This is a genomic window from Mycolicibacterium anyangense, from assembly GCF_010731855.1.
In the GTDB taxonomy this organism is placed as follows: domain Bacteria; phylum Actinomycetota; class Actinomycetes; order Mycobacteriales; family Mycobacteriaceae; genus Mycobacterium; species Mycobacterium anyangense.
The window spans coordinates 683,919-740,857 of sequence record NZ_AP022620.1 but is presented as its reverse complement, the minus strand read 5'-3'; the positions used below and the strand labels follow the sequence as shown (position 1 = coordinate 740,857).

The 56,939-nt window shown below is 67.9% G+C and carries 53 protein-coding genes and 2 pseudogenes (1 of these 55 only partly in view); 24 read left to right on the top strand and 31 right to left on the bottom strand.

Annotated elements, in window-relative coordinates; genetic code table 11:
* Positions 1-31: 31 nt before the first annotated feature.
* On the top strand, positions 32-1,054 hold the full coding sequence (locus G6N35_RS03450; RefSeq protein WP_163802978.1) for an alpha/beta fold hydrolase: 1,023 nt from the start codon (positions 32-34) through the stop codon (positions 1,052-1,054).
* A gap of 39 nt (positions 1,055-1,093) precedes the next feature.
* The gene (locus G6N35_RS03445) at positions 1,094-1,780 is read left to right on the top strand and encodes a PhzF family protein (RefSeq protein WP_163802977.1); all 687 of its coding nucleotides are present in this window, start codon (positions 1,094-1,096) and stop codon (positions 1,778-1,780) included.
* A gap of 5 nt (positions 1,781-1,785) precedes the next feature.
* Here the strand turns inward: G6N35_RS03445 and nrdR are convergent, their stop codons facing one another.
* Positions 1,786-2,250 carry a transcriptional regulator NrdR gene (gene nrdR, locus G6N35_RS03440; RefSeq protein WP_163802976.1) on the bottom strand — a complete coding sequence of 155 codons (465 nt, stop codon included), beginning with the start codon at positions 2,248-2,250 and terminating at the stop codon, positions 1,786-1,788.
* A gap of 99 nt (positions 2,251-2,349) precedes the next feature.
* Positions 2,350-2,835, bottom strand: a complete 486-nt coding sequence (locus G6N35_RS03435) for a LysM peptidoglycan-binding domain-containing protein (RefSeq protein ID WP_163802975.1) — start codon at positions 2,833-2,835, stop codon at positions 2,350-2,352.
* Positions 2,836-3,051: 216 nt separating this feature from the next.
* On the opposite strand from G6N35_RS03435, the gene lexA reads away from it, so the two are divergent.
* Complete coding sequence (gene lexA / locus G6N35_RS03430) at positions 3,052-3,750, top strand: transcriptional repressor LexA (protein WP_163802974.1); 699 nt, start codon at positions 3,052-3,054, stop codon at positions 3,748-3,750.
* 12 nt (positions 3,751-3,762) lie between these two features.
* On the opposite strand, the gene G6N35_RS03425 is transcribed toward lexA, so the two are convergent.
* Both G6N35_RS03425 and G6N35_RS03420 read right to left on the bottom strand, forming a co-directional pair.
* On the bottom strand, positions 3,763-5,853 hold the full coding sequence (locus G6N35_RS03425) for an LGFP repeat-containing protein (protein ID WP_163802973.1): 2,091 nt from the start codon (positions 5,851-5,853) through the stop codon (positions 3,763-3,765).
* 223 nt (positions 5,854-6,076) lie between these two features.
* Complete coding sequence (locus tag G6N35_RS03420; RefSeq protein WP_163802972.1) at positions 6,077-7,237, bottom strand: acyl-CoA dehydrogenase family protein; 1,161 nt, start codon at positions 7,235-7,237, stop codon at positions 6,077-6,079.
* Positions 7,238-7,354: 117 nt separating this feature from the next.
* Here G6N35_RS03420 and G6N35_RS03415 point away from each other — a divergent pair, with 117 nt between their 5' ends.
* Together G6N35_RS03415 and G6N35_RS03410 are read left to right on the top strand one after the other, a co-directional pair.
* On the top strand, positions 7,355-9,637 hold the full coding sequence (locus G6N35_RS03415; protein ID WP_163802971.1) for a molybdopterin guanine dinucleotide-containing S/N-oxide reductase: 2,283 nt from the start codon (positions 7,355-7,357) through the stop codon (positions 9,635-9,637).
* 194 nt (positions 9,638-9,831) lie between these two features.
* A complete protein-coding gene (locus G6N35_RS03410) occupies positions 9,832-11,313 on the top strand; it encodes a PE-PPE domain-containing protein (protein ID WP_163802970.1) in 1,482 nt (493 codons plus the stop codon).
* On the opposite strand, the gene hflX is transcribed toward G6N35_RS03410, so the two are convergent.
* The 5 genes from hflX to G6N35_RS03385 form a co-directional block, all read right to left on the bottom strand.
* Positions 11,310-12,716, bottom strand: a complete 1,407-nt coding sequence (gene hflX / locus G6N35_RS03405) for a GTPase HflX (RefSeq protein ID WP_163802969.1) — start codon at positions 12,714-12,716, stop codon at positions 11,310-11,312. The two genes, G6N35_RS03410 and hflX, sit on opposite strands and share 4 nt — an antisense overlap.
* A gap of 66 nt (positions 12,717-12,782) precedes the next feature.
* On the bottom strand, positions 12,783-13,652 hold the full coding sequence (dapF, locus tag G6N35_RS03400; protein WP_163802968.1) for a diaminopimelate epimerase: 870 nt from the start codon (positions 13,650-13,652) through the stop codon (positions 12,783-12,785).
* Positions 13,653-13,656: 4 nt separating this feature from the next.
* Positions 13,657-14,601 (bottom strand): tRNA (adenosine(37)-N6)-dimethylallyltransferase MiaA, encoded by a 945-nt coding sequence (gene miaA / locus G6N35_RS03395; protein WP_163802967.1) that lies wholly within the window; start codon positions 14,599-14,601, stop codon positions 13,657-13,659.
* Positions 14,598-15,284 (bottom strand): class III extradiol ring-cleavage dioxygenase family protein, encoded by a 687-nt coding sequence (locus G6N35_RS03390; protein WP_163802966.1) that lies wholly within the window; start codon positions 15,282-15,284, stop codon positions 14,598-14,600. Before G6N35_RS03390 ends, miaA begins: the two co-directional genes overlap by 4 nt.
* Before the next feature lie 10 nt (positions 15,285-15,294).
* Complete coding sequence (locus G6N35_RS03385) at positions 15,295-16,260, bottom strand: DMT family transporter (protein WP_163802965.1); 966 nt, start codon at positions 16,258-16,260, stop codon at positions 15,295-15,297.
* A gap of 214 nt (positions 16,261-16,474) precedes the next feature.
* On the opposite strand from G6N35_RS03385, the gene G6N35_RS03380 reads away from it, so the two are divergent.
* Entirely contained in the window at positions 16,475-17,800 is a 1,326-nt protein-coding gene (locus G6N35_RS03380) for a DUF349 domain-containing protein (protein ID WP_163802964.1), read from the top strand.
* Positions 17,801-17,875: 75 nt separating this feature from the next.
* On the opposite strand, the gene G6N35_RS03375 is transcribed toward G6N35_RS03380, so the two are convergent.
* Positions 17,876-18,493, bottom strand: a complete 618-nt coding sequence (locus G6N35_RS03375) for an Rv2732c family membrane protein (protein ID WP_407664502.1) — start codon at positions 18,491-18,493, stop codon at positions 17,876-17,878.
* A complete protein-coding gene (gene miaB, locus G6N35_RS03370; RefSeq protein ID WP_163802962.1) occupies positions 18,490-20,025 on the bottom strand; it encodes a tRNA (N6-isopentenyl adenosine(37)-C2)-methylthiotransferase MiaB in 1,536 nt (511 codons plus the stop codon). The genes G6N35_RS03375 and miaB overlap by 4 nt, the downstream gene beginning before the upstream one ends.
* Before the next feature lie 110 nt (positions 20,026-20,135).
* Between miaB and G6N35_RS03365 the strand changes: the two genes are divergently transcribed.
* The 5 genes and pseudogenes from G6N35_RS03365 to G6N35_RS03350 all read left to right on the top strand — a co-directional run bounded on the left by G6N35_RS03365 (position 20,136) and on the right by G6N35_RS03350 (position 25,371).
* Positions 20,136-20,864 carry an amino acid ABC transporter ATP-binding protein gene (locus G6N35_RS03365; RefSeq protein WP_163807446.1) on the top strand — a complete coding sequence of 243 codons (729 nt, stop codon included), beginning with the start codon at positions 20,136-20,138 and terminating at the stop codon, positions 20,862-20,864.
* Positions 20,865-20,881: 17 nt separating this feature from the next.
* A pseudogene (locus tag G6N35_RS27205) lies at positions 20,882-21,679 on the top strand (glutamate ABC transporter substrate-binding protein); the annotation flags it as partial.
* A 33-nt stretch (positions 21,680-21,712) separates the two neighbouring features.
* Positions 21,713-22,387, top strand: coding sequence for an amino acid ABC transporter permease (locus tag G6N35_RS27200; RefSeq protein ID WP_246224543.1), 675 nt, complete (start codon positions 21,713-21,715; stop codon positions 22,385-22,387).
* A gap of 40 nt (positions 22,388-22,427) precedes the next feature.
* The gene (locus G6N35_RS03355) at positions 22,428-23,315 is read left to right on the top strand and encodes an amino acid ABC transporter permease (RefSeq protein WP_163802960.1); all 888 of its coding nucleotides are present in this window, start codon (positions 22,428-22,430) and stop codon (positions 23,313-23,315) included.
* 43 nt (positions 23,316-23,358) lie between these two features.
* Complete coding sequence (locus G6N35_RS03350) at positions 23,359-25,371, top strand: 4-alpha-glucanotransferase (RefSeq protein WP_163802959.1); 2,013 nt, start codon at positions 23,359-23,361, stop codon at positions 25,369-25,371.
* 39 nt (positions 25,372-25,410) lie between these two features.
* Here the strand turns inward: G6N35_RS03350 and G6N35_RS03345 are convergent, their stop codons facing one another.
* The 7 genes from G6N35_RS03345 to G6N35_RS03315 all read right to left on the bottom strand — a co-directional run bounded on the left by G6N35_RS03345 (position 25,411) and on the right by G6N35_RS03315 (position 31,387).
* Positions 25,411-26,721: an alpha/beta fold hydrolase gene (locus tag G6N35_RS03345; protein ID WP_163802958.1), complete on the bottom strand. Its 1,311-nt coding sequence runs from the start codon at positions 26,719-26,721 to the stop codon at positions 25,411-25,413.
* A 32-nt stretch (positions 26,722-26,753) separates the two neighbouring features.
* Complete coding sequence (locus G6N35_RS03340; protein ID WP_163802957.1) at positions 26,754-27,578, bottom strand: LLM class F420-dependent oxidoreductase; 825 nt, start codon at positions 27,576-27,578, stop codon at positions 26,754-26,756.
* A 66-nt stretch (positions 27,579-27,644) separates the two neighbouring features.
* On the bottom strand, positions 27,645-28,163 hold the full coding sequence (gene recX, locus G6N35_RS03335) for a recombination regulator RecX (protein WP_163802956.1): 519 nt from the start codon (positions 28,161-28,163) through the stop codon (positions 27,645-27,647).
* Entirely contained in the window at positions 28,132-29,187 is a 1,056-nt protein-coding gene (gene recA, locus G6N35_RS03330) for a recombinase RecA (protein ID WP_163802955.1), read from the bottom strand. Before recA ends, recX begins: the two co-directional genes overlap by 32 nt.
* Positions 29,188-29,330: 143 nt before the next feature.
* Positions 29,331-30,020 (bottom strand): alpha/beta fold hydrolase, encoded by a 690-nt coding sequence (locus G6N35_RS03325; protein ID WP_163802954.1) that lies wholly within the window; start codon positions 30,018-30,020, stop codon positions 29,331-29,333.
* Positions 30,017-30,211, bottom strand: coding sequence for a DUF3046 domain-containing protein (locus G6N35_RS03320; RefSeq protein WP_163802953.1), 195 nt, complete (start codon positions 30,209-30,211; stop codon positions 30,017-30,019). The genes G6N35_RS03325 and G6N35_RS03320 overlap by 4 nt, the downstream gene beginning before the upstream one ends.
* Before the next feature lie 9 nt (positions 30,212-30,220).
* Positions 30,221-31,387: a glycosyltransferase gene (locus G6N35_RS03315; RefSeq protein ID WP_163802952.1), complete on the bottom strand. Its 1,167-nt coding sequence runs from the start codon at positions 31,385-31,387 to the stop codon at positions 30,221-30,223.
* Between the two features lie 41 nt (positions 31,388-31,428).
* On the opposite strand from G6N35_RS03315, the gene G6N35_RS03310 reads away from it, so the two are divergent.
* Complete coding sequence (locus G6N35_RS03310) at positions 31,429-31,872, top strand: limonene-1,2-epoxide hydrolase family protein (protein ID WP_163802951.1); 444 nt, start codon at positions 31,429-31,431, stop codon at positions 31,870-31,872.
* Positions 31,873-31,888: 16 nt separating this feature from the next.
* Here the strand turns inward: G6N35_RS03310 and pspM are convergent, their stop codons facing one another.
* From pspM to pgsA, 4 genes are all read right to left on the bottom strand, one after another.
* Positions 31,889-32,719: a phage shock envelope stress response protein PspM gene (gene pspM, locus G6N35_RS03305; protein ID WP_163802950.1), complete on the bottom strand. Its 831-nt coding sequence runs from the start codon at positions 32,717-32,719 to the stop codon at positions 31,889-31,891.
* Between the two features lie 15 nt (positions 32,720-32,734).
* Positions 32,735-33,547 (bottom strand): phage shock protein PspA, encoded by an 813-nt coding sequence (gene pspA / locus G6N35_RS03300; protein WP_163802949.1) that lies wholly within the window; start codon positions 33,545-33,547, stop codon positions 32,735-32,737.
* Between the two features lie 103 nt (positions 33,548-33,650).
* Positions 33,651-33,983, bottom strand: coding sequence for a transcriptional regulator ClgR (clgR, locus tag G6N35_RS03295; RefSeq protein ID WP_163807445.1), 333 nt, complete (start codon positions 33,981-33,983; stop codon positions 33,651-33,653).
* Between the two features lie 136 nt (positions 33,984-34,119).
* Positions 34,120-34,725: a CDP-diacylglycerol--glycerol-3-phosphate 3-phosphatidyltransferase gene (gene pgsA, locus G6N35_RS03290; protein ID WP_163802948.1), complete on the bottom strand. Its 606-nt coding sequence runs from the start codon at positions 34,723-34,725 to the stop codon at positions 34,120-34,122.
* A 55-nt stretch (positions 34,726-34,780) separates the two neighbouring features.
* On the opposite strand from pgsA, the gene G6N35_RS03285 reads away from it, so the two are divergent.
* Positions 34,781-35,305 carry an amino-acid N-acetyltransferase gene (locus tag G6N35_RS03285; RefSeq protein WP_170313110.1) on the top strand — a complete coding sequence of 175 codons (525 nt, stop codon included), beginning with the start codon at positions 34,781-34,783 and terminating at the stop codon, positions 35,303-35,305.
* 15 nt (positions 35,306-35,320) lie between these two features.
* On the top strand, positions 35,321-35,569 hold the full coding sequence (locus G6N35_RS03280) for a hypothetical protein (RefSeq protein ID WP_163802947.1): 249 nt from the start codon (positions 35,321-35,323) through the stop codon (positions 35,567-35,569).
* Between the two features lie 3 nt (positions 35,570-35,572).
* Here G6N35_RS03280 and G6N35_RS03275 read toward each other — a convergent pair whose 3' ends face one another.
* Positions 35,573-38,098 carry an FtsK/SpoIIIE family DNA translocase gene (locus G6N35_RS03275; RefSeq protein WP_163802946.1) on the bottom strand — a complete coding sequence of 842 codons (2,526 nt, stop codon included), beginning with the start codon at positions 38,096-38,098 and terminating at the stop codon, positions 35,573-35,575.
* Between the two features lie 226 nt (positions 38,099-38,324).
* On the opposite strand from G6N35_RS03275, the gene G6N35_RS03270 reads away from it, so the two are divergent.
* Both G6N35_RS03270 and G6N35_RS03265 read left to right on the top strand, forming a co-directional pair.
* On the top strand, positions 38,325-38,639 hold the full coding sequence (locus tag G6N35_RS03270) for a putative quinol monooxygenase (RefSeq protein ID WP_163802945.1): 315 nt from the start codon (positions 38,325-38,327) through the stop codon (positions 38,637-38,639).
* A gap of 2 nt (positions 38,640-38,641) precedes the next feature.
* A complete protein-coding gene (locus G6N35_RS03265) occupies positions 38,642-39,457 on the top strand; it encodes a mycofactocin-coupled SDR family oxidoreductase (protein WP_163802944.1) in 816 nt (271 codons plus the stop codon).
* A gap of 11 nt (positions 39,458-39,468) precedes the next feature.
* On the opposite strand, the gene G6N35_RS03260 is transcribed toward G6N35_RS03265, so the two are convergent.
* Positions 39,469-40,941, bottom strand: coding sequence for a TLP1 C-terminal extension domain-containing protein (locus G6N35_RS03260; RefSeq protein ID WP_163802943.1), 1,473 nt, complete (start codon positions 40,939-40,941; stop codon positions 39,469-39,471).
* 80 nt (positions 40,942-41,021) lie between these two features.
* On the opposite strand from G6N35_RS03260, the gene G6N35_RS03255 reads away from it, so the two are divergent.
* From G6N35_RS03255 to G6N35_RS03245, 3 genes are read left to right on the top strand one after another with little or no spacing between them, the layout of a single operon-like run.
* Positions 41,022-41,558 carry a dimethylamine monooxygenase subunit DmmA family protein gene (locus G6N35_RS03255; protein WP_163802942.1) on the top strand — a complete coding sequence of 179 codons (537 nt, stop codon included), beginning with the start codon at positions 41,022-41,024 and terminating at the stop codon, positions 41,556-41,558.
* A complete protein-coding gene (locus G6N35_RS03250) occupies positions 41,555-42,478 on the top strand; it encodes a PDR/VanB family oxidoreductase (RefSeq protein ID WP_163802941.1) in 924 nt (307 codons plus the stop codon). The genes G6N35_RS03255 and G6N35_RS03250 overlap by 4 nt, the downstream gene beginning before the upstream one ends.
* Entirely contained in the window at positions 42,475-43,488 is a 1,014-nt protein-coding gene (locus tag G6N35_RS03245; RefSeq protein WP_163802940.1) for a heme-dependent oxidative N-demethylase family protein, read from the top strand. The genes G6N35_RS03250 and G6N35_RS03245 overlap by 4 nt, the downstream gene beginning before the upstream one ends.
* 41 nt (positions 43,489-43,529) lie before the next feature.
* Here the strand turns inward: G6N35_RS03245 and G6N35_RS03240 are convergent, their stop codons facing one another.
* The 3 genes from G6N35_RS03240 to thyX form a co-directional block, all read right to left on the bottom strand.
* On the bottom strand, positions 43,530-45,209 hold the full coding sequence (locus tag G6N35_RS03240) for a ribonuclease J (RefSeq protein WP_163802939.1): 1,680 nt from the start codon (positions 45,207-45,209) through the stop codon (positions 43,530-43,532).
* 7 nt (positions 45,210-45,216) lie between these two features.
* Entirely contained in the window at positions 45,217-46,065 is an 849-nt protein-coding gene (gene dapA, locus G6N35_RS03235; RefSeq protein WP_246224542.1) for a 4-hydroxy-tetrahydrodipicolinate synthase, read from the bottom strand.
* Positions 46,066-46,144: 79 nt separating this feature from the next.
* Entirely contained in the window at positions 46,145-46,897 is a 753-nt protein-coding gene (gene thyX, locus G6N35_RS03230; RefSeq protein ID WP_163802937.1) for an FAD-dependent thymidylate synthase, read from the bottom strand.
* A 280-nt stretch (positions 46,898-47,177) separates the two neighbouring features.
* Here thyX and G6N35_RS03225 point away from each other — a divergent pair, with 280 nt between their 5' ends.
* From G6N35_RS03225 to G6N35_RS03215, 3 genes are read left to right on the top strand one after another with little or no spacing between them, the layout of a single operon-like run.
* Positions 47,178-48,086, top strand: coding sequence for a MetQ/NlpA family ABC transporter substrate-binding protein (locus G6N35_RS03225; protein ID WP_163802936.1), 909 nt, complete (start codon positions 47,178-47,180; stop codon positions 48,084-48,086).
* Entirely contained in the window at positions 48,083-49,420 is a 1,338-nt protein-coding gene (locus G6N35_RS03220) for an LLM class flavin-dependent oxidoreductase (RefSeq protein ID WP_163802935.1), read from the top strand. The genes G6N35_RS03225 and G6N35_RS03220 overlap by 4 nt, the downstream gene beginning before the upstream one ends.
* A 43-nt stretch (positions 49,421-49,463) precedes the next feature.
* Positions 49,464-50,045 (top strand): nucleoside deaminase, encoded by a 582-nt coding sequence (locus G6N35_RS03215; protein WP_163802934.1) that lies wholly within the window; start codon positions 49,464-49,466, stop codon positions 50,043-50,045.
* 14 nt (positions 50,046-50,059) lie between these two features.
* Here the strand turns inward: G6N35_RS03215 and G6N35_RS03210 are convergent, their stop codons facing one another.
* Positions 50,060-50,827, bottom strand: a complete 768-nt coding sequence (locus G6N35_RS03210; RefSeq protein WP_163802933.1) for a FadR/GntR family transcriptional regulator — start codon at positions 50,825-50,827, stop codon at positions 50,060-50,062.
* A gap of 85 nt (positions 50,828-50,912) precedes the next feature.
* On the opposite strand from G6N35_RS03210, the gene G6N35_RS03205 reads away from it, so the two are divergent.
* Together G6N35_RS03205 and G6N35_RS03200 are read left to right on the top strand one after the other, a co-directional pair.
* The gene (locus G6N35_RS03205; protein WP_246224187.1) at positions 50,913-51,818 is read left to right on the top strand and encodes a proline iminopeptidase-family hydrolase; all 906 of its coding nucleotides are present in this window, start codon (positions 50,913-50,915) and stop codon (positions 51,816-51,818) included.
* A gap of 8 nt (positions 51,819-51,826) precedes the next feature.
* Positions 51,827-52,960, top strand: a pseudogene (locus G6N35_RS03200) (APC family permease); the annotation flags it as partial.
* A gap of 228 nt (positions 52,961-53,188) precedes the next feature.
* Here the strand turns inward: G6N35_RS03200 and G6N35_RS03195 are convergent.
* The 3 genes from G6N35_RS03195 to G6N35_RS03185 all read right to left on the bottom strand — a co-directional run.
* Entirely contained in the window at positions 53,189-53,416 is a 228-nt protein-coding gene (locus G6N35_RS03195; RefSeq protein ID WP_163802931.1) for a hypothetical protein, read from the bottom strand.
* A gap of 122 nt (positions 53,417-53,538) precedes the next feature.
* Positions 53,539-55,875, bottom strand: coding sequence for a Tex family protein (locus G6N35_RS03190; protein WP_179967436.1), 2,337 nt, complete (start codon positions 55,873-55,875; stop codon positions 53,539-53,541).
* Positions 55,876-55,968: 93 nt separating this feature from the next.
* Positions 55,969-56,939, bottom strand: partial view of a winged helix-turn-helix domain-containing protein gene (locus G6N35_RS03185; protein WP_163802929.1) — the 3' portion only. 238 nt of this gene lie beyond the right edge of the window; only the last 971 of its 1,209 coding nucleotides appear in the window; its start codon lies beyond the right edge, outside the window — the gene reads right to left on this strand; it ends in the stop codon at positions 55,969-55,971.

Below are 56,939 nucleotides of genomic sequence, written 5' to 3'. Positions count from 1 at the left end.
GCGAAGTCCCACACCGACAGCGAGGTTGGAGATGCCGCAGCGAAAGCCCAATCTGCAGCCGGTGCGGGAAGTGACGCCCACTCTGCACTTCAAGACCATTCACGGGTACCGCCGGGCCTTCCGGGTAGCCGGATCCGGTCCGGTGCTGCTGCTGATCCACGGAATCGGCGACAACTCGACGACCTGGCACTCGGTGCACAGCAAGCTGGCGCAGCGATTCACCGTGATCGCACCCGATCTGCTGGGTCACGGCCAGTCCGACAAGCCGCGGGCGGACTACTCGGTGGCCGCCTACGCCAACGGCATGCGCGACCTGCTCAGCGTGCTCGATATCGACAAGTGCACCGTGGTGGGGCACTCCCTGGGCGGCGGCGTGGCGATGCAGTTCGCCTACCAGTTCCCCCAACTCGTCGAACGGCTGATCCTCGTCGGGGCGGGCGGGGTCACCAAGGACGTCAACATCGCGCTGCGGGTGGCCTCACTGCCGCTGGGCGGCGAAGCCCTGGCGTTGTTGCGGCTGCCGATGGTGCTGCCCGCGCTGCAGGTGGCCGGCCGGGCGCTGGGTACCGTCTTCGGTTCGACCGGTCTGGGCCGCGACATCCCCGACGCGCTGCGGATCCTCACCGACCTGCCCGAGCCCACGGCCTCCTCGGCCTTCACCCGCACCCTGCGGTCGGTGGTCGACTGGCGCGGCCAGGTAGTGACAATGCTGGATCGATGTTACTTGACGGAATCCGTTCCTGTGCAACTGATTTGGGGCGATCAGGATGCCGTCATCCCGGTCGGACACGCAAAGATGGCCCACGCCGCCATGCCCGGTTCGCAGTTGGAGATCTTCGCGCGATCCGGGCATTTCCCGTTCCATGACGATCCAGACCGGTTCGTCGAAGTGGTGGAGCGGTTCTGCGACTCGACCGCGCCCGCCGAATACGACCAGAACGCGCTTCGACACCTGTTGCGTACCGGGATCAGCGAGCGGTCGGTGACAGGACCACTGGACACCCGGGTGGCGGTCCTCGACGCCATGGGGACCGACGAGCGCAGCGCCACCTGATCGGTGCGCCGCCCCGCGCGAGCGTCGTAGAGTCGGTTCATGACCGTCGACGTCGCCGTCCTGCGGGTATTCACCGATTCCACGGGCCACTTCGGCAATCCACTCGGGGTGGTGGACGCCGCGACCGTGCCGCCCGCCGACCGCCAGCGGATCGCCACCGAATTGGGTTACAGCGAAACGATTTTCATCGACCTGCCGGAGGTGGGCTCGAACACCGCCCATGCCCACATCTTCACCCCGGCCGTCGAGCTCCCCTTCGCCGGTCACCCCACTGTCGGGGCCGCCTGGTGGCTGGGCCAGCGCGGAACGCCGGTGCACACCCTGCAGGTGCCCGCCGGGATCGTGCAGATCGGTCGGGACGGCGAGCGCACCACCGTGCGAGCGCGGGCCGAATGGTCACCGGAGTTCGCGATCCACGACCTGGGGTCGGTGGACGACGTCCTGGCAGCAGACCCGGGTGACTACGACGATGACGCCGAGCACTATCTGTGGGCCTGGGCGGATCGGGAGCAGGGACACATCCGATCACGGATGTTGGCCAACGATCTGGGGGTGCCCGAGGATGAGGCCACCGGATCGGCGGCGGTGCGCATCACCGACTATCTGAGCCGCGACCTCACGATCACCCAGGGCAAGGGATCTGAGTTGTTCACGAGGTGGAGCCCGGAGGGCTGGGTCGTGGTTGCCGGCCGGGTGGCCGACGACGGCCTACGGCAGATCGACTGACCCTGTCAGCCGGAGGTGCCCACCTTGCGATGGGCGCGCAATGCCTCGATCTCGCGCTCGAAATCCTCGGCTGAGCTGAACGACCGGTACACCGAGGCGAAGCGGAGGTAGGCGACCTCGTCGAGCTCACGCAGCGGGCCGAGGATGGCCAGGCCCACCTCATGACTGGGGATCTCCGGTGACCCGGCTGCCCGCACGGTGTCCTCGACCTGCTGGGCGAGCACGTTCAGCGCGTCGTCGTCGACCTGTCGGCCCTGACACGCCCGACGGACGCCGCGCATGACCTTCTCGCGGCTGAACGGCTCGGTCACTCCGCTGCGCTTGACGACGGCGAGCACGGCGGTCTCCACAGTGGTGAAACGCCGGCCGCACTCCGGGCAGGACCGGCGCCGGCGAATGGCCTGGCCCTCGTCGGTCTCGCGGGAATCGACCACCCGAGAATCGGGATGACGGCAAAACGGACAATGCATGACCGCTCCTTCGCCGCCGCAACCGGGTGATGTGAACCACCCAGAGCCTACCTGCGCCGTCCACCGGGGTGCGCCGATGCCGCCCACGGCCGGGTCCGATCAGCCGATGGGGGCGATCAGCGTCTGCCCCGCATCCAGTGCCGCCGAGTCGAGTTTGTTGAGGTCACGGATGCGCTGGACCACCTGCGCCACCGGTGCGTCCGGGGCCACCCGAGATGCCACCTGCTGCAGCGTCTCACCGGCCTGCACCCGCACCACGGCGAGCTGGTCGGGCACCTGCACGGTCGACACCTCCGCGGAGCTGAGGTGGAACAGCGAGCCCAACCACAGCGTGATCAGCGCCGCCACCCCGGCCAGCACGATGGTGACAGTGGTACTGACCGGCTTGCGGGTATGCGCCGCCTGCGACACGCCAATGCCGGTGCCCCGGTAGCGCAGGGGCGCGCCGGCGGGCCGCGCCGGACCCGGCCGCCGAGGACTGCGGGCGCGGACCGGGCGAACCCGATCAGCAGCGCCGGGCTGCTCGGCCGGCCGACGGTACTCAGACGGCCACGCCACCACCTGTCGATCGTCGATGACTGTCATGTCCGCTCCTTCCTCCGATATGCCCGCGGTTCGCTCTTGTGTTCGAAATATACTCGATCATCTGTTCGATACTCGAACATGCGAGCGAGCGTGTCGGAAGAATAAAACGGACCACCGACAAGTTTCGGCGCCCGCCATTCCGATCCACGCGACGCCGGGACGACACGCTCGAACAAATGTTTGATTGTGTCCCCGCATGCGACTACATTCGGCGCTATGAGTGACCGCAGTGACACATCGTCTTCATCGCCGGGTACCGAAACCGCCCGATCCGATTCGGGATTGACCGAGCGGCAGCGGACCATCCTCGAGGTGATCCGCACCTCGGTCACCACGCGTGGCTATCCCCCGAGCATCCGGGAGATCGGCGACGCGGTCGGGCTCACCTCGACCTCCTCGGTGGCCCACCAGTTGCGCACGCTGGAGCGCAAGGGCTATCTGCGCCGCGACGCCAACCGCCCGCGCGCCGTGGACGTCCGCAGCGCGGACGATCTGCCGGCCACACCCGTCACCGAGGTCGCGGGTTCAGACGCGCTGCCCGAGCCCACGTTCGTGCCGGTGCTCGGCCGCATCGCCGCGGGCGGCCCCATCCTGGCCGAGCAGGCCGTCGAGGAAGTCTTCCCGCTGCCGCGCGAACTCGTCGGCGAGGGTTCGCTGTTCCTGCTCAAGGTGGTCGGCGAGTCGATGGTGGATGCCGCCATCTGTGACGGTGACTGGGTGGTCGTGCGTCAGCAGCACGTCGCCGACAACGGCGACATCGTGGCCGCAATGATCGACGGCGAGGCCACGGTCAAGACGTTCAAGCGCACCAGCGGTCAGGTCTGGCTGATGCCGCACAACCCGGCGTTCGACCCGATCCCCGGTAACGACGCGGTCATCCTGGGCAAGGTCGTCACCGTAATCCGCAAGCTCTGACGGCGCCCGGGCCTACTCGGCTTTGTGAAAGCCGTTGGCCTGGGCCAGTTCCTCGCTGGCGAACCACACCTCGGGAATGGTGTGCTCGTAGAGCTCGGAGTCCGGCGTGTAGTACAGGCCGGAGTGGGTGTTGGCCTTGATCACATAGCCTTCCGGCGCCTGATAGGGATCGGCCAGCGGAAGATGAATTGCGGGCCGGGCCTGACCTTCGTCCTCATGGGTGTCGGACTGCAAGTCCTGAGCCGGTTCGAGGGTGACGTCCTCGTCGGGCACCACGGGAACCTCGTCCGGCTCCTCGACAGCCCGGCGGCGACGCGGGGCCCCGATCTCGCCCATGTCCAGACGCCACATCGACTGGGACTCTTCGAGATTCACCGCCGCGTGCCGGCCGGAATCGCTGGCTTCCTCGGCCTCGTACTGGTCGGCTTCCTCGACCTCCGCGTACTCCACGTAGTCCGGGTGGGTGTCGTCGGGATGAGCATCATCGGGTGCGGGTTCGGCCGCCTCATGGTCGACGGGAATCCGGGTGGGCGTGGTGTCGATCGAATCCTGGTCGCCGTCGAACACATCGTCGGGGCCGGGCATGGTCTTGCCACCCGCAGCCGACCAGCTGAACCCGGACGAATCCGGAACCTGGACGCGACTCCCCTCCGGATAGGACGCATAACGCGATGTCTCCGGCTCACCCGGCCACCGATCGTCGTCCTCGTCGTAGTCGGCGTCCTCGAAGTCGTCATCCTCGGCAGCAGCGGCCCGGCGGCGCTGCAGCCACAACAGGCCCAGTGCGATCACGCCGACGAGCAGGATCGCCGGAATGATGACCAGCAGCCACCACCAATGCCAGGCGAAGTTCTTGCCGCCCTTGGTGTCCGACGTGCCGGAAGTCGGCGGTGGGGTGCCGCTGGGCAGTTCGAGGCCCGACAGCTGTCCGGCCAATTCCGGCGGCTTGGTGCTGAAGCTGTCGTTGGACTTGTTGAACGAGATCTCGCCACCGCTGAACTTCTGGGTCAGGGTGTCGCCGTCGGCCGTCTGCTCACCGGTCGGCACACCCAGCGATCCCGTCGCGCCGCCGAGCTTGGCCCAGGCCGCGTTGATCGCTCCGCGGACGACGATCGCCCCGTTGTCCGGCGTCCAGAAGATCACCGGTTTGTCCGGTGCGCTGAAGGCGCTCACCCGGCTGTTGGGGGCGCCGCCGTCGGCCTCGGTACCCGTCGGCAGGCCGAGATCACCCTTCGGGCCGCCCAGCGAGTCGTACTTGGCCAAGATCGCTCCGGTGACCGCATGGGCTCCGGTGGCCGGCGAGTAGAAGATCTTGCCGCCGGCGTAGTCCTGGGCAGTGCCGTCGCTACCGACGCTGTACTGCGCACCCTGGCGAGCGCCCAACGTGCCGGTCAGACCACCGGCCGCACGCCAGGCCTGGTTGATCAGGGTGGTCGGATCGGCGGGGACCTCGACACCGGACAGGTTCGCGGCCAGATCCGGCGGATCGGTGGTGAACACCTTGGTGGCGTTGTTGTAGGAGACCGTCCCGCCGGTGAACTTCTGGCTCACGACGTCACCTTCATAGGTCTCGTCGCCGGTGGGTGCGCCGAGCGTGCCACCGGAGCCACCGAGCTTGTCCCAGGCGGCATTGATGGCACCGCGCACCACCCGCGCACCGGTGTCGGCGGTCCAGAAGATCGCGGGCTTGTCGCTGGCACTGAAGGTGCTGACCCGGCTGTCCGGGCCCAGCAGGCCCGCCACTTCGTCGATGGTCGGGAAGCCGAGATCACCGTCGGCGGGGCCACCGAGCGCCTGGTACTTGTCGAGGATGGCGCCGAACAGCAGATGGGCCCCGGTCGCCGGGGTGAAGAAGATCTTGCCGCCGCTGAAGTTCTGGGCGAAGCCGTCGCCGATCGAGTAGACGTCGCCGTCCTTGGTGCCTACCGGGGACCCGTCGCCGCCGGCGGCCTGCCATGCCTGATCGATGGCCGCGTTGGCCGCATCGCTTTCCGGTGACGCCACCGCAACAGGGGCTACCAGCACCGCCGCCGCAGTCGTCGCGACCACGGCGAGCGCCAGTCGCCCGACGCCTCTGGTGAGGCGACTTCCAAGCCAGGTCATGTAACTTCCCGCCGTTCCGGTCAAGATTCCTCTAGTTATAGTCCGCGTCAACTGTGCGTCAGCAGATCACGACACGCGGCTATATCCGAGATACGGCACGCACAAACACCCGAAAACAGCACAAAGTCGTGACAAAACCGCAGGAGACGTCGATTCGGACGCCAGACAGCACACAGCCCGGGCAAACCGCCCGGGCTGTGCCGTCGAAGTCGCTGCGAGCCGGTTAAACGCCCAGGCTACGCCCGATGATCTCCTTCATGATCTCGGTGGTCCCGCCGTAGATGGTCTGCACGCGGGCGTCGAGGTAGGCACGCGCGACGTTGTACTCACGCATGTAGCCGTAGCCGCCGTGCAGCTGCAGGCAGCGGTCGATGATCCGCACCTGGGCTTCGGTGGTGTACCACTTGGCCATCGCGGCCTGCTCGGCGGTCAGCTTCTCGTCGAGGTGCAGCCGGATGAATTCGTCGGTCATGATGCGCACCGCGGTGGCCTCGGTGGCCAGCTCGGCCAGCAGGAAGCGGCTGTTCTGGAACGACCCGATCGGCTTGCCGAAGGCCTTGCGCTCCTTGGTGTACTGGATGGTCTCCTCGAGCACCGCCTCAATGGCAGCGGCGGCCATGATGGCGATCGAGATGCGCTCCTGGGGCAGGTTCTGCATCAGGTAGATGAAGCCCTGGCCCTCTTCGCCGAGCAGGTTCTCCACCGGAACCTTGACGTCGGTGAACGACAGCTCGGCGGTGTCCTGAGCGTCCAGACCGATCTTGTCGAGGTGACGGCCACGCTCGAAGCCCTCCATGCCGCGCTCGACGACCAGCAGCGAGAAGCCCAGGGCGCCCTTGTCGGGGTCGGTCTGGGCGACCACGATCACCAGGTCGGAGTTGACGCCGTTGGTGATGAAGGTCTTCGACCCGTTGAGGATGTAATGGTCGCCCTGCTTGATCGCGCGGGTCTTGATGCCCTGCAGGTCGCTGCCGGTGCCCGGTTCGGTCATGGCGATCGCGGTGATCAGCTCACCGGTGCAGAACTTGGGCAGCCAGCGCTGCTTCTGCTCCTCGTTGGCCAGGCGCAGCAGGTAAGGCGCCACGACGTCGTTGTGCAGCGAGAAGCCCAGGCCGCTGTAGCGGCCGGCCACGGTCTCCTCGACGACGATGGTGTTGTAACGGAAGTCGTCGTTACCGCCGCCGCCGTACTCCTCGGGTACCGCCATGCCCAGGAAGCCCTGCTTGCCCGCCTCCAGCCACACCCCGCGGTCGACGATCTTCTCCTTCTCCCACTGATCGTGGTACGGCGCGACGTGGCGCTCGAGGAAGGCGCGGTAGGACTCACGGAACAGTTCGTGCTCCGGCTCGAACAGCGTCCGGTCGTACTTGACGGCAGTGCTCATGGATAGACCTCCGAGGAATCGCTGCGGGTACTTGCCCACGAGGATAGACCAACCGAGTGGTTGGTCGAGAATCGGCTCCGTCGGGCGGGCAAGCTAGCCGCACCTAGACTTTGTGCCATGGGCCGAGCCCCCACGAGCCTCACCCACTGGGGCGCCTTCAGCGCCAGCGTCACCGACGGTGAGATCACCGCGGTCGCGCCCATTCCGGGCGATGCCGACCCTTCTCCCCTGCTGGGCAACATTCCCGGATCGGTGCGCCACCCGTCGCGGATCGCCACCCCGGCGGTGCGGCGCGGCTGGCTGCACGACGGGCCTGGCCCGAGCAGTGCCCGTGGCGCCGAGGAGTTCGTGGCCGTGAGCTGGGACGAGCTGACCGAACTGCTGGCCGGCGAACTGCGCCGGGTCGTCGACGCCTACGGCAACGAGGCGATCTACGGCGGCTCCTACGGCTGGGCCAGCGCCGGCCGCTTCCACCATGCCCAGAGCCAGGTACATCGCTTCCTGAAGATGCTCGGCGGCTACACCTATTCCAGGCACTCCTACAGCCTGGGCGCCACCGGCGTGATCATGCCGCGGGTGGTCGGCACCCACGACGACCTGTTCAAGCGGTCGACGCAGTGGAACGTCATCACCGATCACACCGAGGTACTGGTGTGCTTCGGCGGCATCAACCTGAAGAACACCGGCATCAATCACGGCGGCACCACCGACCATCCCGCGCGCGCCGCGCTGACCCGGTTCCGGAACAAGGGCGGCCGAATCGTCTCGATCAGTCCGTTGCGCTCCGACATCGACGGGGACTGCCAGTGGCTGCCCGCCAGGCCGGGTACCGATGTCGCCATCATGCTGGCGCTGGCCCATGTGCTGGCCACCGAGGAACTGGCCGACCGCGACTTCCTGCAGACCTATTGCACGGGGTACGACCGGTTCGAGCGCTACCTGCTGGGCGTCGACGACGGGGTGCCCAAATCACCGCAGTGGGCCGCCCAGATCTGCGGTCTGGACGCCGACGATCTGACCGCGCTGGCCCGGCGGATGGCCGCACACCGCACCATCGTCACGGTCAGCTGGTCATTGCAGCGGCTCAAACACGGCGAGCAGGCGCCGTGGATGGGCGTGACGCTGGCGGCGATGCTCGGCCAGATCGGGCTTCCCGGCGGGGGTTTCGGGCACGGCTACGGATCGATGAACGAGCCGGGCCTGCCACCACTGCGCTGCCGATTGCCTTCGCTGCCACAGGGATTCAATCCGGTGCAGTCATTCATCCCGGTCGCCGCGATCAGCGACATGCTGCTGCACCCGGGTGAAGAGTTCAGCTACAACGGTCAGACCCTGACCTACCCCGACATCAAGTGCGTGTACTGGGCGGGCGGAAATCCGTTCCACCACCACCAGAATCTGCCGCGGCTGCGCCGGGCGCTGGCGCAGGTCGACACCGTGGTGGTACACGACCCCTACTGGACGCCGATGGCCCGGCATGCCGACATCGCCGTGCCCTCGACCACCGCGTTCGAACGCGACGACTTCTCCGGATCCCGCAACGACCCGCTGCTGGTGGCCATGCCTGCACTCACCGAACCGCATGCCCAGGCCCGCGACGACTACACCACGTTCTCGGCACTGGCTGGCCACCTCGGCTTCGGCGATGAGTTCACCGAGGGGCGCAGCGCCCGGCAGTGGCTGGTGCACATGTACGAAAAGTGGTCGGCAGAAATCGATTTCGCAGTGCCCGATTTCGACCAGTTCTGGGCCGATGGGATGGTGCGGCTGCCGGTCGAGGACGGCCTGACCCTGTTCGCCGACTTTCGCACCGACCCGCAGGCACATCGACTGGGCACCCCCAGCGGGCGCATCGAGATCTTCTCCGAGACGATCGACGGCTTCGGCTACCCCGACTGCGGCGGGCACCCGCGCTGGTACGAGCCCACCGAATGGCTCGGCGGTGAGCGGGCCGTGCGCTACCCGCTGCATCTGATCGCCAACCAGCCGGCCAGCCGGCTGCACAGCCAGCTCGATACCGGGGCCACCAGCCGGTCGACGAAAGTGCAGGGCCGCGAACCGATCCGGATGCATCCGTCGGACGCCGCGCAGCGCGAGCTGGCCGACGGAGATGTGGTGCGGGTTTTCAACGACCGCGGCGCCTGCCTGGCCGGCGTGGTGCTCGACGACGGGTTGCGGCCACAGGTGGTCCAGCTGTCCACCGGCGCCTGGTATGACCCGCTGGATCCCGCTGACCCGGATTCGCTGTGCGTCCATGGCAACCCGAACGTGCTGACCGATGACGCCGGGACTTCGGCCCTGGCCCGCGGATGTACCGGTGCTGCGGTGCTGGTGGAGGTGGAGAAGTTCCGCGAGCCGCTGCCACCGGTGCGCGCCCATCAACCACCGGTCGTCACCTGACCTTCGCCCTTGCCACCGACAGCAATCCCACGCCGAGCACTGGCTGTTGACCCCGAACGGCGCCGCCCGGCCGATTCACAGGCTGTGCGCTATGTCAGGACTTTTTCTCAGCTTATTCTCACGTTTTCCTGATGTCGGCGCACCCCGAGTGCGACGATGCCAGCAAGCTGGAGAATCGTGAAAAGAGTTTGCTGATGCGTCAATATGTGAAGGGTGCCGCCCGCAGTGTCGCGGTCGCAGTGGTGGCGATCGTGGCGACCGTGGCCGCTGCCCTGGGCGCGACGATCACCGCCGCCGTCAACCTCGCAGCCATCGCCCTGATCGTCCCGGGCACCGGCACACCGAACCCGGCGGTGCCGCCGCAGGGCACCAACTACATGCAGAACGCGGTGGCGTACTACATCGCGCCGAAGGCGCCGTCGTGCGCGGTGTTCTGCACTCCCGAACCGGTCCCCTATATCGCCCAATTCTGGCCGTTCCCGTTCCCGGGATGGGGCGGGCTGAGCGGCGCGAAATGGAACGTCTCGGTGGCCAGTGGCGTGCAGAGCCTCAACGATCAGATCGGTGCCGTCGACCCCGCCGATGACATCGTGATCTTCGGCTATTCGCAGGGTGCAACGGTGTCCAGCATCGTCAAACGCCAACTCGCCCAGGACAACGGTGGCGTGATCCCCGACCGATACTCGTTCGTTCTGATCGGAAACCCGAATCGGCCCAACGGCGGCCTGTTCGAACGGCTCGCCGCATTGGGCACGGTTCCGATCCTGGACGCCACGTTCGGCCAGCCGACACCCACCGACACCACCGTGCTGCCCGCGGTGAACACCACCGACATCGCATTCCAGTACGACGGGGTGGCCGACTTCCCGAAGTATCCGATCAACCTGCTGGCCGATCTGAACGCGGTCGCCGGCTTCTGGTACATCCATGGCACCTACCTGGCACCCAAGGGATCCGACCCGGCCACGGCAACGCCCTACGGATACACCGTGCCCGAACTGGAGCAGGCCATCGACTGCAGTCACAGCCCCAAGAACTGCCAGACCTACAACGACACGCTCTACATCACCATCCCTGCCAAGACGCTGCCGATCATGCAGCCACTACTGGACTTCGGCGCCGCGACGGGCACCACCGCCCTGATCAAGCCGCTGGTGTCGTTGATCTCACCCGTCACCCGGGTGCTCATCGAAACCGGTTACGACCGAAGCAATTACGGCGCTCCCTCACCCTTCGGACTGATCCCGGCTATCAACCCGATCACCCTGACCGCCGATCTGGCCAGCGCGGTGGGCCAGGGTATTCACGACGCGCTGGGTGATCTCGGGGGCTCACCGACGCCGAGTGCACCGTCGGCGCCCTCCTCGCCGGCAGTCACCCTCGCCGCCGCCACTGCAACACGCAACGGCCAGGCGGCCGCCAAGCCCACCGCCACGGACCCGGCCGAACCGAAGGCCTCCCAGATCCGGGGGTCGATCGCGGCGTCGGCCAAACCTGTTCGGCCACAGTCACATTCACCGGCAAATGCTTCCGTGACCGACACAGTAACCGATCCCAAGAATGCTATCGGCAGCCTGGAACCCAAGCCGGCCGGTGCGGCGCCGTCCACCGAGAGGTCCACAACCACGGCAGCCTCGGGGCGTGGCGGCGCGGGCGCCACCGCGGCAGCGGCCTAAGTCGCGTACTCGCGCAGGCCGGCGGCCAGGGCTGCAGGCACTCGGGCCTTCAACCGGGTTCCGGCTTCGGTGTGCTCGGTGGCGTCGACGTGGCCGTCGTTGTGCAGTCGGGCGACCAGATCACCGCGGTCATAGGGAATCGTCACGTCGACGGTGACCTCCCGCGGCTCGACCAATTCACCGAGCCGGACGCGCAACCGGTCCAGACCCTCGCCGGTGTGCGCGGAGACGAACACCGCACCCGGTAGGGCCCGGCGCAATTGGGCCAGGGTGAGATCAGCGGCGGCGTCGATCTTGTTGACCACCAACAACTCTGGAGCGGGGGCGGAGTGATGGTCGTTCTGCACCTCGCGGATGACCTGGCGCACCGCCTCGATCTGGGCCATCGGGTTGGCATCGGAGCCGTCCACGACATGTAGCAGCAGGTCTGCGTCGACGACCTCTTCCAGCGTCGAGCGGAACGCCTCGACCAGCTGGGTCGGCAGGTGCCGCACGAAGCCGACGGTGTCGGTGAGCACGAACTGCCTGCCGTCGTCGAATTCACCACGGCGCGTGGTGGGTTCGAGGGTGGCGAACAGCGCGTTCTGCACCAGCACCCCAGCCCCGGTCAGCGCGTTGAGCAGGCTGGACTTGCCGGCGTTGGTGTAGCCGATGATCGCTACCGACGGCACGTCATTGTGCAGCCGTCGGCTGCGCTGGGTGTCGCGGACCTGCTTCATGTCCTTGATCTCGCGGCGCAGCTTGGACATCCGCTCACGGATACGCCGCCGGTCGGTCTCGATCTTGGTCTCGCCGGGACCGCGGGTGCCCACACCACCGCCGGCCCCGCCGGCGCGTCCGCCGGCCTGCCGCGACATCGACTCACCCCAGCCACGCAGTCTGGGCAGCATGTACTGCATCTGGGCCAGCTCCACCTGTGCCTTGCCCTCGCGGCTGCTGGCGTGCTGGGCGAAGATGTCCAGGATCAGTGCGGTGCGGTCGATGACCTTCACCTTGACGACCTTTTCCAGCGCGTTGAGCTGCGCAGGGCTCAGTTCGCCGTCGCAGATCACCGTGTCGGCGCCGGTGGCAATGACGATCTGGCGCAGTTCGGCGGCCTTGCCCGAACCGATGTAGGTCGACGGGTCCGGCTTGTCTCGACGTTGGATGAGCCCTTCGAGGACTTCCGAGCCGGCGGTCTCGGCCAGCGCGGCCAGTTCGGCAAGGCTGTTGTCGGCGTCGGCGGCGCTGCCCTCGGTCCACACCCCGACCAGCACCACGCGTTCCAGGCGCAGTTGGCGGTATTCGACCTCGGAGACGTCAGCGAGTTCGGTGGACAGCCCGGCTACGCGCCGCAGCGCAGCACGGTCCTCGAGTGCGAGTTCGCCGAGACTCGGGTCGGCGGAGGGATCAGGTGTGGTCATAACTGGTACCGATGGTGTCACGCACACCCAACGTCGCGCACCTCAATAACGTGCCCCGCCCCGCGCTCAGCGCTGCGCCGTCCACCAGGCGTCGGCCAGCTCACCGGTAGCCACCAGCACCGACGGTCCGCGCAGGAAGCTGGTGGTCTCGGTGACCTCGACACTGACCACACCGCCGGGGATCTGCACCCGCAGCACACCAGTGGGCGCGCCGAGATGATCCAGGGCAGCCACCGCGGCCGCGACGGTGCCGGTGCCGCAGGATCGGGTCTCCCCCACACCGCGTTCGTGCACACGCATGGACACCGCTCCACCGACCGGCGGGGTCAGGACTTCGACGTTGACGCCCTCGGGGAACTGCCCGCGGTCGAACCGCACCGGTGCGGCGACGTCGAGCGCGGCCAACTCCGCCTCGGTGAGGGTGGGATCCAGGCAGGCCAGGTGCGGGTTACCGACATCGATCCCAACACCGGTGAACACCCGGCCGCCGACGGTGGCAGTGCCGGTCCCGAGCCGGTTGATCTTGCCCATCTCGACGGTGACTTCGGCGTCGACGGCGTCGGCGCGGTGCACCACCACCGGACGCGGGCCGGCAAGCGAGCCGACCACGAACTCGTCGCGCTGCTCGAGGCCGCTGGCCCGAAGGTAATGGGCGAACACCCGCACCCCGTTGCCGCACATCTGGGCGAACGAGCCGTCGGCGTTGCGGTAGTCCATGTACCAGTCACCGGCGTCGACACCCTCGGGAAGCCGCTCCAGCACCCCGGCGGCCACCACGGCCCCGGCCGTGGTCACCCGCAGCACACCGTCGGCGCCCAGCCCACGGCGGCGGTCGCACAGCGCCTCGACCGCGGCAGGTGCCAAGTCCAGGCGGGCATCCAGGTCCGGGAGCAGCACGAAATCGTTCTGCGTGCCGTGCCCCTTGCTGAAGATCACCTGATCAGGATACGTCGCGCCACCGCGCGATCACCTCATCGGCAAGCCCGGCCGCCGCACCGTCGAGCCACCGGACGCGATGGTCCCGGCGGAACCAGGACCGCTGGCGGCGCACGTAGCGGCGGGTCCCGATGAACGTCAGCTCGTGCGCTTCGGCGAGTTGCCCGGCCGTCCCGCCGGCATCCAGCGCGGCGATCACCTGCGCGTAGCCCAGCGCCCGGGCCGCCGTCACCCCGTCACGCAGTCCGCACTCCAGCAGCGTGCGCACCTCGTCGACCAGTCCGTCCTCGAACATCACGTCGGTGCGCGCAGCCAGCCGTTCGTCGAGAATCGCAGTGTCCCAATCCAATCCGACGATCATCGCGTTCCACCGCGGCGCCCCGATCCGTGGTGCCGAAGCCGCGAACGGCTGGCCGGTCAGTTCGACGACTTCCAGTGCCCGCACGATCCGGCGTCCGTCGGTGGCCAGGATCGCGGCGGCGGCGGCCGGGTCTCGGGTGGCGAGTTCGGCATGCAGCGCGCCGACTCCGACCTCGGCCAGCCGCTGTTCCCAGCGGGCCCGCACCTGGGGGTCGGTGGCCGGGAAGGCCCAGTCGTCGAGCAGCGACTGGATGTAGAGCATCGAGCCGCCGACGATCACCGGGACATGCCCCCGCCCCGCGATGGCCTCGACGTCGGCGACGGCAGCCTGCTGGTAGCGCGCGACGGTGGCGGTCTCGGCGATGTCGAGGACATCGAGCTGGTGGTGCGGGATGCCGCGGCGCTCGTCGACGGGGAGCTTGGCGGTGCCGATGTCCATCCCGCGGTACTGCTGCATGGCATCGGCGTTGACGATCTCGCCGCCGAGCCGTTCGGCGATGTCGAGCGCGAGCGCGGACTTGCCGGTGCCCGTCGGCCCGATCACCGCGATCGGGCGCGTCGACTTCCCCGGGTCGCTTAGCTGCGTCACGGGGCCCAGAGGCCGACGAAGTAGCCCACCCCGTACGGCGCGCCGCGCACCAGTTCCTTCGCCGAGCGCGGGCCGGACCCGGCCAGGCCGGCCAGCACCTGGTAGGCCACCCGGCCGACGATCCCGGCGGGCGCCTCGGCCAGCGCGACGGTGTCACCGACGGCCAGCGCGTCGTCGAGAGCGGCCTGCACCGGCTCGGCATCCGGGTCGTAGCCGCCGGGAGCCGGCGGTGTGAGGGTGTTGGCACCGTCGGCGACCACCAGCACCCCGACCGGCGCGGGGCGGCTGTCCAATTCGGTGCGCAGCGCGCGGCCCGCCGCCAGCGCGGCCTGCGCGTCCAGGTCGCTGGGGTACACCCGCACCTCGGCGCGGGCAGCCGGGTTGGCCTGCCCGCGCAGCCAGCCGGTGAACAGCGCACACAGCGGTAGCGCACTGACCGTGGCAGGGGCCTGCGGTGACAACGCAACGGGGATGTCGACGCCGTACCCGGCGAAGGTGCCCGCGGTGTCCGGGCCGATCGCCGCGGCCGTGGGGCCGATGCCGATCGCGACCCACTCCTCGGGCAGCGCGGCGACCGCGGTCAGCGCCGCGTCGCGGAACGCCGCCACCTCGGCGGCTGCCGCGTTTGCGAGCTCAGGCACCAGAACGGGGGCGGACGGGGTCAGTGCGATGGCCGTCAACACGCCACACACGCTAGCGCGCCGCGGCTTCCCCGGGTGCCGTCGCGGGCTGGCGGGCGGGCGCCTCGCCGCGGGCCAGCGCCACCGTCGCGGCGATCATGACCACGACGGCCACCGCGAGCACGAACCAGCCCGCCTCACCCGGCCGCAGCGTTTCCCCGAGCACGAAGATGCCCAGGATCGATCCGACCATCGGCTCGCTGACCGTCACCGCAGGCAGCGAGGCAGCCAGCGCCCCGGCCCGGAAGGCCGACTGTTGCAGCGCGGTGGCGGCCACCGCGACCAGCGCCCACGGGTAGAGCTCCGGAGTCTTCAGCAGCGCCCAGATTCCGTCGGCCACCCGGTCGACGACAGCTTTGGTGAGCACGGCGAACAGGCCCCACAATGAGCCGGAGACCACCCCGAGCAGCACGGCGGCCGCCGGCCTGCCGCTGCCCTCTCCCGGGTCGCTGCGCTCCTGCCCTCCGCTGCCCTTTCCCGGGTCGCTGCGCTCCTGCCCTCCGCCCAATAACCGCGCCCCCACCAGGCACAGCACCAGCACCGGGCCCAGGGTGGCGGCCACCCACGTCCACAGCTCCCAGCCGGCCCGCGAGTGGCCCTCGGTCGGATTGCCGACGGTAACGATGACCGCGACGGACCCCGCCAGCAGCACCGCCCAGATCCACTGCCAGCGGGTCACGCTGCGACCGGCATAGCGGGCGCTGATCGGCAGCGCGAACAGCAGCGAGGTGACCATCAGCGCCTGGACCAGCAGCACCGATCCGAAGGCCAGTGCGGCGGCCTGGAACGCGAATCCGCCGCCCGCGACCAGACTGCCCAGCCACCACTTCCAGTCCTTGAGCAGGCGCAGGAACAGCGCGACGTGACCTACGGGTTCGTCGGTCACGGTCTGCGCCGAACGCTGCTGGATGACGTCGCCGATGGCCACGCACAGCGCCGCGCACAGGGCGAGAACGGTGGCGATATCCGCCTTGTTCATGGTCTCCCTCCGGTGCTCGGAGTGGTCAGATTGCCCGGCTGTGCACGCCGTGTGCAAGCGGGACGGGCCAACCCGGGGGCATTGGGGAGGCCGACCTGGTTCAATACGTTCGAGGAAGGCTGACCTCAGTGTGGCCGACCTTCGTCAGCATTGGCGCCGCGTCGCGCGGCAGAGGCGCGGGAACCACCGCGCGGAGGGTAGGTGAGGCGAGCTCATGACGATCGACGAAACCAACGGCGGCGAATCGCCCAAGCCGACTCCACGCCCGGGACCGGCCCGACCGGTTCCGCGCCCGCACCAGCCGGCTGCGCCGGTGGTCGCTCCCCCGTCCAGTGACCCGCACCGGTTCGGCCGGGTCGACGACGACGGCACAGTCTGGTTGATCACCTCCGCCGGTGAGCGCTCCATCGGGTCGTGGCAGGCCGGTGACCGCGAGGCGGCGTTCGCCCACTTCGGCCGCCGCTTCGATGACCTGGCCACCGAGGTCACCCTGATGGAGACCCGACTGGCATCGGGTTCCGGCGACGCGCGCAAGATCAAGGCGGCCGCCGCGGCCTTGGCCGAAACTCTGCCCACCGCAAGCGTTCTCGGTGATGTCGACGGGCTGGCCGATCGACTGGCCGCAATCCGGGATCACGCCGAGGAGACCGCCGCCGCCGACCGGGCACGGCGCGATGAACACCGCGCGACCCAGAGCGCCCGCAAGGAGGCGCTGGCCGCCGAGGCCGAGGAGCTGGCAGCCAATTCCACGCAGTGGAAGTCTGCGGGCGATCGGTTGCGCGCGATCCTCGACGAGTGGCGCACCATCACCGGCCTGGACCGCAAGACCGACGACGCGCTGTGGAAGCGATATTCGGCCGCGCGCGAGACGTTCAACCGCCGGCGCGGCTCACACTTCGCCGACCTCGACCGCGAACGTGCCGGGGCCAAGCAGGCCAAGGAGAAGCTGTGCGAGCGGGCCGAGGAGCTGTCGGGGTCCACGGACTGGGCCGCCACCTCGGCTGCGTTCCGGGATCTGCTGACGCAGTGGAAGGCCGCCGGGCGGGCGGCCAAGGATGTCGACGACACCCTGTGGCACCGGTTCAAGTCCGCGCAGGACACCTTCTTCGCCGCGCGCAACGCCATCAGCGCCGAACGTGACGCGGAGTTCACCGCCAACGCCACCGCCAAGGAGGCGCTGCTGGCCGAGGCGGAGAAGATCGACACCAGCAATCCTGATGCGGCCCGGGCCGCGCTGCGCACGATCACCGACAAGTGGGACGCCATCGGCAAGGTGCCGCGGGAGCGGCAGGCCGACCTGGAACGACGGCTGCGCGCGGTGGAGAAGAAGGTCCGCGACGCCGCCGATTCGGGGTGGACCGATCCGCAGGCCCAGGCCCGCGCCGAACAGTTCCGCGCCCGCGTCGAGCAGTTCGAGAAGCAGGCCGAGAAAGCCGAGGCGGCCGGGCGCACCAAGGAGGCCGCCGAGGCCAGGGCCAGCGCCGAGCAGTGGCGGCAGTGGGCCGACGCTGCGGTCGAGGCGCTGGGCAAGAAGCGCTAGCGGGCACGCGCCGAGATCGACGTCATGGCGCGTCGCTCTCGGCCTTCGCCGCCCAAACGTCGGTTTCGGCGGTGGTTAGGAGGCCCCGTCGGTGGGCTCCACGGGCGGGGGTGTCTGCTCACCGTGTTCCCGGCGGTCGACCTCCTCGAGCAATGTCCGGGACTGGCGCTCGGAGGCCTCGCGGCGACGCTGCTCCTCGGCGGCCAGCTGGACCGCGGTGCGGGTCCAGACCACCCGCGCCCAGTGGAAAGTCAGCAGGATCACCGTGATCCAGCCCAGGATCAGACCGATACCGGGACCCGGGTGACCGAAGGCGGTCTGGCGCGACCACACCGCGAGCATGCCCAGGGCGCTGGCCAGCCCGCAGCCCGCCAGCGCCACCCAGGCCAACGCCCAACGCCGGGTGAGCAGCGCCAGCATCGAGAAGCCGACACCGAAAACCAGTGCGAGCCAACTGAATATCCGCGACGGAAGGGCGATCCCCGCCCGGATGGCCACGTCGTCGCCGGCGAGCACGTCCACGCCGCGGGCACCGCCGGTGTGCGGCAGGATCAGCGACACCAACAACACGAAGACCAGGATCGCCACCACCATGGCGCGCGCGCCGGGCTGGATCTCACCGGCCACCTTGCGCTCGGCCGCCTCGATCTCGGCGCGGTAGGACTCCCATCCGTCGTTCTCCGGGCGATTCATTGGCCACATCCCGTCGGTTCGACCGTGACCGGCCTACCCACTGTCGGCAGACCCAATCCGGTGGTGCGGGGCCGCTGCCCCGCCGCGTGCGCGTCACCCGCACGGGTGCGCCGATAGTCGAGCACCGGCGCGTCGGCGATCAGGTGGTGCGGGGCCGCGCCGGTGACGGTGGTGGTGAGGACGTCACCGGGGCGCACCTCGGTGTCGCCCGGGGTGAAGTGCACCAGCCGGCCGTCGCGCGCCCGTCCGCTCATCCGGGCGGTGCTGGCGTCCTTGCGGCCCTCACCGGTGGCGACCAGAAGCTCGACCTGGGTGCCGATAAGCGCGGCGTTCTCCTCCCAGGAGATCTGCTCCTGCACTTCCAGGAGACGCAGATATCGTTCCTGCACAACCTCTTTGGGCAGCTGTCCGTCGAGTTCGGCGGCCGGGGTGCCGGGCCGCTTGGAATACTGGAAGGTGAACGCCGCCGAGAACCGGGCCGCGCGCACGACGTCAAGGGTGGCCTCGAAGTCCGCGTCGGTTTCCCCTGGGAACCCGACGATGATGTCGGTGGTGATGGCCGCGTTCGGCATGGCCGCGCGGACCCGGTCGATGATGCCGAGGTACTTCTCGGCGCGGTACGAGCGGCGCATCGCCCGCAGCACCCGGTCGGAGCCGGACTGCAGCGGCATGTGCAGGGCGGGACACACGTTGGGTGTCTGTGCCATGGCTTCGATGACGTCGTCGGTGAACTCGGCCGGGTGCGGCGAGGTGAACCTGACCCGCTCGAGGCCGTCGATGTCACCGCAGCTGCGTAGCAGGGCGGCGAAGGCGCCGCGGTCGCGGGGCACGTCCTCATCGGCGAACGAGACGCCGTAGGCGTTCACGTTCTGCCCGAGCAAAGTGACTTCCAGCACGCCCTGGTCCACCAGGGAGCGCACCTCGGCAAGGATGTCGGCGGGCCGACGGTCCACTTCCCTGCCCCGCAACGCGGGCACGATGCAGAACGTGCAGGTGTTGTTGCAACCCACTGAGATGGAAACCCATGCGGCATAAGCAGATTCACGGGCAGCGGGCAGCGTCGAGGGGAATTCGCGCAGCGATTCGGCGATCTCGACCTGGGCCTCACGGTTGTGTCGGGCACGTTCGAGCAGGGCGGGCAGCGATCCGATGTTGTGGGTGCCGAAGACCACGTCGACCCAGGGCGCCTTCTTCAGCAGGTTCTCCCGGTCCTTCTGGGCCAGGCAACCGCCGACAGCGATCTGCATGTCGGGGTCGGACTGCTTACGCGGCGCCAGGTGGCTGATGTTGCCGTACAGCTTGTTGTCAGCGTTCTCCCGCACCGCGCAGGTGTTGAACACCACTACGTCGGCATCAGCGCCTTCGGCGGCCCGGCGGTATCCGGCAGCTTCGAGCAGGCCGGCCAGACGCTCGGAGTCGTGGACGTTCATCTGGCAGCCGTAGGTGCGCACCTGATAGGTGCGACCGGCCGCCGAGCGGGACGGATCGTCCGCGTCATGCCCCTGGGTCAGCACCGATGTCACGGACCTCATGGTACGGAGCAGGCCCGGGCACCGGGAAATCGCCCAATACCCCAACGCCCAGCGAACTGAGGGTTACCTGGGTATGGTCTGAACGCATGGGGCGCGACGGCGAGAAGCCGATGATCTCAATCAAGGGCGTCAATAAGCACTTCGGCGACCTGCACGTACTCAAAGACATTGATCTCGAAGTCGATCGCGGTCAGGTGGTGGTGGTGCTGGGCCCGTCCGGGTCAGGCAAGTCCACATTGTGCCGCACGATCAACCGGCTCGAGACCATCGATAGCGGCACCATCGCGATCGACGGCGAGCAACTCCCCGCTGAAGGGCGCAAGCTGGCCCAGCTGCGCTCGGATGTCGGCATGGTGTTCCAGTCGTTCAATCTATTCGCCCACAAGACGATCCTGGAGAACGTCACGTTGGCGCCGACGAAGGTGCGCAAGATCTCCAAGGAACAGGCCAGGGACCGAGCACTGGCGCTCCTGGAACGCGTCGGGGTGGCCAACCAGGCCGACAAATACCCTGCTCAGCTCTCCGGCGGTCAGCAGCAGCGGGTGGCGATCGCCCGGTCGCTGGCGATGGACCCGAAGGTGATCCTGTTCGACGAGCCGACCAGTGCTCTGGACCCTGAGATGGTCAACGAGGTACTGGCGGTGATGACCTCGCTGGCATCCGAGGGCATGACCATGGTCGTCGTCACCCATGAGATGGGCTTCGCCCGCCGGGCTGCGCACCGGGTGGTGTTCATGGCTGACGGGTCGATCGTCGAGGACGCCACCCCCGACGAGTTCTTCACCAGTCCGCGCTCGGACCGCGCCAAGGACTTCCTCGGCAAGATCCTCAACCACTAGCCGCGAGAGGCCACGACATGTCGGCACGCACTGTGCGCCTGCTGGTCATCGCGATGCTGGCGTTGGCTCTGCCCTTCGCCGCTGCGTGCGGGGGCAGCGAGAAGAAGGTCACCATCGGAACCAAGTTCGACCAGCCCGGCCTGGCGGTGAAGAAGCCGGACGGGACCATGGCCGGTTTCGACGTCGACGTGGCCACCTACGTGGCCGGCCAGCTCGGCTTCAAGCCCGACGAGATCGAGTGGAAGGAGGCGCCGTCCGGGCAGCGCGAGACGCTGATCCAGAACGGCCAGGTGGACTACATCGTGGCCACCTATTCGATCACCGACGCCCGCAAGCAGAAGGTGGACTTCGCCGGGCCCTATCTGATCACCGGGCAGAGCCTGCTGGTGCGCGCCGACAACACCGACATCACCGGGGCGGAGTCGCTGCAGAACGGCAAGCGACTGTGCTCGGTGTCGGGATCGACACCCGCACAACGGATCAAGGACAAGTACCCGGGTGTGCAGCTGCAGCAGTACGACACCTACTCGGCCTGCATCGAGGCACTGCGTAACGGCGCCATCGACGCGGTGAGCACCGACGAGGTGATCCTGGCCGGGTTCGCCGCGCAGTTCCCCGCCGCATTCAAGATCATCGGCAAGCCGTTCTCCACCGAGCGCTACGGTATCGGCCTGCGCAAGGGTGACAGCGAGTTGCGCCAGAAGATCAACGACGCCCTTGTGAAGATGCAGCGCGACGGCGACTGGAAGGCCGCGTTCGACAAGAACCTGGGTCCGGCCGGTATCACCGCACCGCCTCCCCCGCCGCTGGATACCGGCACGTCGGCCGGTCCGGCGCAGGGCCAACAGATCTGGAGCAAGTACAGCGGCCAGATCTTCCGGGCATTCTGGACCACCATCCAGCTGACAGTGTTCGCCGCGATCGGCGCGCTGATCCTGGGGACGATCCTGGCCGCGATGCGGCTGTCACCGGTGCCGATGCTGAACTGGCTGGGCACCGCCTACGTCAACGTGGTGCGCAACACCCCGCTGACGCTGATCATCCTGTTCTGCTCGTTCGGGCTGGCCCAGACGCTGGGGATCACGCTGGCCGACCCGAAGTCGCCGACCTCGATCGCGGACAGCAACTTTCGGCTCGCCGTGCTCGGGTTGACGGTCTACACCGCGTCGTTCGTGTGCGAGACCATCCGCTCCGGGGTCAACACCATCCCGCTGGGGCAGGCCGAGGCGGCCCGCTCACTGGGCCTGACGTTCGGCCAGAACATGCGGATGGTGTTGCTGCCCCAGGCTTTCCGGGCGGTGATCGTCCCGTTGGGGTCGGTGCTGATCGCGTTGACCAAGAACACCACCATCGCCTCGGCGATCGGGGTGGCCGAGGCGGCGCTGCTGATGAAGGAGATGATCGAGAACACCGCCGCGCTGCTGGCGGTCGGCAGCATTTTCGCCGTCGGGTTCCTGGTGCTGACGCTGCCGCTGGGTCTGCTGTTCGGCTGGCTGGGCAAGAGATGGGCGGTGGCACGATGATGATTCACAGTGGCGCTGCATCGATGAGAGGTGACCACCGATGAGCGGTTCAGTTCTCTTCGACGTGCCCGGGCCCCGCGCACTGGTCCGTAACCGGACGATCTCCGCGGTCACCCTGATCCTGATCGCCCTCGCGGTGTGGGCGGTCATCGCCAAACTGGCCGGCAAGGGACAGCTGACCGCCGCGAAATGGCATCCGTTCCTGACTGCCGATCTCTGGAAAACCTATGTGCTGCCCGGCATTCAGGGCACGTTGACGGCCGCCGCCCTGTCGATCGTGCTGGCCGGGATTGTGGGATTGTTGCTGGGCGTCGGCAGGTTGTCGCACATCGGTGCCCTGCGCCGGAGCTGTGCGGTAGTCGTCGAGTTCTTCCGCGCCATTCCGGTGCTGATCATGATGATCTTCGCCTACTTCCTCTATGCCCTCTACGACGTTTTCCCGTCCAAGCAGCTGGCACTGGCCGGCGTGGTCACCGGGCTGACGCTCTACAACGCCGCAGTGATCGCCGAGATCGTGCGTGCGGGGGTCAACGCGCTTCCCCGCGGGCAGTCCGAGGCGGCCGCCGCGTTGGGCTTGCGTCCGGGGCAGACCATGCGCTCCATCCTTCTGCCCCAAGCGATCACATCGATGCTTCCGGTTCTGGTGTCGCAATTGGTGGTGGTGCTCAAGGACACCGCCATCGGTTATCAGATCACTTTCGTCGAGATGGTTCGCCAAGGCACGGTGGTCGGATCGACCTACGGCAACTACCTGCCGGCGCTGATCGTCATCGCGGTCATCATGATCGCGGCGAATTTCGCCCTCTCGGCCGGGGCCACCCGCTTGGAGCGCCGGATGCGCCGCTCCAAGCGTGGGGCGACGCCGCTGGAGGCGCAGGCGTACGAAGGTGGTGGCGGGCCGGGCGCGCGGCTCGAGCCAGGCGACTGACGCGCGGGCGTGTCAACGGGAGCCGCTCGGGTATAGCAACCCGATGCGAGCCGAACCGAAACCGCTACCCGACGACCTGCGTCGGCTGGCCGCCGCCCATGGTGTGGCCACCTCCTACCGCAACGAGCGGCGTGAGCCGGTCGAGGTGGACGCCGAGATCGTGATCCGGGTGCTGGGACTGCTCGATGTCGACGCCGGGACCGAGGCCGCCCGTCACACCGCGTTGGCGGAGTGCAACGCCACGAGCCGCAGCGGGGCGCTGCCGCCGACGATCGCCGTGCGCGTCGACGGCCGGGCACGGCCGCTGCCCGGCGCCGTGCTGTTGGTGGGTGAGGACGGCAGCGAAACCGCGGTGCGCGAGGAGACTCCCGCCGGGCTCGCGGCGGGCTGGTACGACGTGCATACCCGAGACGGCAGTCAGAGCACCCTGGTGGCGGCTCCCGCCCAGGTGCCGCCGACGCCGGCGACCTGGGGGTGGATGCTTCAGCTCTACGCGCTGCGATCGGGATCATCTTGGGGTATCGGGGATTTCGGTGATCTGCGGGAGTTCGTCGAGTGGACCGCCGCCGAACATGGGGCGGGCGCGGTGCTGCTGAACCCGCTGCATGCGCCCGGACCCACCCATCCGGTGCAGCCTTCGCCGTACACCCCGTCGAGTCGCCGATTCGCCAACCCGCTGGCGTTGCGCATCGAGGACCTCGACGCCTATCGACACGCTGCCCCGCGCACCCGGTCGGAGGTGGATGCCCTACTGGTGTCGGCGGCCACCCCCCGCATCGATCACGATCTCGTGTGGTCGGCCAAACGTGCGGCGCTGGAATTGCTGTGGCGGGAGGCGGGCAGACCCGACCCACTCGAGGGCACGACTGGCGATGACGGCCTGGCCAACTGGGCGACCTACTGCGCGCTCGCGGAACGCTACGGCGGCCGGTGGAGCCGGTGGCCCGTGGGGCTTCGTGATGTGCACGGGCCGGCGGTGGGCCGCGAGCGACGAGCACTGTCGCCGCGGATCGCCTTTCACGCCTGGGTGCAGCAGCAGTGCGCCGCGCAGTTGGCGGCCGTGCGCGACAGTGCGCGCCGGGCCGGGATGGCGCTCGGAGTACTGCACGACCTACCCGTGGGTGTCGACGCCGAAGGCGCCGACGCATGGGCGTTGGCCGACGTGCTGGCACCCGGCGTCAGCGTGGGCGCACCACCGGACAACTTCACTCCCCGCGGGCAGGACTGGGGCCTACCGCCGTGGCGCCCGGATCGGCTTGCCGCCACCGGCTACCGGGCTCTGCGGGAAATGCTGCGTGCCATCCTTTCTCACGCGGACGGTCTGCGGATCGACCATGTCGCGGGCCTGTGGCGGCTGTGGTGGATCCCACCCGGTGACAGCCCGGACCGGGGCACCTACGTGCACTATGACGCCGAGGTGATGCTGGCGGTGCTGTCGCTGGAGGCGCGCCGGGCCGGCGCGGTGGTGGTCGGTGAGGATTTGGGCACCGTCGAACCGGAGGTCACCGAGGCGCTGGCCGCCAACGGAATGCTCGGCTCTGCGGTCGCCTGGTTTGTGCGCGACGAGTCCCACCCGGAGCAACCCCTGTTGCCGTCGGCGAAGTGGCCGGCGCGGGCCGCGGCAAGCCTGTCCACACACGACCTTCCGACGGCGGCGGGATTCCTGGCCGGTGAACACGTGCGGGCCCGCGCCGAGTTGGGTCTTCTGGATGATGTTGCCGCCGAGGAGAAGTCGGCCGCCCGGGAGCGCGACGAGTGGGTGGCATTGCTGCGCTCGGAGGGACTGCTGTCGTCGCCGGATCCCGGGGACGCTGAGATCGTGGTCGGCATGCACCGATTCCTGGCGTCGACACCGAGCCGGCTGAAGCTGATCTCGCCCTATGACGTCATCGGCGAGCGTCGTCAGCCGAATCTGCCGGGCACCATCGACGAGTATCCGAACTGGCGTCAGCCGTTACCGGAGACCTTCGAGGAGTTGCGCGCCGATCCGCGGGTGGCCGAGATCGCGGCGCTGTTCGGCGCTCAACCGCAGGCCGCTGCATCCGGCGAGCAGTGAGCCGATCGCACGGTGGCTGGCGGCGAGCCCCCTGCGTGCTCAGCCGCCGGCCGGCCGGTTCCACGGATCTGCCGCCGATCGCCAGAGCGGTACCTCCATGGGCTGCCCGGTGATGAACTCCGCGATCAGCCGGGCGAACAATACGGGCTGGTCTTCGGTGATGCCGTGTCCGGCATTGCCGACGGGAACGAGGACTGCTCCAGGGATGGCATCGACGTAGCGCCGGGTGACCGACCAGTGGACGAAATCACATTGTGCCGCCATCACCAGTGCCGGCACATGCGCTTGCGCGAGGGCCGGTCGAGGGTCGGCAGTTGCCGCGAAGTCCGCGACGAGCATCTGATTGCTGTAGAAGCCCTGCAGGTTGTGATGAGCCGGGGTTCGAGGCGGCCCAGAACACGCGGTCGCGCCCCGACCGGTCAGGGCAACCGCCCGCATCCAGCTGTCGGCTTCCCGATCCGGCACGAAGGAGTGGGCTGCGTTGGGGTTGACCTCGAGCAGAATGCTCTGCAGCAGAGTTCGAGCTCGTCCCGTGAGCTGCTCGTACTCGCGGCGCTCCGCGGCGTCTCGTGCCGGCCAGGGTTCGCCGACGTCCTCCTTGAGCCCACCCCAGATGGTTCCGGGTGTGACAAAGACCGCCCGCTCGACGTGGTCAGGGTGACGCGCCAGGTATTGGGCGAGCAGCGAACCGCCCCAGGATCGGCCGATCAGGATCATCTTCTCACCGCCGATCAAGTGCCGTACTGCATCGAGATCGTCGACCGCGTGCTCGACGGTGTAGTGGGTGACGTCACTCAACCGGGAGGAACGTCCCGCTCCGAGTTGGTCGTAGGCGTAGACGTCGTAGCCTAGCGCGGCCAGTTCCGCACTGCCCGTTGGTAATCCCTCTCCTGGCGTCCCCGGACCACCGTGCAGAAACACGACGGGTGGACGCCTGCCGGGCATGGGAGCTGCCGATTGGTGGTAGTACGCGAGTCGGCCGTCGGGAACCGACCAGTAGTGAACTCCCGGCGGATCGGGCTCGACCGGCATCGAGGGGAATCGGTCCAAGATGGTGTAGTGAGCGATGGTCGCCGTGATCATCGCCAGGCCGACGCTGACTGCCACGGTCGATCGCCACGTGCCGGTGGACCGGAGAATCCTGCGAACCGCGAGCACGGCTACCACGCCGCTCGCCACGAGTGCAACGTAGCCGGCACCGAGGAAGACCCACGGCACGTCGATGAGACGGGCCGAAAGGAGCACAACGACAAGGCCGAGCACGACGGCAAGCGCCACCCCGGTCACGACCACCGCGACCGCCATCGCCACCCGCATCGCAGTACGCCCCGATCGAGCGCCTACTGCCACTGACATTTCTCCCTGTCTGCTGCGCGGCCGCGTCAGCGAAGTGCGGCGCAGCGTGCCAGCAATTCGGCATCGGGCGGTTGGTAGAAGCTCAGCACCGCGTGTTGGCAGCCCAGATCTTCGTACTGCGCCAGCAGATCAAGTTGGCCGCTGACCTGTTCGGGTTCGCGCGGGTGCAGGAACAGCTGCACCCCTCTGCTGACGGCGGCGGGATCGCGGCCGACCTCGGCGCAGGCCGCGTCGAGCCGGGCGTTGGCCTCGCCCCACTCCCGCGGACCCTGATGGCTGGGCATGTTCCACTCGTCGGCATGCCGGGCGATCACGCGCAGCATCTTCGGACCCGACCCGCCGACGACGATCGGCGGGTGTGGCCGCTGAATCGGTTTCGGTTCGCAGATCGCGTCGGTCAGTGTGTAGAAGCGGCCCGCGAAGGTCACGGACTCCTCGGTCCACAGCCGGCGGATCACGGTCAGGGCCTCATCGAGCATCGCGACGCGCGTTCCGGCACTGGGGAATTCGATGCCGTATCCGCGATGCTCCGCCTCATGCCAGCCCGCACCGATACCGAAATCCAGCCGTCCGCCGCTGATGTGATCGACGGTGACGGCCATCTTGGCCAGGATCGCGGGGTTGCGGTAGGTCACCCCGGTCACCATGCAGCCCACCCGTGCCCGTCGCGTCACAGCGGCCATCGCTGCCAGCGTGGTCCAGCCCTCGTGGGTGGGCTTGGTGTTGTCGACCAGGCCGTAGAAGTGGTCGTAGTTCCACACCGCCTCGAAACCGAGATCGTCGGCGGCACGCCAGAACTGCTCGAGCTGCGGGTAGTCGAATGTGGGCGCCAGCTTGGCCGAGATTCGCATGCCCGAAGCCTACGGCGGGCGGCATCGACGCGGTCAGGTGCTGCCAGGTAATTGCGGCCGACGGTGTCAGACCCGGCGGCGTTCCCGCTCTGCGGCCAGTCCGTCGCTGACCACCGCGACCGCCAAGCTCTGGCTGTAGCCACGCCGGGCCAGCATGCCGACCAGTCTGCGCATCACCTTGGTGTCGTCGGTGTCGGCCAGCGCCTCGCGGCGCAGTTTGCGCTCCACCAACTCCTCGGCCAGCCGCCGCTCGGCTCCGGCGTCGATATCGTCAAGGGCGGCCGCGATCACGTCGTCATCGACACCTTTGGTTCGCAGCTCAGCAGCTAACGCGCGCTTGCCTTTTCCGCCCCGCGCTCGCCGGGACCGCACCCACTGTTCGGCGAAGTCGGCATCGTCGATCAGCCCGACCGCGGCCAACCGGTCGAGTACCGATTCGGCGACCTCGTCGGGATAGCCACGCTTGTCGAGCTGACCGGCCAACTCCGAGCGAGTTCTTGACCGCACGGTGAGCAGGCGCAGGCACACCGCGTGCGCCTGCTCAGCGCGCTTGTCAGAAGTCGACTGGGGCGGGCAGAACGTCATCGATGGCGAGATCGTCGGTCATCACCGCACCGATACCGAGCTTCTCTTTGATCTTCTTCTCGATCTCGTGGCCCACATCCGGGTTCTCCAGCAGGAACTTGCGGGCATTCTCCTTGCCCTGCCCCAACTGCTCACCCTCGTAGGTGAACCACGATCCGGACTTGCGGATAAAGCCGTGCTCGACACCCATGTCGATGAGCGAGCCCTCGCGGCTGATGCCCTGGCCGTAGAGGATGTCGAACTCGGCCTGCTTGAACGGCGGCGAGACCTTGTTCTTGACCACCTTGACGCGGGTGCGGTTGCCCACCGCGTCGGTGCCGTCCTTGAGCGTCTCGATCCGGCGCACGTCCAGCCGCACCGAAGCGTAGAACTTCAATGCCTTACCGCCGGTGGTGGTTTCGGGCGAACCGAACATCACGCCGATCTTCTCGCGCAGCTGGTTGATGAAGATGGCGGTGGTGCCCGAGTTGTTCAGCGCACCGGTCATCTTGCGCAGCGCCTGGCTCATCAGGCGGGCCTGCAGGCCGACGTGGCTGTCACCCATCTCACCCTCGATCTCGGCGCGCGGCACCAACGCTGCCACCGAGTCGATGACGATGAGGTCGATGGCGCCGGAACGCACCAGCATGTCGGCGATCTCGAGGGCCTGCTCACCGGTGTCGGGCTGGCTGACCAGCAGCGAGTCGGTGTCCACCCCGAGCTTCTGGGCGTAGTCAGGATCCAGCGCGTGCTCGGCGTCGATGAACGCCGCGATACCGCCGGCGGCCTGGGCGTTGGCCACCGCATGCAGCGCGACGGTGGTCTTACCCGAGGATTCCGGGCCGTAGATCTCGACGATGCGGCCGCGAGGCAGACCGCCGATGCCCAGCGCCACGTCCAGGGCGATGGAGCCGGTCGGGATGACCGAGATCGGCTGACGGACCTCGTCACCGAGACGCATCACCGAACCCTTGCCGTGGTTCTTCTCGATCTGTGCGATCGCGAGTTCGAGTGCCTTCTCGCGATCGGGGGCTTGCTGCGCCATGGTGTACCTCTCCGGTAGTCATTCGGTTTGACCGGGGTTCCGGCCGGTTGGGACTGACGCTAGGACAGGCCACCGACAAACTCGGTCGAACGTCACCACCATAACGAACAGATGTTCGAAAGCAAGCCGACGCGCCGGGCGTGTCAGAGCACCCCGTGTAAAACCTCGGCCAACTCCGATGGCCGGGAGTAGAACGGGGAATGGCCGCCCGGCAGCTCCACCACCGGTGCGTCAAGAATCTCCGCGGCTACCCGTCGTGACCAGGCCGGATCGACCATTCGGTCGGCCGCGCACACGACCGAGGTGGCCGGCACGGCCGGCAGCCGGTCATATGGGCAACGTTGCGTCATGGGCCGCACCGCCTGGGTCCGCAGTCTCGGGATCGCCGCCTCGACGACGTCGTCATCGCAGTCGGAATAGAAGACCTCTCGCGCCAGCTCGAGGTCCGCCCACCGGGTGCCGCCGCCCACCTTGGCCAGGCCGGCCCGGTAGCCCGGGTTGAGGATGCCCTGCTCCCGATCCAGTTCCGCACAGGTGCGGCCGGGTTCGGCGACCAGACCGCACAGGTACACCAGATGGCGCACCGGCCGGCGCTCGGCGATCCACGGGAACGCGAAGCTGCCCAGCGAGTGCCCGACGGCCACGACGTCCTCATCGCAGTCCTGCACGGCCGCGGCGAAGGTGGTCGCATGATCCTCGAACGTCGCCGCCGGATCGTCGAACCGGACGTCGACGGTGATCACCCGATGTCCGCGGCGCTCCAGCTCGGGGGTCAGCCGTTCCCAGCACCACGGCCCATGCCAGGCGCCGTGCACCAGCGCGAACGTGCTCACCACTGATCGCGCGGCACGTCGAAGTCCGCGCACAGCGCCCGCCAGACCTCGCGTGGTTCCACACCATCCTCGATGGCCTGCGCGGCGGTGCGCCCGCCCAACGTGGTCAGAACGTGGTCCACCACCATCGAGGCAGCACGAACTGAGCCGAACTGCGCTTCGACGAGGTCGTTGAATTCCGTCAGCCGCACGCCACCAACCTACCCAGCCAGCGATTCATGGCACACCCGTACCGGATCGGCGACGCCGATAATGCTCTCCCCCGCCCGTCTGGCCGCCTTCCGATAGCGCGGCGAGGACAGCACCTCAGTCACCTCGGCCACCAATGCCTCGGCGCTCACGGGCCGGATCAGCCGCGCACTGCCTTGGCGCACAACACGATTCGCCAGCTCCCATTGGTCGCCCCCGCCGGGAATCACCACCATCGGGACACCGGCCAGCAGCGTCTTGGACAACATGCCGTGCCCTCCCCCGCAGACCACCACATCGGCCTTGGCGAGCAACTCGTCCTGGCGACCCAGCCCGACGGCGGCCCACGGTGGCACGTCGAGGTCATCGCCACCCAACCGGGAGATCACCACCCGGGAGCCGGCGGGCAGGGTGTCGCCGGGTACCAGGTGCCGCAATGCCAGTTCCGCCACGCCCTCGGCCCCCGTGGTGGCTGTCGACGGCGCCACCACGACCAGCGGCCCCTCCCCGTCCGGGATCGGCAGCACCGCAGAGGTGGGCTCGAAATGCAACGGGCCGACGACGACCGCGCCGGCCGGCCAGTCCGGTCGCGGCACCTCGAGCGCGGGCAGGGTCGCGATGAGCCGGCGCAGCGGGCCGCGATCCTGAACGGGTAGCCCGATCCCGGCTCGTGCCGCGGTGCGTTGCCGCTCTCCCTCGCGCAGCGAGCGGGCCGTCAGTGCCCGCATGACGGCGTCTCGCATCCGGCCCCGCAGCCCGGTGCCGGGTGCCAGCCCGCTCCCGATCGGGGGCAGTCCTTTCGACGGCAGGTACAGCGGGTGCGGGCTGAGCTCGATCCACGGGATTCCCAGGAGTTCGGCAGCCAGCCCGCCGCACGCGGTGATGGCGTCAGAGACGATGAGATCGGGAGCCAGCCGGGTCAGGACGGCAACGTTGCGCTCGGCCATCCGCGCGGCCCGCTGATGGATCTTCGCGCCCGCATCGGCGTCGTCGTCATCCGCGGTGGCGTCCAGACCGGCTAGTTCGACGGCTGGGACACCGGCCGTGCGGGCCAGGTCGAGGCGTTCGGTTCCGGTGAGCAGGACGGGCTGGTCACCGGCGGCGGCGAACCGCAGACACAGGGCGATCGCGGGAAACACGTGGCCCGGATCCGGGCCGGCTACCACCGCAACGCGCATCGGCCTACCCTGCCACAGGCCGCGCGCCTACCCTGGCCTACATGACCGAGCAGAGCACGAACGTCAGCACCGACGTCGACAACGCCCATACCGTCGAGGTGTTTCTGACCGCACTTCAGGCCAAGGATCTCGACACCGCAGGCGCCCAGCTCGACGCGGATCTGGTCTACGAGAACGTCGGCTTCCCCACCATCCGCGGCCGGGCTCGCACCATGAAGTTGTTCCGGGGGATGCTGCGGCCCTCGCTGGGCTTCGAGGTGAAGTTCCACCGGATTGCCGTCAACGGGGCATCGGTGCTCACCGAACGCACCGACGTGTTGGTTGTTGGTCCGGTGCGCATGCAGTTCTGGGTGTGCGGGGTGTTCGAAGTGCACAACGGCCGAATCACGTTGTGGCGCGACTACTTCGATATGTTCGACTTCACCAAGGCGCTGGCTCGCGGCATTGTCGGCGCCGTTGTGCCGGCCCTGCGCCCGCGGTTGTGATTTCGGCGCGGGGGGGTCAAGCGCGGCGCAGCTGACCGAGTTCGTCGAAAGCCTGCGACCAGCCCAGCAGCCGGTCGGTGGCACCGGAGAGCTCGCTGCGGTAGCGCTGGGCCGACATCGGCGAGCTCGACAGTGAGCCGGAGTTGGCAGCTGACACCAATTGCGCTGCAGCAGTGACCATCTCGTTGTACTGACGCACCCCGGTGTTGAGCTGGGCGGTGAACGCGTTGATGGTCGGCGCCAGGTACTCGCGGGAGTTCGGGGTCTCGAGCGCCGCCCGTTCCATCGACACCACCTCAGCCGCGGTGGCCGCCATGGTGGCCGCGCTGTGGTTGGCCGCCGCGGTCAGGTCCCGGATCTCTTCTGGCGGCAGCATGTTTCCCCGCTCCAGAACCCCGAGCAGCGAATGCAGGCCACGCTCGGAGGCACCCAGGGCGTACATCGACGGACGCGCCGCCGAACCGTGTGGCGGCATCCGCTTGCCGCTGAGCTGACGCTGCGGCGGCAGCGGCTCGCCGCGCAGGAAGCGGTAGCGCAACAGGAACAGGGTGGCGGGCACGGCCGCACCGGCGGCGATCACGCCGGTGATGATCAGCCCCCACACCGGGGTGCTCCATGTCGCGAGCAGACCGGTGATGCACACCCAGAGCACCGTCGAGAACGAGAAGAACAGGCCCAGCCGCAACGCCCACCGCCGCTTGCGCAGCAGCCGGGCCCGGGGATCGGCGGCTGCGCTCAGGCGCTGTGCCGCCACGTCGACGTACTCGCTGGCGGTGTCGATCCCGCGCTGCAGTGCCGATCGCCACTGCCGCGAGAGAAACCCCGGCTTGTCGGGTGTGACCGCCATCGAGACGTTCGCCTCCTACTGTCCGAGGGGTTTTTCAGGTTCAGGCGTCGCGGCCGGGGTCGCCGGGGTGGCCGGAGCCGCGGCGGCACCACCAGACGGCAGCGCGTCACCACGCATGGAGGCACGGATCTGCTCGAGCCGCGAATGGCCCGCCATCTGGACGCTTGCCTGCTGAACCTCCAGCATCCGGCCCTGCACGGAATTCTGCGCCAGCTCGGCCTCGCCCATCGCGTTGGCGTAGCGGCGTTCGATCTTGTCGCGCACCTCGTCGAGGCTGGGGGTGTTGCCGGGGGCGGCGATCTCGCTCATCGACCGCAACGAGGCGCTGACCTGCTCCTGCATCTTGGCCTGCTCGAGCTGGCTGAGCAGCTTGGTGCGCTCGGCGATCTTCTGCTGCAGCATCATGGCGTTCTGCTCGACGGCCTTCTTGGCCTGGGCAGCGGCTTGCAGCGACTGGTCGTGCAGGGTCTTGAGGTCTTCGACGCTCTGCTCGGCGGTCACCAGCTGGGCCGCGAACGCCTCGGCGGCGTTGTTGTACTCGGTGGCCTTGGCGGCGTCACCTGCGGCGGTGGCCTGGTCGGCCAAGGTCAGCGCCTGACGCACGTTGACCTGCAGCTTCTCGATGTCAGCCAGCTGCCGGTTGAGCCGCATCTCCAACTGCCGCTGGTTACCGATCACCTGGGCGGCCTGCTGGGTCAGCGCCTGGTGGGTGCGTTGGGCCTCCTCGATGGCCTGCTGGATCTGCACCTTGGGATCGGCGTACTCGTCAACCTTGGAGTTGAAGAGCGCCATCAGGTACTTCCACGCCTTGACGAACGGATTGGCCATCAGTCCCGCCTTCGATTCGAGTGCCGCATTCGGTGATCGTTGCCCAATTTATCGGTTCACGACGTCCGACTACACCCCACGGGCATGTCGGCCGGTCGACGGATCAGGCAACAGCCATCGCGACGGGGTGCGGGATGACGACCTTGGTGGCCACGTCGATGACGGGTTCGTTGGGCACGGCGGTCAGGGTGGCGATGCGTTCCCGGACGGCCATCTTCTCGCCGGCGTCGGTCAAGACCCGCGACAGCGGCACGTCCAGGGCGGTGCAGATCGCGCTGAGCAGCTCGCTGGAGGCCTCCTTGCGGCCGCGCTCCACCTCGGACAGGTAGCCCAGGCTGACGCGAGCCGTATCGGACACCTCGCGCAGGGTGCGTCCCTGTGAGGTCCGGGCATCACGAAGCACGTCACCGATCACTTCGCGCAGCAGTAACGCCATCAGGCTGTCCTCCTCCATCAGTTGCAGCCATCAGTGAAACGTCAGGACCGCCCCAATTGGTTCCCAGGGTTGTCAGATCCGCCCGCCCTCATCCGAACGACGGGCGGTGAGCTGCGCAATCGCCGCCGCGGTGTCCTCACCGACCAGCGGATCGGGCCCGGGAGTCCTTCACCGCGGAGACGACGTAGTCGATGCCGGTGAGCACCGTCAGGACGATCGCCGCCCACATCACCACCCAGGCAACGGTCAGCCACGCCGGGGGCCAGCTGTGCAACGGCAGCACGAACAATCCGATCGCGACGGCCTGCACCAGCGTCTTGAGCTTGCCGCCGCGGCTGGCCGGGACCACACCGTGGCGCAGCACCGCGAAGCGCAGCAGCGTGATCCCGAGCTCACGGGCCAGGATCACGATGGTCACCCACCAGGGCAGGTCGCCAAGCATCGACAGCCCGACCAGTGCCGCGCCGATGAGCATCTTGTCGGCGATGGGGTCGGCCAGCTTGCCGAACTCGGTCACCATCCCGTAGGTGCGCGCCAGCGAACCGTCGAGCCGATCGGTGATCACGGCTACCGCAAAAATCGCGAATGCGGTTATCCGGCTGGCTGATTCGTGTCCGTCGCCGGAGAACAGAAACAGCAGGAAGATCGGGACCAGGACCAGCCGGATACCGGTCAGGAAGTTGGCGAGGTTGGCCACCCGCACACGCGGGCCCGCCGGACCGGTTTGGGGTTGTCCCGACACGGCAAACAGAATATCGGTTGGCAGTCGGGCCTCCCGCGCCCGATACTCTGCACCCGTGAACGAGAGCCCGGATCAGACCAGCGCCCCTGCTGTCGTCGTGCGCCGAGCCCGTACCTCGGATGTTCCCGATATCAAGCGTCTCGTCGACACCTATGCAGGCAAGATCCTGCTGGAGAAGAACCTGGTCACGCTCTACGAGGCGGTGCAGGAGTTCTGGGTGGCCGAGCTCGCCGGGGAGGTCGTGGGCTGCGGTGCGCTGCACGTGCTGTGGTCGGATCTGGGTGAGGTACGCACGGTCGCGGTCGACCCGAAGGTGAAGGGCACCGGCGTCGGGCACGCGGTCGTCCTGCGCCTGCTGCAGGTGGCGCGGGATCTGGAACTGCAGCGGCTGTTCGTGCTGACCTTCGAGACCGACTTCTTCGGACGGCATGGTTTCACCGAGATCGAGGGCACTCCGGTCACCGCCGAGGTCTACGAGGAGATGTGCCGTTCCTACGACATCGGTGTCGCCGAATTCCTGGACCTGAGCTACGTCAAGCCGAACACTCTGGGAAACACCAGGATGTTGCTGGTCCTCTGACCGCTACGGTGAGGTATGCCCGCGCGCTTCCTGATGGCCGTGCCGGCGTCGGTCCTGATGGCCGTCGCGGTGATCGCCTCCGCGCCTGCGACGGCCACCCCGCAGTGCCGGTACGGCGCCAACGTCACCGCGGACTGTCCCAGCGGTGGATGCCTCGAGGTGACTGACGCGCAGAACACCCCCTGTCTGGGGCCTGAGCTGGATCCGCTGCTCCCACCGGCGCCGCCGGTGCGGGTGGAACTGGGTGTCGGCGCCGGCGGCTAGGTGTCAGAAGTCGTCGTCGGAGTCGTCATCGCCGCCGTTGGCATCTGAGCCACCGCGGATCAGCATCAGCGTGCCTGCCAGCTCATCCGGCTTGACCAGAACCTCACGGGCCTTGGAACCCTCGGAGGGCCCGACGATGTTGCGGGTCTCCATCAGGTCCATCAGGCGGCCGGCCTTGGCGAAACCGACCCGCAGCTTGCGCTGCAGCATCGAGGTGGAGCCGAATTGGCTGGACACCACCAGTTCGACGGCCTGCAGGAAGACGTCCATGTCGTCGCCGATGTCGGGATCGACGTCGGAGCGCTCTCCTGATGCCTTGGCCGAGGTGACGCCCTCGGTGTACTCCGGCTCGGCCTGATCCTTGCAGGCCTGCACGACCGCTTGGATCTCCTCGTCGGTGATGTAGGCACCTTGCAGACGTTGGGGCTTGCTGGCCCCCATCGGCAGGAACAGGCCGTCGCCCATACCGATCAGCTTCTCCGCCCCCGGCTGGTCGAGGATGACGCGGCTGTCGGTCAGCGACGAGGTGGCGAACGCCAGGCGCGAGGGCACGTTGGTCTTGATCAGACCGGTGACCACGTCGACCGACGGACGCTGGGTGGCCAGCACCAGGTGAATGCCTGCGGCGCGGGCCTTCTGGGTGATCCGTACGATGGCGTCCTCGACGTCCCGCGGCGCGGTCATCATCAGGTCGGCAAGCTCGTCGACGATCGCGATGATGTACGGGTAGGGCTTGTACACCCGCTGGCTGCCCAGCGGTGTGGTGATCTCGCCGGAGCGGACCTTGGCGTTGAAGTCGTCGACGTGCCGTACCCGCGAGGCCTGCATGTCCTGGTAGCGCTGTTCCATCTCCTCGACCAACCAGGCCAGCGCGGCGGCGGCCTTCTTGGGCTGGGTGATGATCGGCGTGATCAGGTGCGGAATGCCTTCGTACGGCGTGAGTTCCACCATCTTGGGGTCGATGAGGATCATCCGCACTTCGTCGGGGGTGGCGCGGGCGAGCAGGGATACCAGCATCGAGTTGACGAAGCTGGACTTGCCCGAGCCCGTGGAACCGGCGACCAGTAGGTGCGGCATCTTGGCCAGGTTGGCCGAGATGAAATCGCCTTCGATGTCCTTGCCCAGCCCGATCACCAACGGGTGGTGATCGCGCCGGGTGGACGGTGCGGTGAGAACGTCGGCCAGCCGCACCATCTCACGGTCGGTGTTGGGCACCTCGATGCCGACCGCGGACTTGCCGGGGATCGGGGCGAGCATCCGCACACTCTCGGTGGCCACCGCGTAGGCGATATTGCGTTGCAGCGCAGTGATTTTCTCGACCTTGACGCCGGGGCCGAGTTCGACCTCGTAGCGGGTGACGGTCGGTCCCCTGGTGCAGCCGGTGACGGCGGCGTCGACCTTGAACTGCTGCAGCACCGAGGAGATGGCGTCTTCCATGTGCTCGTTGGCCGCGCTGCGCCGCTTGGGCGGGTCGCCGGCGACCAACAGGTCCAGCGACGGCAGGTGGTAGGGCCCTTCGACGACCCGGTCGACCACCTTCTCGATGACCTTGGTCTCCTGCTTGACCTCCGGCTTGGCGGCCGGCTTCTTGCGCACGGCCTTGGCCGCGGGCTCCGGGACCGTCGGCGACTCCTCCTCGAGCGGGTAGTTGTCGTACGGCGTGCCAACCGGTTTCGGCGTCCCCGGCCATGACGCGGCCTCGTCCTGGTAGGCACGGGGATCGTCGTAGTAGCCGTCCGAGAAGTCGTCGGGCTCGGCCTGCGCGGCCGGCTGCGGCTCCTCGTCCTCGTAGTACTCGTCGTCGTCGTAGCGCCCTCGGGTGCTGAACATCGCGTAGAGCGTCTCGGGCACCTCGCGAATCGTGGTGCCCGACAACAGCAGCACCCCGAACAGTGCGGCCATGATCAGCAGCGGCGCGGCGATCCACGCCGTCACCCCGTCGGCGAGCGGTCCGCCGATGGCGAACCCGATGAAACCACCGGCGCGCTGGCGGCCGGCGGGCTCCATCGGAGCGCCCGACCACATGTGCCACAGGCCCAGCACCGGCAGCGCGATCATCGCGACGCCGAGGATCAGCCGCGGCCGCGCCTCGGGGTTGGGTTCGGTGCGCATCAGCAGGACGGCGATCACTCCGAGCATCAGCGGCAGCAGGACCACCGCACCGCCGACGAAGGTCCGCAACACCGAGTCGATCCAGGCGCCGACCGGGCGGGCGGCGTCGAACCAGGAACTGGCGGCGATGACGACGGCGACGGCGATCAGCCCGAGGGCGATGCCGTCGCGGCGATGGTGCGGTTCGATGTCGCGGGCGCGGCCCACCGAGCGGGCGGTCGACCCGGCGCCCTTGGCCACCATCAGCCAGGTCGCGCGAGCGGCTCGGCCACCGGCGGCGGCCGCCGTGGCGACCGGCGAGGAGGTGCGCTTCTTGGCGGGAGGTTTGCGCCGGGGCGCGGCCGCCTTGGCTGGTCGCGCAGCAGCCTTTGACCTGGTCGTTCGCGCGCCAGAGCGAGCGGCCGTCTTATTCGCCATGGTCGCAAGACTAGTCGCATCTGCACCATCTGCACCATCCGCCACACTAATTTCAGGGCGGCTGTTGCCAAGCTGCGACCATCGGCGATTCCGGCGCGGTTGTCGGCGCTCAGCGACGGTAAACGCGCCGAAATCGCACGGAGGCGACCGCCCGGCACAGCAGATGGGAAGCGCGTCTAATGTAAGCGGCGTCACAACCCCCTACTTCTGCCCCAGGAGCGCCCCGATGCCCGTGGTCGTCGTTGCCAGTTTCACCGCCAAGCCGGAGTCCGTCGACGCCGTGCGCGAGTCCTGCAAGAAGGCCATTGCTGCCGTCCACGACGAGCCGGGCTGCCAGCTGTACGCCCTGCACGAGACCGACCGCACCTTCGTCTTCATCGAGCAGTGGGCCGACGCGGAAGCCCTTCAGGTACATGGCACCGCACCGGCGATCGGCACGCTGTTCGGCGAGATCGGTGAGCACCTCGACGGCGCACCCGACATCAAGATGTTGGCACCCGTGGTCGCCGGCGACCCGGCCAAGGGTCAGCTGCGAGCCTGATCGTGGGGGAACTCGACGGCAAGGTCGCGTTCATCACCGGCGCGGCCCGGGGCCAGGGCCGCGCTCACGCGGTGAAGCTGGCGTCGGAGGGCGCCAGCATCATCGCGGTCGACCTGTGCGACCAGATCGCCAGTGTTCCGTATCCGATGGCCACCCCCGAGGACATGGCCGCCACGGTGAAACTCGTCGAGGACACCGGCGCTCGCGTCGTCGCGCGGGAAGCCGACGTCCGGGACCGCTCGGCGCTCAAAGCCGCCCTCAAGGAGGGCGTCGCCGAACTCGGCCGCCTCGACATCGTGATCGCCAACGCCGGCATCGCCCCGATGACCGATGAATCCGCGTGGCAGGACGTCATCGATGTGAACCTGACCGGCGTCTATCACACCGTCGATGTGGCGATGCGCCCGCTGATCAAGCAGGGCCAGGGCGGATCGATCGTCTTGACCAGTTCGGTGGCCGGCCTGGTGGGCATCGGCGCCCCTGTCGCGGGCTCGCTCGGCTACACGGTGGCCAAGCACGGCGTGGTCGGGTTGATGCGCGCCTACGCGAATTTCCTTGCCACGTTCAATATTCGGGTGAACTCGGTGCATCCGGCGGGGGTGAACACCCCGATGATCGACAACGAGTTCACCCGATCGTGGCTCGACGGCCTGGCCCAGCAGAACCTGGGCGGACCGGACATGAGCAACGCGTTGCCGGTGCAGACGCTGGAACCCGAGGACATCGCCAACGCGGTGTTCTTCCTGGTCGCCGAGACCGGCCGCTACATCACCGGGGTATCGCTTCCGGTCGACGCGGGCTTCGTCAACAAGCGTTAGACCATCCAGCGTCAGGCAAGAGCGAACAATCCGTCACCGACGGTGACGGTGGCACCAATGATGTCCTGCGCCAACGCCGTTGCCATGAGTTGCTGGTCGTGGCTGCGCGCGACGGTACGCCGGCCGTCGGCCAGATCAACCACCACGATGGCCCGCTCGGGCTGCTCGCCGTCGAACACCACGGTGTAGGCGACGATCCGCCCGTCCCCCACCGCGTCGACGACCACCGGTATGGCGGGTTCGGCGTCGGCCACCGCGTCGGTGACGTCGACGGTGTCGAAGGGTGTGTGCCCGGGCGCTGCGGCGAGCACCAACGCCGCCTGCTTGGTGTAAAGCCCACTGACACAGCTGATTAATGCGCTCTGGGCCGCCGGGTCGCCGAGTCTGTCGGCTGCCGCCGTGATCGCGTGCAGAACATAGCTGTTGAGCGGTCCGCCGGCGAACGACATGCCGCCGGTCAGGGTCAGGTCGCGGCCCTGCGGCACGCGCAACGCCTGGGCGCCGATCAGGACGGGTGCGGGAAATGCCGAATACAGGTCCAGCACCGGGATCGTGGCGGTGTCCAGACCGGTGCGGCGGCCGATCTCCTCGCCGATGATCCGCATGGACGCGGGCTGGCTGAGCCGGGTGCGGCCCGACACCGGAACGACGTGGTTGGACTCGATGGCGATCACCGGATACCGGCGCGCCTGGGCGGGCACCCCGAACTCGTCGGCGTAGCCCTCGGTGGTCATCAGTAGCGCGCAGCCCTGGTCGACCGTCCACGTGGTCACCATGAGCTTGGTGTACGGGAACGCCACCATCGGGTTGGCGGCCGTCGGGTCACGCAGGTCTGCAGCCCGATAGCCGCTGCGCCGTACGGCATCGGGATTGGTGGCCGCGATCTCGGCGAACCGGGCGTAGAGGGCGGCCAGCCGGTCGCGATGCTCGTCGATTCCCAGGCCCTGCTGGCTGCGCCAGAAACTGTCGATCAGGGCGTAGTAAGCGGGAGTGGCGGCCAGCCCGGCCGCCGTCTCGGCCGGATGGCTCATGTCGGCATCGAACTGCGGCGAGCGCATGGACTCATCCGGCTCGACGCCCTCGTCCTGCACGGTGACCTGCGCCTCCAGACCCGCCGCCGCCAGCCGGATCTTGCGGTAGTGCGCCTCGGCACCGACCACCAACGCCAGCCGGTGCCGGCCGGACTGCACGGCTCGGCAGGCGGCAGCGACCAGCGTGTGCTGCATGATGCCGATATGGGCCAGCACGGTGTGGGCGCTGGGCGCGCCGATCCGCTCGCCCACCAGACGGGCCGGGTCCGCGTAACGGGTCAGGCCTGCGGTGGCCCCGATCCAGTCCACGGCCAATCCGGGTAGCGCACCCAGCGCGCCGCGGGCGGCGTCGACCATCAACGCGGCGGCTTCCTTGCCGTCACGGGGATCGCGATCACGGCGGCTCACCGCATGCCAGCCGATCAGCACCGGTGTCGACGGGTCGACGGACATGACCAGGTTTCTACCACCCGGGTCCGGTACCGCTTTCCAGCAGGCAGACCAGGCACATCCGCGGATAAGATCGCGGGGAGATGAGTCCTCACCTGGCACTGACCAGCGTCCCGCCCTGGGCCGTGGACCTGGTTCGCCCGCCGGCCGACCTGTCCGGGCGGTCCTGGACGGTGCTGGCCATCGGCGCCGCGGCCGAACCCATCGCGCGGCAGTGGGCTGCCGAGGTCACCAAGCACCGCCCCGATGCGGCGCTGCGAATCCATCACGTCGCCGACGCCGACGCGGCCTGTTCGGCGTTGCGCGCCGACCTCGCCGGCGCGGTGGTCGGGTGGCGGCTGCTGTTGGCCGGGCCCGCACACGCCTGCCTGCGGGTGCGCTCGGCCGCGATCGATCTCGGGGTGGCTGATGACGAGATGACGATCGCCAGTACCGAGGTGGGCACCCGTGAGATCTTCTGCCCGCATTGCAAGCACACCACGCTGGCCAGGGTCGATCTGACCGATGAGCTGCCCTGCTCGGGCTGCGGCCGCGTGCTGTTCGTGCACTACCACGTGTCGCGGCGGCTCGGCACACACCTGGGCTTTGCGATCCACGCCGACCGGCGGCCCGCGCCGTGAGTATTCGCCTGACCGTCGTCGGCATCGACGACACGGTGCCCGGAGTCCGCACACTCACCCTGGCCCGGCCCGATCACGGTCCGTTGCCGTCGTTCACCCCGGGCAGCCACATCGTCATCGAATACCCGGGCGGGGCCAACGCCTACTCGCTGACCGGTGACCCGGTGACACCCACCGAGTACGTGGTGTCGGTGCTGGAATGTGTTGACGGGCGCGGCGGTTCGCGGTGGGTTCACAGCCTGGGGGTCGACGACAGCATCACGATCCGGGAGCCGCGTAGCGCGTTCGCACCCGTGCTCAGCGCCGGCAGGCATCTGCTGATCGCGGCGGGGATCGGCATCACCCCGATGGTGTCGCACCTGCGCAGCGCCAAACGGTGGGGCCGGGAGACCCGGCTGCTCTATGTCCACCGGGACGGCCACGGCGCCTACGTCGAGGAGCTCAAGTCGCTGACCGACGGCGCCCGGTTCTTCACCGATCGCTCGACGTTTCTGGCCGAACTGGCTGTGACCCTGAGCGATTCACCCTTCGGCACCCATGCCTACATCTGTGGGCCCGCGGGCTTCATCGACGACGTGACCGCGATAGCGGTAGACCTCGGCTGGCCGGCCAGCCGCATCCACGTCGAGCACTTCGGCGGCGAGCTGGAACCCGGCGATCCCTTCGAGGCCGAATTGACCAGCAGCGGAAAGCGTTTCGTCGTGGAATCCGGAGTGTCATTGCTCGAGGCGCTGGAGGCACACGGGGTACCGGTGCCCAACATGTGCCGGCAAGGGGTGTGCGGGGAGTGCCGGATTCCGGTGCGCTCGGGGGTGCTGCACCATCGCGACGTGTACCTCAGCGAAGCCGAGCGACAGGCTCGTGATGCCATGATGGCGTGTGTGTCCCGGGCACACGGCCGCGTGGAGGTGGATCTGTGAAGACCCCGCTATCAGCCCCTGACCTGGTGGCGTCGTTCCCGTTTCCATACTCCGGTGACACCTACCGCTACAGCACCAACATCGAACCGGCCGCCACCCCGGTACGCACCCGGGTGGGGCAATGGGGTGAGCAGGTCGTCCACATCGACAGCGAGTACCGCCACGAGCTGGCCGAACGGCAACGAATCCTGGCCGCCGATCCGACCCGCCACGCGGCACTCCCCCATATGCGGGTCGCGTGCTGGGACGCCATGCTGGCGCTGATGTCCGAGCTGGCCAGCAGCTACCCGGAGTCCATGTCACTGCGCCGCGACGGCGAGCAGTGGCACTGGCGCAACGAACTGCTGGGTATCGCACAGGTTTTCGTGGTCGGCGACGAGTCGACGTTGCCCTGTGAACCGCTGGCCTATATCGCCGGCCAGGTGCAGGACGACATCGTGCTGCTCGACCAGCGCGACGGTGACCTGTTCGCCGACGCCGGGGTGGTCACCTTTGCCGCGGGCTGGTCGTTCGGATTCGACGTGGGTATGACGTTCCTGGAGATCCACGGACCGGTGCCGCGGCTGCGCGAGTCCGGGGTCATCACCCGGGCCCGGGAGTTCCTGATGCGGTTGCAGCCCAACCAGATCTACCGGCGCACCAACTGGTCGATGACGGTCGGGCGCACCCTGGACGTGTCCACCGAGACGATGCCCGAGTGGCTGCCGGACAAGGGTGAACTCGACGCCGCCGGCGACGAGGACTTCGGCCGGTTGGTGCATCTGCGGGTCGAGGTGCAGCACCTGATCCGGCTGGCGGAGTCGGGTGCGATCTGCTTTCTGATCCGCAGCTATATGCTGCCGCTCGCCGATATCGCCACAGTGGACGATTGGCGCGACCGGATGGCCTCAGTGCTGGCCGAGTTGCCCGACGACATCGCCGAATACAAGGGCATCAGTGGCTACCGAGACCGGACGGTGTCCTGGCTGCGGTCGCACGACACCGGCCGAGCAGACGCAAAATCGCACTGAAATCCACTAATTCGTGCGATTTTGCGTCTGCTCGGCGGAAGTCAGATCTCGATGACCGTCGGCACGATCATCGGCTGACGCCGGTAGGTCTCACCCACCCACTTGCCGACGGTGCGGCGCACCGCCTGCGCGATGCGCACCGGGTCGACGACGTTGTCGGCGGCTAGCGACTCCAGTTCGGCCTCGACCTTGCGGGCCGCCGGTTCCAGAGCCTTGGGGTCCTCGGAGAAGCCGCGGGAGTGCAATTGCGGCGGGGCCGCGACGCGTCCGGTGCCACGCCGCAGCACGACGGTGATGGCCACGAAGCCCGAACTCAGGATCAGCCGCTCACCCAGCGTCGCATCGCCGACGTCCCCGGTGATGAGACCGTCGACGAACATCTTGCCCACCGGCACCGCCCCGGCGATCCTGGCGATACCACCCTGAAGATCCACGCTGACGCCGTTCTCGGTCAACAAGATTCGATCCTCGGGAACACCGGTCCCGGCGGCCAGTTTGGCATTGGCCCGCAGCATCCGCCAGGTGCCGTGCACCGGCATCACGTTGCGCGGTCGCACCCCGTTGTACAGGAACAACAGTTCACCGGAGTAGGCGTGACCGGAAACATGCACCCGCACTTGCTGATTGGTGACCACCCGGGCGCCGATCTTGGCCAGCGCGTCCATGACGCCGTACACGGCTTCTTCATTGCCGGGAATCAGCGACGACGACAGGATGATCAGGTCGTCCGGTGTGATGGTGATGCTGCGATGCTCACCACGCGACATCCGCGACAGTGCGGCCATCGGCTCGCCCTGGGTGCCGGTGGTGATCAGCACCACCTGGCCGGGCAGCATCTCCTCGGCGGCCCCGATGTCGACGACATCGCGGTCGTCGATGCGCAACATGCCCAGATCCTTGGCGATCCCCATGTTGCGGAGCATCGACCGGCCGACGAAGGAGACCTTGCGGCCCAGCGCCACCGATGCGTCGATGATCTGCTGCACCCGGTCGACGTTGGAGGCGAAGCACGCCACGATGACGCGCTGCCCCTCAGCGCCGCGGATCAGCCGGTGCAGGTTGGGCCCGACCTCACTTTCCGAGGGGCCTACCCCGGGCAGCTCGGAGTTGGTCGAGTCGCACAGGAACAGGTCCACGCCGGCGTCGCCGAGGCGCGACATCCCGGGCAGGTCGGTGGGCCGGCCGTCGAGCGGCAGCTGGTCGAGTTTGATGTCACCGGTGTGCAGCACCGTCCCGGCGCCGGTGTGGATCGCGATCGCCAGCGCATCCGGGATGGAATGGTTGACCGCGAAGTACTGGCACTCGAACACACCGTGGGTACTGCGCTGGTTCTCGGCGACTTCGACGACGACCGGGGTGATGCGGTGCTCGCGGCACTTCGCAGCGACCAGCGCCAGGGTGAATTTGGATCCGACGATCGGGATGTCGGCGCGCAGCTTGAGCAGGAACGGGATCGCGCCGATGTGGTCTTCATGGGCGTGGGTGAGCACAATGGCCTCGACATCCTCCAGGCGGTCCTGGATGAGGCGGATGTCGGGCAGGATGAGGTCGACGCCGGGCTCGTCGTGGGTGGGGAACAACGCCCCGCAGTCGACGATCAGCAGTCGGCCCAGGTGCTCGAAAACCATCATGTTGCGGCCGATTTCGCCGACCCCGCCCAGCGGGGTGAGGCGCAACGCACCGGGAGCCAGCGGTCCCGGGGGTGTCAGTTCGCCGTTCACTGCAGGCTCACCGGAGCAGGCCGGCGGCCCGCATGTCGGCCGCCAGCTGGTCGAGTTCCTCGGCGGTGGCCGGCATCTGCGGCAGCCGGGGATCGCCGACGTCGAAACCCTGCAATCGCAGGCCGGCTTTGGACAACGTCACGCCACCGAGGCGGGTCTGGGCGTCGTTCAACGGGCCCAGGGCCACCGCGATCTTGCGCGCGGTGGCGATATCTCCGGAGTTGAAGGCATTCAACACATCCCGCAATTGGCCGGCCGCCAGGTGTCCCCACACGCTGATGAAGCCCACCGCTCCCATGGCCAGCCAGGGCAGATTGAGGGCGTCGTCACCGGAGTAGTAGGCCAGCCCGGTCTCGGCCATGATCTGGCCGGCGCCGTGCAGGTCGGCCTTGGCGTCCTTGACCGCGACGATGTTGGGGTGCTCGGCGACCGCGCGCATGGTGTCCCAGCTGATGGGTACCACCGAGCGCGGCGGGATGTCGTAGAGGATGACCGGCAGATCGGTGGCATCGGCGACGGTGGTGAAGTGCGCCACCAGGCCCGACTGCGGCGGGCGCGAGTAGTACGGGGTGACGACGAGCAGGCCGTGCGCGCCCTCGGCGGCGGCGGCCTTGGCCAGGTGCACGCTGTGAGCGGTGTCGTAGGTGCCGACACCGGCGATGATCCGCGCCCGATCCCCGACCGCCTCGATAACAGCCCGCAACAGCTGGCTCTTCTCGTCGTCGGTGGTGGTCGGCGACTCGCCGGTGGTGCCGGAGATCACCAGACCGTCACAGCCGCCGTCGACCAGCCGGGTGGCCAGCCGCGCAGCGGTGTCGGTGTCCAGCGAGCCGTCGGGCTTGAACGGCGTCGCCATCGCGGTCAGAACCGTGCCCAACCGGGCGCTGGCGTCGAATCCGCTGATGCTCACGGGCGTCTAGGTTACCCCGTCAACCTCAGATCTCTGTCGCCAGCGGCGACGTCGCCACCTCGGTGCCGTCCGACAGCTCGGTGATCTCGAAGTCGGCGAACACCGAGGGCGCCACCTGCACCAACTCCCGCAGGCAGGCGATCGCCAGGCGGCGGATCTCGACGTCGGCATGCTCGCTGGCCCGCATGGCGATGAAGTGGCGCCAGGCGCGGTAGTTGCCGGTGACCACGATGCGGGTCTCGGTGTCGTTGGGCAGGACGGCCCGGGCGGCCTGGCGGGCCTGCTTGCGGCGCAGCACCGCATTGGGCTGGTCAGCGAACTTGGCTTCCAGCTTGGCCAGCAGCTCGATGTAGGCGGCCCGGCTGGCGTCGGCAGCAGCCAGCAGGATCTGCTGGAGTTCGGGGTCGTCCTCCAGGCCGGGCGGTACCACCACCTGGGCTTCGTTCTCGGGGACGTAGCGCTGGGACAGCTGTGAGTAGCTCAGGTGGCGGTGCCGGATCAGTTCGTGGGTGCACGAGCGGGAGATACCGGTGATGTAGAAGGACACCGAGGCGTGTTCGAGCACCGAGAAGTGGCCGACGTCGATGATGTGTTTGAGGTAGCCGGCGTTGGTGGCGGTGCGCGGGTTGGGTTTGGACCAGCTCTGGTAGCAGGCGCGGCCGGCGAACTCCAGCAGCGCCTCGCCGCCGTCGGCGTCGGTGCTCCATGGCACCTCGGGCGGCGCCAGGAACTCGGTCTTGGCGATCAGCTGTACGCGCAGCGGCGCAGTCTCGGCCACGGGAGAACAGTAGCGCCGAGGGGGTATGCGCAGTGCACTGACAGGGTCTCGACGCGCTCGTAGACTCGGCCCATGTCCACACTCGCGGATCTGGAGGCACGCGTCGCCGCGCTGGAGGCGTCTCGGGCCGACGGGTCCGATCACTTGAAGACACGACGTTCGAGATCAAGGAACTTCTGATCCGAGCGCTTGACCGCTAGCGCCTTGCGATCACCGAGAGTCGATCGCGGTGATCGCAAACCTGGGCAATTGCGTTGGTGTGCAGCAGCCTTCTCGAAGTATGAGCATCGACGAGTCGGTTGCGGCGCAGCCGCACGGCTTCACCCTCAAGAATCGGCGGCGCTGGCCGTATCTCGTTGCCGCGATTGTCGTCATCGTCGCGGCCGCAACCTATTTCATCGTTCAGCGCGGCAGTGGCACGACATCGGCCAACGAGACTGCCGGAGCGACGCTCGATGTCGTCTACCTGGATTCCAATCCTGCCGAGAAGGCGATCATCGACTACATCGCCGCCAACGTCGCCCGCGACTACAACGTCAAGGTCGGCGCGGTCGGGCTCGGGGACAGCACCCAGATCAACCAGGCCGTCAGCGATGGGCGTTACGCGGGCACCATTTTCCAACACCGACATTGGCTGCAGCAGGTACTCGACGCCAACCCCGGTTTCAAGGAGCAGGCCGCCACCGGGCCGTTCTTCCATTGGGTGTTCGGCATCTGGTCGGACAAGTACCGGACGCCGCAGGACCTCCCGGACGGGGCGAAGGTGTCGCTACTGGCCGATCCGGCCAACAACGCCCAGGGCATCTGGTACCTGGCGCAGGCCGGCCTGGTCACTCTGCGTCCGGACGCCGACATCACCGCGCTGACCATCAAGGACATCGTCGCCAACCCGAAGAATCTGCAGTTCACCCTGCTGGACTTCGGTGCGCAGCCACGCGCCCTGCCGGATCTGGACGCCGTCGTCGGCTATGCGGAGTCGTTCCTGGCCGCCGGCGTCAGCGAGGACAAGCTGATCTTCGCGCCGAAGTCGCCCGACGAGTTCGCCTCGGTACTCACGGTGGGCAGCAACTACATCGACACCCCGAACGTCCAGAACCTCATCAAGGCGTTCAAGGATCCTCGGGTCCAGCAGTTCATCGCCACCGATCCCGAGGTGAAGAAGCTGGCCCTGCCGGGGAACCCGGGGTGAGCACCCGCCAACTACACCTCGGGGTCAATGTCCTGTCCGACGGAATGCACCCGGCGGCCTGGCAGTACCCCGGGGCCGACCCGAACTGGTTCACCGACCTGTCGTTCTGGACCAACCTGGCGCGGATCGCCGAAAGGGGCACGCTCGATGCGCTGTTCCTGGCCGACAGTCCGTCGTTGTTCCAGAACCCCGGCGAACCGCTCGTGGCCCCGCCGCTGGCGCTGGATCCGCTGATCCTGCTGTCGACGCTGGCATCGGTGACCACCCATCTGGGGTTGATCGCGACGGTGTCGACATCGTTCGAGGAGCCCTACAACGTCGCCCGACGCTTCGCGTCGCTGGATCACCTCAGCCGGGGCCGGGTGGCGTGGAACGTGGTGACCAGTAGCGACCCCTATGCCTGGAACAACTTCGGCGGCACCGCGCAGCCGGACCGCGCCCAGCGTTACCGGCGGGCCGCCGAGTTCATCGATGTGGTTCGCGCGCTGTGGGATTCGTGGGATGACGACGCGGTGCTCGCCGACAAGGCCTCCGGCGCGTTCAGCCGCCCGGGCGCTATCCACACGATCGGGCATCGCGGCGAGTTCTTTTCCGTCGACGGCCCACTCACGTTGCCCCGCACCCCGCAGGGCCACCCGGTGCTGTTCCAGGCCGGTGGGTCGCCGGGTGGTCTGGACCTCGCCGCCCGCTACGCCGACGGTGTGTTCGCCGCCCAGGCCTCGCTGCCCGATGCGCTGCGCAACGCTGCGGACCTCAAGGCGCGCACCGTCGCGCACGGCCGGCCACGAGACGCCATCCGCATCATGCCTGGGCTGTCGTTCGTGCTCGGCAGCACCGAGGCAGAGGCGCGGCGACGTCACGACGAACTCAACGAGTTGGCCGGCGAGCGGCGCCTGGCCCATCTGGCAGCGCAGTTGTCGGTCAACCCGGCGGAGCTGTCCTGGGATCAGCCGCTACCGCAGTGGTTGCTCGACGGTGCCGTGACCGATGCCGGTTCGCAGGGCGCCCGCGACATCGTGGTCAATCTGGCCCGCCGGGAACGCTTGACGGTGCGCGAACTGCTCGAGCGGGTGATCACCTGGCACCGACTGGTCATCGGCGGTCCCGAACAGATCGCCGATGCCATCGAGGAGTGGTTCGTGGCGGGTGCGGTCGACGGGTTCAACCTGATGCCCGATGTCTTTCCCTCCGGGCTGGAGCTGTTCGTCGAGCATGTGATCCCGATCCTGCGGCAGCGCGGACTGTTCCGGCGGGAATACACCACGACGACGTTGCGGGGGCACTTGGGACTCGGGCGCATTCCGGATCGCCGGACGGTGGCGCGGGCCGGGTGATCGTCCGGCGCGCGCCGGGCCTCGACCCGCGTTAACGTGGGCCATGCCGACGATCGCCGCGCGCCTGCTGGACGTGATGGAGTACGACATCCTGCCGTTGACCGATGGTGGTGTGACAGCCGGCAACAAAGTGTTCGGGGCGGCAGTACTGCGTAAGGCGGACCTGTCGGTGGTGGTGGCCGAAACCAATGGCGAGACCGAGAACCCGTTGTGGCACGGCGAGATTCACACTCTCAAGCGGTTCTACGAGCTGCCCGGGCGGCCAGCACCGGGCGATCTGATATTCCTGTCGACGCACGAGCCGTGCACCATGTGCATGTCGGCGATCACCTGGGCCGGCTTCGACAACTTCTACTACTTCTTCAGCCACGAGGATTCCCGGGACAGCTTCGCGATCCCGCACGACCTGAAGATCCTGTCCGAAGTGTTCGGACTGCAACCCGGGGGCTACCGGCGCAGCAACGCTTTCTGGACGGCGTACTCGATTCCCGAACTGGTGGACTCCGAGGCCGAACCGCTGCGCACCGAACTGCAGCAGCAACAACAGCGGATCCGCGAGCAGTACGGTGTACTGTCCGCCCGTTACCAGGAATCCAAGGGCGACAACGACATTCCGCTGAGCTGATCCCTCGGATCGACTCAGTCCGTCAACACTCCGGCGCGGCGCATCGCGGTGGTGATCAGCTCGAAATCGATGGCTCCGTGGTGGCGCGCCAGGGCGTCCGCGTCGTCACCGCGACCGGCCGCGATGGCCGCCACCATTTCCTCATGCTCGTGTAGCGCACGCAGCTCCATCGTCGGCATGGTCGACGGTTCGCCCCACAGGTGCGCCGGTGATCCAATGCTGACCGTCGATTTAAGGTCCAGCAGAAGCTGTTTGAGAACGTCATTGTGGGCGGCATCCATGATCGTCAAGTGGAACTGACTGTCGGCCTGCTGGGCGGGCAGTCCGGTACCGGCCGCGCGGTAGGCCGCCAGCCGGCTGCGCATCAGCTCCAGATCAGTGTGGGTGCGCGATTCGGCTGCGGCTCGCGCGACAACACCCTGTAGTCGGCAAACCGCGTCGCAGCGGTCGCGCAACTCACCCAGGCGCATGCTCAGCGTGCGCCCCACCGCATCGGTGGACGACTCGGGCCATTGATCCAGGACGTAGGAGCCGCCACCGCGGCCCCGCCGGGTCTCCAGCAACCCGCGCTCGACCAGCCGGGCCAGAGCGGCCCGCACCGTCATCCGACCCACCCCTAGCGACGCGGCGAGCTCGCGCTCCACCGGGAGCCGGGCCCCGGGCAGGTACTCACCGATCGCGATGGCCGTCACCAGCCGGTCGGTGATCTCGTCGACCCGGGAGGAGGAGTCGAGCTGCGTACTGAGCAGCCCCGGACCAGCCGCTGCGCCGTCATGAGCCATCGGCCCCGTCCTCCTTCGTCACCACGATGTTAATTCCCGTTCAATGGTCTTGCTATGAGACCTTTACCGGTCCATGCTGATCGATATGCCAGTGAACACGCAGATGGTGCCGTTTCGTGAACACCACACCTGGGTCCAGATCACGACTCCGACCGACCCGCTCGACGGCGCGCTTCCCCTGTTCGTTCTGCACGGCGGTCCCGGCATGGCGCACCACTATGTCGCCAACATCGCCGCACTCGCCGAGGAGACCGGGCGGGTAGTCATCCATTACGACCAGATCGGCTGCGGTGCGAGCACCCACCTTCCGGACGCGCCGGCCGACTTCTGGACGCCCGCGCTGTTCGTCGAGGAGTTCCACGCCGTCCGCCAGGCCCTCGGCATCGAGCGCTACCACCTACTCGGCCAATCCTGGGGCGGCATGCTCGGCGCCGAGATCGCGGTGCAGCGGCCGGCCGGCCTCATCTCGTTGTCCATCTGCAACTCTCCGGCCTCGATGGAGCTGTGGGTGCAGGGCGCCGCCGAACTACGCGCGCAACTTCCGCCCGAGGTCCAGGCAGCACTCGATCGCCACGAGGCCGACGACACCGTCACCGACCCCGAGTACCTGGCGGCCACCGACGAGTTCTACCGCCGGCATGTGTGCCGCGTCGACCCGACGCCCCAGGACTTCGTCGACACCGTCGCTCAGATGGAAGCCGAACCCACCGTCTACCACACCATGAACGGCCCCAACGAATTTCACGTGGTCGGGACGTTGCGCGACTGGACCATCATCGACCGGCTGCCCAACATCAGCGCCCCCACCCTGGTCATCGCCGGAGAGTTCGACGAGGCGACACCGGCCACCTGGGCACCGTACGTCGAGCACATCCCCGGTGCCGTCAGCCACGTCTTCCCGAACACCAGCCACTGCAGTCACCTGGAAAACCCCGAGGGGTTCCGCGCCGTCGTCGCCGCGTTCCTCGCCGCCCACGACACCGGCATCTGATCCCCGACATGACAGGACACACCGATATGGACATCTCGGCACGCGCCGCCGAACCGGACGGCCAGCGCACCCTGGAATCCTTTGGCTACCAGCAGGAACTGCACCGGTCGGTGGGAACCGTCGACCTGCTCGTCTACGGCCTGGTCTTCATGGTCCCGATCGCACCGTGGGCGATCTTCGGCACGGTGTACAACGGTGCCTCCGGCATGGTCCCGCTTGTCTATCTCATCGGACTGATCGCGATGGTGTTCACCGCGCTCGCCTACGCTCAGATGGCCAAGTCCTTCCCGCTGGCCGGATCGGTGTTCTCCTACGTCGGGCGCGGCATCCACCCCGATGTCGGATTCTTCGCCGGCTGGGCGATCCTGCTGGACTACGTTCTGGTGCCCACGCTGCTCTACGTCTTCGCCGCCGAATCGATGATCGGGTTGTTCCCCGGTACCCCGCGGTGGCTGTGGGCCATCTTGTTCGTCCTGGTCAACACCGTCATCAACCTGCTCGGCGTGGACTCACTGAAGATCGCCAACCGGGTGTTCCTGGCCATCGAGCTGGTGTTCGTGGCGATCTTCGTCTACATCGCCGTTCGGGCCATCAGCGGCGGATCGTTGCCCAACGTCGGCTGGAGCACCACTCCGATCTGGAACCCCGGGACCGTCAGCGCTCCCCTGATCGCCTCCGCGCTGTCGATCGCGGTGCTCAGTTTCCTCGGGTTCGACGGAATCTCCACTCTCGCAGAAGAATCCACCGGCAAGAAGAATCCCGCCGGCAAGGCGATGATCGGCTCGCTGTTCATCGTCGCCTTCCTGTTCATCGCCCAGACCTGGCTGGCCAGTCTGCTGGCCGGCGGTCGCGCCTCGTTCAGCGACGACGAAGTGGGCAATGCGTTCTTCGACCTCGTCAAGGCTGCCTCGAACACCGGCTGGATGAACGCGTTCTTCGCGGTCAACGTCCTGGCGGTCGGCTTCGCCAACGCGATGGCCGCCCAGGCCGCCACCAGCCGGCTGCTCTACTCCATGAGCCGCGACCGCCAACTGCCCAGCTATCTGTCCAAGGTCAGCTCACGGCAGGTTCCGATGGCGGCCATCCTCACCGTCAGTGCGATCAGCGTTGTCCTGGTGCTGTTCTTCGTCGGCCAGATCGGATTGATCTCGTCCCTGGTCAACTTCGGCGCCCTGTTCAGCTTCTGCCTGCTGCATGTGTCGGTGGCCTGGTCTGGCTGGGCATCGGGGTGGTGGTGTTCATCGTCAACCGGGTGCGCGGGGTGGCCGTCTCAGATCCGCAGCCCACGCACGACTGACCCCGCTCGACCGTGGTCGCTGGGTACGGGAAGTCGCGAAAAGCCTTACCTAGCAACCGCAGTCGGCATGCCGTCACAGTGCGGAGCGCAGCGGCACCACCAGCTCGCCCCGGTCCCCCACACTGACCGCGCCCAGGGCCAGCCAACCCGCCATCGACTGCAGCTCGGCACCGAGCGCGGGCACCACCCGCATCGCGTCGACCCCGTCCTCGGCAAAGGCGCCAATCACGTTGAGCGCACCCGCATTACGGTCAGCCTCGATTCCCGAACTGGTGGACTCCGAGGCCGAACCGCTGCGCACCGAACTGCAGCAGCAACAACAGCGGATCCGCGAGCAGTACGGTGTACTGTCCACTCGCTACCAGGAGTCCAAGGGCGACAACGACATTCCGCTGAGCTGGTCCCTCGGGTCGACTCAGTCCGTCAGCGGCCGAATCCGGCATTGCGCAACGCATCGGCCATCGACCCTGTTGCGGGGGCTGGCTTGCGACGCTCGGAGACGTTGCCGTTGCCACGCTTCGGGTTCGACCGTTTCTCCGGGGCAGGCTTGGCGCCACCGCCGCGCTCAGGGCGCTTTCCTTGCCCGCGCTGCGCGTCGTCCTTGAGACGCAGGGTCAGAGCGATACGTTGCCGATCCACATCGACGTCGAGAACCTTGACCTTCACCACCTGCCCGGACTTCACGACTTCGTGCGGATCGGACACGAATCGATCCGACATCGCCGACACATGTACCAGGCCGTCCTGGTGCACACCGACGTCAACGAAAGCACCGAACGCCGCCACGTTGGTGACGACACCCTCCAGCACCATGCCCGGCTTGAGATCGGCGACCTTCTCCACACCGGCGGCGAATGTGGCCGTCGTGAAGGCAGGCCGCGGATCGCGACCCGGCTTCTCCAACTCAGCGAGGATGTCGGTGACGGTCGGAATACCGAACCGGTCATCGGCGAACTCGGCAGGCTTCAACGTCCGCAGTGACCGCTCGTTGCCGATCAACTCAGCCAACGTCAGGCCCGATCGATCAAGGATGCGCCGCACCACCGGATAGGACTCAGGGTGCACACCGGAAGCATCGAGCGGGTCGTCACCACCACGGATTCGCAAGAATCCGGCACATTGCTCAAAAGCCTTGGGCCCCAGGCGCGGAACCTTCAAGAGCGCCTTGCGATTCGGGAACGGCCCCGTCTCGTCACGGTGGGCGACGATCGCCTCTGCCAACGACTCCGAGACACCCGAAACGCGGGCCAGCAGCGGCACTGACGCCGTATTCAGGTCGACGCCCACGGCGTTCACCGCGTCCTCGACAACCGCGTCCAGGCTGCGCGCCAAGGTGCCTGGCGTGACGTCATGTTGGTATTGGCCGACCCCGATCGACTTCGGTTCGATCTTCACCAGCTCGGCCAGCGGGTCCTGCAGCCGCCGGGCGATGGATACCGCCCCGCGCAATGTCACATCGAGCTCCGGCAGTTCGTGCGCGGCATAGGCTGATGCGGAGTAGACCGAAGCGCCCGCCTCGCTGACCACCGCCTTGGCCGGTGCCGCGCCGCCGGAGCTGCGAATATCGGCGATGAGTTCGGTTGCCAAAGCATCTGTTTCGCGTGACGCAGTGCCATTGCCTATCGCGATCAACTGCACACCGTGCCGAGCCACGAGCGCGGCAAGCGTCGCCTTGGCTTGATCCCACTGCCGTTGCGGCTGATGCGGGAAGACGGCACAGGTGTCGACGACCTTGCCGGTACCGTCCACCACCGCCACCTTGACCCCGGTCCGAAAGCCGGGGTCCAGACCCAATGTGGTGCGATCACCTGCGGGAGCCGCCAGCAGCAGATCCTTGAGGTTGCGGGCGAACACCGTCACCGCGTCGGCCTCCGCGCGTTGCCGCAGCCGCACCCGGGCGTCAATCGACGCCGATACGATCAGCCGGGTCCGCCACGCCCATTCGACGGCACCCTTCAACCATGGGGTCGCCGGGGCGTTCGCCGCCATGTCGATGCCGAGAGCCTGGGCAATCATCGCCTGGTACGGTTCGTCATCGCCGCCATCGAGAGTCAGTGAAAGGACTTGCTCCTTCTCGCCTCTCATCACCGCGAGCACTCGATGTGACGGCATGGTCTCCAGCGATTCGGAGAAGTCGAAGTAGTCTCGGAACTTCTGCCCCGCTGGAGTTTTCGCCGCTTCCTCAGACCACGGTTTGGTTCGCACTGAACCGTCCGACCAGAACTTCTCCCGAACAGCGCCCACCAATTCGGCGTTCTCCGCCGCACGCTCAACCACGATGTTTCTCGCGCCCTCGAGCGCGGCAGCGGCGTCGGCGACATCCTCGTTGAGGAATTCCGCGGCGATAGTCTCCGGGCACAGTGACGGATCAGCCAGCAGACGATCCGCCAGAGGTTCCAGACCAGCCTCACGCGCGATCTGGGCTTTGGTCCGCCGCTTGGGCTTATAGGGCAGGTAGATGTCTTCCACCCGCGCCTTCGTGTCAGCCGCGAACAGGGCGGCACGCAGCGCGTCGGTGAGCTGGCCCTGCTCCTCGATCGAGGCCAGCACCGCTGTGCGGCGCTGGTCAAGCTCGCGCAGGTACGCCAAACGCTCCTCGAGGGTGCGAAGCTGACCGTCATCGAGGCCACCGGTGACCTCCTTGCGGTAGCGGGCGATGAACGGAACCGTCGAGCCCTCGTCGAGAAGGCGCACCGCGGCAGCCACCCGAGCCTCCTCGACCTCCAGTTCGGCAGCGAGGCGGGAGTTCACGGACTTCATCACGAGGCGTTCAGACACGCGGTGAACCCTATCGAATGGCGCTGACAAGAGGTCGCTGACAGGGGGTATCGAGTGAGCAGGCCGGCTCGCGGCCTACACCACCGCGCGCAGCGGCGCAGCCAGCTCTCCCCGGTCCCCCACACTGACCGTGCCCAGGCCCAGCCAACTCGCCATCGACTGCAACTCGGCACCGAGCGCAGGCACCACGCGCGTCGCGTCGGCCCCGTCCTCGGCGAAGGCACCAATCACGTTGAGCGCACCCGCATTACGGTCGGCCTTGAGATCCACCCGCCCCACCAGTCGGCCGTCGAGCAGGAACGGCCACACGTAGTAACCGAACTTGCGTTTGGGCGCCGGGGTGTAGATCTCGATGCGGTACTCGAAACCGAACAACCGCTGGACCCGCGGCCGGAAGAAGATCAGCGGATCGAATGGGCACAGCAGCGCGGTGCCCCGTTCGGCGCGCGGCACGATCTGGCCCGCCCGCAGGTAACCGGGCGCCGACCAGCCGGCGACTTCGACCTCCTCGAGCTCGCCCTCGGCGATCAGTGCGGCCACCGCGGGTTTGCTCTGCTTGGGACTGAGCCGAAAATAATCCCGCAGATCAGGTTCGGTGGCCACGCCCAGCGCACCGGCAGCGCGCAGCACCAACTCGCGCACCGCCTCGTGATCGTCGACCTCGCGGGTGAACACCTCCGGCGGCAGTACCCGCTCGCTGAGATCGTAATGCCGGGCGAACCCAACCCGCGTCGCCGTGGTCAGGGCACCCGACGACCACAGCGCCTCGGCCACCCACTTGGTCTCGCTGCGATCCCACCAGGGACCCTTGCGGCCCCGCGGTTCCGATTCCAGGTGTGCTTCGATCTGGCCGGCGGTGCTCGGCCCGAGTTCGGCGACCGCAGCCAGGATGTTCTCGGCCAGCCGAGGATTCTTCTTGACGATCTCGGTGCCCCATCGGCCGTGGGTGTATTCGCGCATCCGCCAGCGCATCAGCGGCCAGTCCTCGACGGCCATCAGCGCGGCCTCGTGCGCCCAGTACTCGACGAGCAGCCGGGGTGAGCGGG

What these genes read in the sequence shown, in the direction of transcription:
- G6N35_RS03450 (WP_163802978.1), top strand. Translation starts at nt 32, where the DNA reads ATGCCGCAGCGAAAGCCCAATCTGCAGCCGGTGCGGGAAGTGACGCCC.
- G6N35_RS03445 (WP_163802977.1), top strand. Translation starts at nt 1,094, where the DNA reads ATGACCGTCGACGTCGCCGTCCTGCGGGTATTCACCGATTCCACGGGC.
- nrdR (WP_163802976.1), bottom strand. Translation starts at nt 2,250, where the DNA reads ATGCATTGTCCGTTTTGCCGTCATCCCGATTCTCGGGTGGTCGATTCC.
- G6N35_RS03435 (WP_163802975.1), bottom strand. Translation starts at nt 2,835, where the DNA reads ATGACAGTCATCGACGATCGACAGGTGGTGGCGTGGCCGTCTGAGTAC.
- lexA (WP_163802974.1), top strand. Translation starts at nt 3,052, where the DNA reads ATGAGTGACCGCAGTGACACATCGTCTTCATCGCCGGGTACCGAAACC.
- G6N35_RS03425 (WP_163802973.1), bottom strand. Translation starts at nt 5,853, where the DNA reads ATGACCTGGCTTGGAAGTCGCCTCACCAGAGGCGTCGGGCGACTGGCG.
- G6N35_RS03420 (WP_163802972.1), bottom strand. Translation starts at nt 7,237, where the DNA reads ATGAGCACTGCCGTCAAGTACGACCGGACGCTGTTCGAGCCGGAGCAC.
- G6N35_RS03415 (WP_163802971.1), top strand. Translation starts at nt 7,355, where the DNA reads ATGGGCCGAGCCCCCACGAGCCTCACCCACTGGGGCGCCTTCAGCGCC.
- G6N35_RS03410 (WP_163802970.1), top strand. Translation starts at nt 9,832, where the DNA reads ATGCGTCAATATGTGAAGGGTGCCGCCCGCAGTGTCGCGGTCGCAGTG.
- hflX (WP_163802969.1), bottom strand. Translation starts at nt 12,716, where the DNA reads ATGACCACACCTGATCCCTCCGCCGACCCGAGTCTCGGCGAACTCGCA.
- G6N35_RS03385 (WP_163802965.1), bottom strand. Translation starts at nt 16,260, where the DNA reads ATGAACAAGGCGGATATCGCCACCGTTCTCGCCCTGTGCGCGGCGCTG.
- G6N35_RS03380 (WP_163802964.1), top strand. Translation starts at nt 16,475, where the DNA reads ATGACGATCGACGAAACCAACGGCGGCGAATCGCCCAAGCCGACTCCA.
- G6N35_RS03375 (WP_407664502.1), bottom strand. Translation starts at nt 18,493, where the DNA reads ATGAATCGCCCGGAGAACGACGGATGGGAGTCCTACCGCGCCGAGATC.
- miaB (WP_163802962.1), bottom strand. Translation starts at nt 20,025, where the DNA reads ATGAGGTCCGTGACATCGGTGCTGACCCAGGGGCATGACGCGGACGAT.
- G6N35_RS03365 (WP_163807446.1), top strand. Translation starts at nt 20,136, where the DNA reads ATGATCTCAATCAAGGGCGTCAATAAGCACTTCGGCGACCTGCACGTA.
- G6N35_RS03355 (WP_163802960.1), top strand. Translation starts at nt 22,428, where the DNA reads ATGAGCGGTTCAGTTCTCTTCGACGTGCCCGGGCCCCGCGCACTGGTC.
- G6N35_RS03350 (WP_163802959.1), top strand. Translation starts at nt 23,359, where the DNA reads ATGCGAGCCGAACCGAAACCGCTACCCGACGACCTGCGTCGGCTGGCC.
- G6N35_RS03340 (WP_163802957.1), bottom strand. Translation starts at nt 27,578, where the DNA reads ATGCGAATCTCGGCCAAGCTGGCGCCCACATTCGACTACCCGCAGCTC.
- recX (WP_163802956.1), bottom strand. Translation starts at nt 28,163, where the DNA reads ATGACGTTCTGCCCGCCCCAGTCGACTTCTGACAAGCGCGCTGAGCAG.
- recA (WP_163802955.1), bottom strand. Translation starts at nt 29,187, where the DNA reads ATGGCGCAGCAAGCCCCCGATCGCGAGAAGGCACTCGAACTCGCGATC.
- G6N35_RS03315 (WP_163802952.1), bottom strand. Translation starts at nt 31,387, where the DNA reads ATGCGCGTTGCGGTGGTAGCCGGCCCGGATCCGGGCCACGTGTTTCCC.
- G6N35_RS03310 (WP_163802951.1), top strand. Translation starts at nt 31,429, where the DNA reads ATGACCGAGCAGAGCACGAACGTCAGCACCGACGTCGACAACGCCCAT.
- pspM (WP_163802950.1), bottom strand. Translation starts at nt 32,719, where the DNA reads ATGGCGGTCACACCCGACAAGCCGGGGTTTCTCTCGCGGCAGTGGCGA.
- pspA (WP_163802949.1), bottom strand. Translation starts at nt 33,547, where the DNA reads ATGGCCAATCCGTTCGTCAAGGCGTGGAAGTACCTGATGGCGCTCTTC.
- clgR (WP_163807445.1), bottom strand. Translation starts at nt 33,983, where the DNA reads ATGGCGTTACTGCTGCGCGAAGTGATCGGTGACGTGCTTCGTGATGCC.
- G6N35_RS03280 (WP_163802947.1), top strand. Translation starts at nt 35,321, where the DNA reads ATGCCCGCGCGCTTCCTGATGGCCGTGCCGGCGTCGGTCCTGATGGCC.
- G6N35_RS03275 (WP_163802946.1), bottom strand. Translation starts at nt 38,098, where the DNA reads ATGGCGAATAAGACGGCCGCTCGCTCTGGCGCGCGAACGACCAGGTCA.
- G6N35_RS03270 (WP_163802945.1), top strand. Translation starts at nt 38,325, where the DNA reads ATGCCCGTGGTCGTCGTTGCCAGTTTCACCGCCAAGCCGGAGTCCGTC.
- G6N35_RS03260 (WP_163802943.1), bottom strand. Translation starts at nt 40,941, where the DNA reads ATGTCCGTCGACCCGTCGACACCGGTGCTGATCGGCTGGCATGCGGTG.
- G6N35_RS03255 (WP_163802942.1), top strand. Translation starts at nt 41,022, where the DNA reads ATGAGTCCTCACCTGGCACTGACCAGCGTCCCGCCCTGGGCCGTGGAC.
- dapA (WP_246224542.1), bottom strand. Translation starts at nt 46,065, where the DNA reads ATGGCGACGCCGTTCAAGCCCGACGGCTCGCTGGACACCGACACCGCT.
- G6N35_RS03225 (WP_163802936.1), top strand. Translation starts at nt 47,178, where the DNA reads ATGAGCATCGACGAGTCGGTTGCGGCGCAGCCGCACGGCTTCACCCTC.
- G6N35_RS03215 (WP_163802934.1), top strand. Translation starts at nt 49,464, where the DNA reads ATGCCGACGATCGCCGCGCGCCTGCTGGACGTGATGGAGTACGACATC.
- G6N35_RS03210 (WP_163802933.1), bottom strand. Translation starts at nt 50,827, where the DNA reads ATGGCTCATGACGGCGCAGCGGCTGGTCCGGGGCTGCTCAGTACGCAG.
- G6N35_RS03205 (WP_246224187.1), top strand. Translation starts at nt 50,913, where the DNA reads ATGCCAGTGAACACGCAGATGGTGCCGTTTCGTGAACACCACACCTGG.
- G6N35_RS03190 (WP_179967436.1), bottom strand. Translation starts at nt 55,875, where the DNA reads ATGAAGTCCGTGAACTCCCGCCTCGCTGCCGAACTGGAGGTCGAGGAG.